Origin of the sequence: Leucobacter luti, assembly GCF_004217175.1 — a bacterium.
GTDB lineage: Bacteria > Actinomycetota > Actinomycetes > Actinomycetales > Microbacteriaceae > Leucobacter > Leucobacter luti.
This window is the reverse complement of sequence record NZ_SHKI01000002.1, coordinates 55,176-112,846: the sequence shown is the minus strand read 5'-3', so window position 1 is coordinate 112,846 and position 57,671 is coordinate 55,176. Positions and strand designations below refer to the sequence as shown.

General features: G+C 66.5%; 44 protein-coding genes and 1 pseudogene (2 of these 45 cut by a window edge). 24 read left to right on the top strand and 21 right to left on the bottom strand.

Annotation, left to right across the window (positions count from 1 at the left end):
- The 10 genes from EV139_RS00520 to mobF form a co-directional block, all read right to left on the bottom strand.
- Nucleotides 1-2,828: the 5' portion of an ATP-binding protein gene (locus tag EV139_RS00520; RefSeq protein WP_130452376.1), read on the bottom strand. 532 nt of this gene lie to the left of the window's left edge; the window shows 2,828 of its 3,360 coding nt (coding positions 1-2,828); its start codon is at nucleotides 2,826-2,828; its stop codon lies off the left edge, out of view.
- Nucleotides 2,825-3,721 carry a DUF4194 domain-containing protein gene (locus EV139_RS00515; RefSeq protein ID WP_337248815.1) on the bottom strand — a complete coding sequence of 299 codons (897 nt, stop codon included), beginning with the start codon at nucleotides 3,719-3,721 and terminating at the stop codon, nucleotides 2,825-2,827. The genes EV139_RS00520 and EV139_RS00515 overlap by 4 nt, the downstream gene beginning before the upstream one ends.
- Nucleotides 3,714-5,198, bottom strand: coding sequence for a DUF3375 domain-containing protein (locus EV139_RS00510; protein ID WP_130452375.1), 1,485 nt, complete (start codon nucleotides 5,196-5,198; stop codon nucleotides 3,714-3,716). Before EV139_RS00510 ends, EV139_RS00515 begins: the two co-directional genes overlap by 8 nt.
- Before the next feature lie 153 nt (nucleotides 5,199-5,351).
- Entirely contained in the window at nucleotides 5,352-7,472 is a 2,121-nt protein-coding gene (locus EV139_RS00505) for a hypothetical protein (protein ID WP_130452374.1), read from the bottom strand.
- An 867-nt stretch (nucleotides 7,473-8,339) separates the two neighbouring features.
- Complete coding sequence (locus EV139_RS00500; protein WP_157992956.1) at nucleotides 8,340-9,521, bottom strand: tyrosine-type recombinase/integrase; 1,182 nt, start codon at nucleotides 9,519-9,521, stop codon at nucleotides 8,340-8,342.
- 222 nt (nucleotides 9,522-9,743) lie between these two features.
- Complete coding sequence (locus EV139_RS00495; RefSeq protein ID WP_130452373.1) at nucleotides 9,744-11,060, bottom strand: hypothetical protein; 1,317 nt, start codon at nucleotides 11,058-11,060, stop codon at nucleotides 9,744-9,746.
- On the bottom strand, nucleotides 11,061-13,202 hold the full coding sequence (locus tag EV139_RS00490) for an ATP-binding protein (protein ID WP_130452372.1): 2,142 nt from the start codon (nucleotides 13,200-13,202) through the stop codon (nucleotides 11,061-11,063). It lies immediately after the preceding gene.
- 60 nt (nucleotides 13,203-13,262) lie between these two features.
- Nucleotides 13,263-15,083: a DNA cytosine methyltransferase gene (locus tag EV139_RS00485; protein ID WP_157992955.1), complete on the bottom strand. Its 1,821-nt coding sequence runs from the start codon at nucleotides 15,081-15,083 to the stop codon at nucleotides 13,263-13,265.
- Nucleotides 15,084-15,348: 265 nt separating this feature from the next.
- A complete protein-coding gene (locus EV139_RS00480) occupies nucleotides 15,349-15,699 on the bottom strand; it encodes a hypothetical protein (protein WP_198677396.1) in 351 nt (116 codons plus the stop codon).
- Between the two features lie 151 nt (nucleotides 15,700-15,850).
- On the bottom strand, nucleotides 15,851-19,411 hold the full coding sequence (gene mobF / locus EV139_RS00475; protein WP_130452370.1) for a MobF family relaxase: 3,561 nt from the start codon (nucleotides 19,409-19,411) through the stop codon (nucleotides 15,851-15,853).
- A gap of 146 nt (nucleotides 19,412-19,557) precedes the next feature.
- On the opposite strand from mobF, the gene trxB reads away from it, so the two are divergent.
- The 5 genes from trxB to chrA are packed head-to-tail and all read left to right on the top strand — an operon-like array spanning nucleotide 19,558 to nucleotide 24,314.
- Nucleotides 19,558-20,544, top strand: coding sequence for a thioredoxin-disulfide reductase (gene trxB / locus EV139_RS00470; protein ID WP_130452369.1), 987 nt, complete (start codon nucleotides 19,558-19,560; stop codon nucleotides 20,542-20,544).
- Nucleotides 20,541-21,638 carry an ACR3 family arsenite efflux transporter gene (gene arsB / locus EV139_RS00465; RefSeq protein ID WP_130452368.1) on the top strand — a complete coding sequence of 366 codons (1,098 nt, stop codon included), beginning with the start codon at nucleotides 20,541-20,543 and terminating at the stop codon, nucleotides 21,636-21,638. Before trxB ends, arsB begins: the two co-directional genes overlap by 4 nt.
- Nucleotides 21,635-22,651, top strand: coding sequence for a metalloregulator ArsR/SmtB family transcription factor (locus tag EV139_RS00460; protein WP_130452367.1), 1,017 nt, complete (start codon nucleotides 21,635-21,637; stop codon nucleotides 22,649-22,651). The genes arsB and EV139_RS00460 overlap by 4 nt, the downstream gene beginning before the upstream one ends.
- 20 nt (nucleotides 22,652-22,671) lie before the next feature.
- The gene (locus tag EV139_RS00455; RefSeq protein WP_130452366.1) at nucleotides 22,672-23,079 is read left to right on the top strand and encodes an arsenate reductase ArsC; all 408 of its coding nucleotides are present in this window, start codon (nucleotides 22,672-22,674) and stop codon (nucleotides 23,077-23,079) included.
- On the top strand, nucleotides 23,076-24,314 hold the full coding sequence (chrA, locus tag EV139_RS00450; RefSeq protein WP_241988925.1) for a chromate efflux transporter: 1,239 nt from the start codon (nucleotides 23,076-23,078) through the stop codon (nucleotides 24,312-24,314). Before EV139_RS00455 ends, chrA begins: the two co-directional genes overlap by 4 nt.
- Here chrA and nhaA read toward each other — a convergent pair.
- The 3 genes from nhaA to EV139_RS00440 all read right to left on the bottom strand — a co-directional run bounded on the left by nhaA (nucleotide 24,286) and on the right by EV139_RS00440 (nucleotide 26,404).
- The gene (gene nhaA, locus EV139_RS00445; RefSeq protein WP_130452365.1) at nucleotides 24,286-25,662 is read right to left on the bottom strand and encodes a Na+/H+ antiporter NhaA; all 1,377 of its coding nucleotides are present in this window, start codon (nucleotides 25,660-25,662) and stop codon (nucleotides 24,286-24,288) included. The genes chrA and nhaA overlap by 29 nt on opposite strands.
- 89 nt (nucleotides 25,663-25,751) lie before the next feature.
- Nucleotides 25,752-25,883 (bottom strand): hypothetical protein, encoded by a 132-nt coding sequence (locus EV139_RS16195; protein WP_272928720.1) that lies wholly within the window; start codon nucleotides 25,881-25,883, stop codon nucleotides 25,752-25,754.
- 32 nt (nucleotides 25,884-25,915) lie between these two features.
- Nucleotides 25,916-26,404 carry a hypothetical protein gene (locus tag EV139_RS00440; protein ID WP_130452364.1) on the bottom strand — a complete coding sequence of 163 codons (489 nt, stop codon included), beginning with the start codon at nucleotides 26,402-26,404 and terminating at the stop codon, nucleotides 25,916-25,918.
- Between the two features lie 254 nt (nucleotides 26,405-26,658).
- On the opposite strand from EV139_RS00440, the gene EV139_RS00435 reads away from it, so the two are divergent.
- Entirely contained in the window at nucleotides 26,659-28,059 is a 1,401-nt protein-coding gene (locus tag EV139_RS00435) for a TrkH family potassium uptake protein (protein ID WP_130452363.1), read from the top strand.
- A gap of 11 nt (nucleotides 28,060-28,070) precedes the next feature.
- On the opposite strand, the gene EV139_RS00430 is transcribed toward EV139_RS00435, so the two are convergent.
- Nucleotides 28,071-29,597: a SulP family inorganic anion transporter gene (locus EV139_RS00430; protein WP_130452362.1), complete on the bottom strand. Its 1,527-nt coding sequence runs from the start codon at nucleotides 29,595-29,597 to the stop codon at nucleotides 28,071-28,073.
- A 55-nt stretch (nucleotides 29,598-29,652) separates the two neighbouring features.
- Between EV139_RS00430 and EV139_RS00425 the strand changes: the two genes are divergently transcribed.
- Together EV139_RS00425 and EV139_RS00420 are read left to right on the top strand one after the other, a co-directional pair.
- Nucleotides 29,653-30,033: a MerR family transcriptional regulator gene (locus EV139_RS00425; protein ID WP_130452361.1), complete on the top strand. Its 381-nt coding sequence runs from the start codon at nucleotides 29,653-29,655 to the stop codon at nucleotides 30,031-30,033.
- 942 nt (nucleotides 30,034-30,975) lie between these two features.
- Nucleotides 30,976-32,145 carry a DNA cytosine methyltransferase gene (locus EV139_RS00420; RefSeq protein WP_130452360.1) on the top strand — a complete coding sequence of 390 codons (1,170 nt, stop codon included), beginning with the start codon at nucleotides 30,976-30,978 and terminating at the stop codon, nucleotides 32,143-32,145.
- A gap of 108 nt (nucleotides 32,146-32,253) precedes the next feature.
- On the opposite strand, the gene EV139_RS00415 is transcribed toward EV139_RS00420, so the two are convergent.
- The 5 genes from EV139_RS00415 to EV139_RS00395 form a co-directional block, all read right to left on the bottom strand.
- Nucleotides 32,254-32,448, bottom strand: a complete 195-nt coding sequence (locus EV139_RS00415; protein ID WP_130452359.1) for a helix-turn-helix transcriptional regulator — start codon at nucleotides 32,446-32,448, stop codon at nucleotides 32,254-32,256.
- 3 nt (nucleotides 32,449-32,451) lie between these two features.
- Nucleotides 32,452-32,940 carry a hypothetical protein gene (locus EV139_RS00410; RefSeq protein WP_130452358.1) on the bottom strand — a complete coding sequence of 163 codons (489 nt, stop codon included), beginning with the start codon at nucleotides 32,938-32,940 and terminating at the stop codon, nucleotides 32,452-32,454.
- Between the two features lie 163 nt (nucleotides 32,941-33,103).
- Nucleotides 33,104-34,096, bottom strand: coding sequence for an AraC family transcriptional regulator (locus tag EV139_RS00405; RefSeq protein ID WP_130452357.1), 993 nt, complete (start codon nucleotides 34,094-34,096; stop codon nucleotides 33,104-33,106).
- A 731-nt stretch (nucleotides 34,097-34,827) separates the two neighbouring features.
- Nucleotides 34,828-39,816 (bottom strand): DUF5979 domain-containing protein, encoded by a 4,989-nt coding sequence (locus EV139_RS00400; RefSeq protein ID WP_130452356.1) that lies wholly within the window; start codon nucleotides 39,814-39,816, stop codon nucleotides 34,828-34,830.
- A 327-nt stretch (nucleotides 39,817-40,143) separates the two neighbouring features.
- On the bottom strand, nucleotides 40,144-41,379 hold the full coding sequence (locus EV139_RS00395; protein ID WP_198677395.1) for a sigma-70 family RNA polymerase sigma factor: 1,236 nt from the start codon (nucleotides 41,377-41,379) through the stop codon (nucleotides 40,144-40,146).
- A 564-nt stretch (nucleotides 41,380-41,943) separates the two neighbouring features.
- Between EV139_RS00395 and EV139_RS00390 the strand changes: the two genes are divergently transcribed.
- From EV139_RS00390 to EV139_RS00325, 14 genes are all read left to right on the top strand, one after another.
- Nucleotides 41,944-43,044 (top strand): ArdC-like ssDNA-binding domain-containing protein, encoded by a 1,101-nt coding sequence (locus EV139_RS00390; RefSeq protein ID WP_130452354.1) that lies wholly within the window; start codon nucleotides 41,944-41,946, stop codon nucleotides 43,042-43,044.
- On the top strand, nucleotides 43,044-43,949 hold the full coding sequence (locus EV139_RS00385) for a bifunctional DNA primase/polymerase (protein WP_130452353.1): 906 nt from the start codon (nucleotides 43,044-43,046) through the stop codon (nucleotides 43,947-43,949). The genes EV139_RS00390 and EV139_RS00385 overlap by 1 nt, the downstream gene beginning before the upstream one ends.
- A 38-nt stretch (nucleotides 43,950-43,987) precedes the next feature.
- Nucleotides 43,988-44,782: a DUF2637 domain-containing protein gene (locus EV139_RS00380; RefSeq protein WP_237462950.1), complete on the top strand. Its 795-nt coding sequence runs from the start codon at nucleotides 43,988-43,990 to the stop codon at nucleotides 44,780-44,782.
- A complete protein-coding gene (locus EV139_RS00375; RefSeq protein ID WP_237462949.1) occupies nucleotides 44,779-45,291 on the top strand; it encodes a hypothetical protein in 513 nt (170 codons plus the stop codon). The genes EV139_RS00380 and EV139_RS00375 overlap by 4 nt, the downstream gene beginning before the upstream one ends.
- A 93-nt stretch (nucleotides 45,292-45,384) precedes the next feature.
- Nucleotides 45,385-46,257 carry a hypothetical protein gene (locus EV139_RS00370; protein ID WP_130452352.1) on the top strand — a complete coding sequence of 291 codons (873 nt, stop codon included), beginning with the start codon at nucleotides 45,385-45,387 and terminating at the stop codon, nucleotides 46,255-46,257.
- Nucleotides 46,244-47,353 (top strand): ParB N-terminal domain-containing protein, encoded by a 1,110-nt coding sequence (locus EV139_RS00365; protein WP_130452351.1) that lies wholly within the window; start codon nucleotides 46,244-46,246, stop codon nucleotides 47,351-47,353. Before EV139_RS00370 ends, EV139_RS00365 begins: the two co-directional genes overlap by 14 nt.
- Before the next feature lie 91 nt (nucleotides 47,354-47,444).
- A complete protein-coding gene (locus EV139_RS00360) occupies nucleotides 47,445-48,107 on the top strand; it encodes a hypothetical protein (protein WP_130452350.1) in 663 nt (220 codons plus the stop codon).
- A gap of 3 nt (nucleotides 48,108-48,110) precedes the next feature.
- The gene (locus tag EV139_RS00355; protein WP_130452349.1) at nucleotides 48,111-49,283 is read left to right on the top strand and encodes a M23 family metallopeptidase; all 1,173 of its coding nucleotides are present in this window, start codon (nucleotides 48,111-48,113) and stop codon (nucleotides 49,281-49,283) included.
- The gene (locus EV139_RS00350) at nucleotides 49,283-49,549 is read left to right on the top strand and encodes a DUF6112 family protein (protein WP_130452348.1); all 267 of its coding nucleotides are present in this window, start codon (nucleotides 49,283-49,285) and stop codon (nucleotides 49,547-49,549) included. The genes EV139_RS00355 and EV139_RS00350 overlap by 1 nt, the downstream gene beginning before the upstream one ends.
- Before the next feature lie 159 nt (nucleotides 49,550-49,708).
- Nucleotides 49,709-49,981 carry a DUF6112 family protein gene (locus tag EV139_RS00345; RefSeq protein WP_130452347.1) on the top strand — a complete coding sequence of 91 codons (273 nt, stop codon included), beginning with the start codon at nucleotides 49,709-49,711 and terminating at the stop codon, nucleotides 49,979-49,981.
- Between the two features lie 16 nt (nucleotides 49,982-49,997).
- The gene (locus tag EV139_RS00340; RefSeq protein ID WP_130452346.1) at nucleotides 49,998-51,359 is read left to right on the top strand and encodes a TrbL/VirB6 family protein; all 1,362 of its coding nucleotides are present in this window, start codon (nucleotides 49,998-50,000) and stop codon (nucleotides 51,357-51,359) included.
- 4 nt (nucleotides 51,360-51,363) lie between these two features.
- Nucleotides 51,364-52,839 carry an SCO6880 family protein gene (locus EV139_RS00335; RefSeq protein ID WP_130452345.1) on the top strand — a complete coding sequence of 492 codons (1,476 nt, stop codon included), beginning with the start codon at nucleotides 51,364-51,366 and terminating at the stop codon, nucleotides 52,837-52,839.
- A gap of 34 nt (nucleotides 52,840-52,873) precedes the next feature.
- Entirely contained in the window at nucleotides 52,874-53,689 is an 816-nt protein-coding gene (locus tag EV139_RS00330) for a hypothetical protein (RefSeq protein ID WP_130452344.1), read from the top strand.
- The gene (locus EV139_RS00325) at nucleotides 53,686-55,179 is read left to right on the top strand and encodes an ATP-binding protein (RefSeq protein WP_130452343.1); all 1,494 of its coding nucleotides are present in this window, start codon (nucleotides 53,686-53,688) and stop codon (nucleotides 55,177-55,179) included. Before EV139_RS00330 ends, EV139_RS00325 begins: the two co-directional genes overlap by 4 nt.
- Nucleotides 55,180-55,297: 118 nt before the next feature.
- On the opposite strand, the pseudogene EV139_RS00320 reads toward EV139_RS00325, so the two are convergent.
- Together EV139_RS00320 and EV139_RS00315 are read right to left on the bottom strand one after the other, a co-directional pair.
- Nucleotides 55,298-55,801 (bottom strand): annotated as a pseudogene (locus EV139_RS00320) (N-acetyltransferase family protein); the annotation flags it as partial.
- Nucleotides 55,801-56,154: an ArsR/SmtB family transcription factor gene (locus EV139_RS00315; protein ID WP_130452341.1), complete on the bottom strand. Its 354-nt coding sequence runs from the start codon at nucleotides 56,152-56,154 to the stop codon at nucleotides 55,801-55,803. The pseudogene EV139_RS00320 and the gene EV139_RS00315, both read right to left, overlap by 1 nt.
- Nucleotides 56,155-56,241: 87 nt before the next feature.
- On the opposite strand from EV139_RS00315, the gene EV139_RS00310 reads away from it, so the two are divergent.
- Nucleotides 56,242-57,561, top strand: coding sequence for an NAD(P)-binding domain-containing protein (locus EV139_RS00310; protein WP_130452340.1), 1,320 nt, complete (start codon nucleotides 56,242-56,244; stop codon nucleotides 57,559-57,561).
- Between the two features lie 48 nt (nucleotides 57,562-57,609).
- On the top strand, nucleotides 57,610-57,671 hold the 5' portion of the coding sequence (cmtR, locus tag EV139_RS00305; RefSeq protein WP_130452339.1) for a Cd(II)/Pb(II)-sensing metalloregulatory transcriptional regulator CmtR. The gene runs 298 nt beyond the window's last position; only the first 62 of its 360 coding nucleotides appear in the window; the start codon lies at nucleotides 57,610-57,612; the stop codon falls past the right edge of the window.

The following is a 57,671-nucleotide window of genomic DNA, read 5'->3' as shown; positions in this document are numbered from 1 at the left end:
AGCTCACTGCGGAAGCGCCGCCGCGCCTCCGATTGGTTCTCGCGCGGCGTGATCTGCAGCCGGTGATCGTCGTCGTAGAACGGCAAATCTTGCATGATCCGGTTGATGGGCTCGATGCGCTCCTTGATCTCGCGGATCGAGCGGCTGAGCGTGGAGTCGAGGTTGGTGAGGTCGTTGCCCGAGAGCTTGAGCAGGCTGTGCTTCCACTCGGTCTCCAGCTCGTGCAGGCCGCTCGTCTCAAGCTCCCGGAGGATGCGCTCGAAGTCTCGCAGCGAGGAGTCCGGATCCGCGCGCAGGTTCGGGTTTGGCCAGCTCTCAAGGAAGCCTTCAAGCGCGCGCCGCAGGTGCGCCCGCTGCTCCTCAAGCGTGTCCTGGGCGGTCGCCTGGTCGTCGAGCAGCTGCTTCGAGGCCGACTGCAGCGCCGCGTCGAAGCGCACGAGCCGGTCGGCCCGGCTGCGGTCGCGGCCCTCGGGCGGGGCGCTGAAGCGATCGTCGAGGTACTCGGTGTGCTGCGGCGCGAGCGCGCGCCCCGCGTCTTCGGCGTCGTCGAGCGCGCGCTGCGCGGCATCGACCTCGTCGGTCACCTCGGCCCAGCGGGTGGCGATGCGATCCTGCTGCTCCTCGGCGCGGCCGACGAGCTTCTGCAGCCCCTCAATCTTCTTCTTGAGGGCGGCGATCTGCGCGGAAAGCGCCTCGATCTCCGGGCTGCCGGCAATCAGCTCTGCGACCACGCGCTCCCAGTTCGCCCGCTCGCTCTCAAGCGTGGCGACGTCGATCTGGTCCCAGGTCAACTCGCTGATCTTCGCGAACGCCGCGTGCCGGGCGTCAAGCGCGTCGAGCGCGGCCGCCGCGGCCTGCTCGGTCGCCTCAGCGGCGACGACGCGCCGCTCGAGCTCGCCAAGCCGATCCGCGAGGTCCGTGAGCCGGCGCTGGTTTGAAAACCCGAGCACGTTCGCCCGGCCGTGGCCGCCGTGCGCGCCGCGGGCGCCCTGCGACATCTGGCCGGTGAGGCTCAGCGCCATCGAGTGCTGGCCCAGCGCCTCGGCGCCGTCGACGCACACAAAGCCGAAGCGTTCCTCCAGCCGCGCTTCGAGCCACCCTGTGAACGGGCTCTCGCGGTAGTCAAGCCGACCGGGCAGCCGCTGCGGGTCGAGCCTGCCGGATCGGGCCTGGCCTGTGTGCACGCCCTCGTAGCGGAGCCGGGTGGGCACCCGGAGCTCGTTGATCGCGGCACGGAACTGCGGCAGCTGGGCCGCGTCGATGAGCAGCGTGGTGGCGAAACCGCCGAGCGCCAGGTTGAACGCCTCGCGCCAGGGCTCGAACTCAGTGCGCACCTCGATCAGCTCGCCCACGAACGGGAGCTCCGAGACGGGCAGTCCGGCCGCGTCCGCGAGCAGCGCCCGCGCCTCGTGCAGGGCGCTCGGAATGTTGCCGCGCAGCCCCTCGGTGCGGCCGCGCTCGTCGGCGAGCTCGGCGAGGCTCGCGCGGAGCGCGTTCGTGGCGCCGCGGGCGTCGGCGTATGCGTCGCGCGCCGCCACCTTGGCGCCCGGATCCGCGAGCGCGTCACGGGCGCGGGCCGCGAGCGCGGTAAACGCTTTCTCGGTCGCGGCGTCCTCGTCGAGCTGCCCGATCGCTGCGTCGAAGCGGCGACGCGCCTCGGTGACCGTCTCAAGCCGCTTCTCCACGATCGACAGGTCGCGCTCGGCGCGCTCGATGCGGTCCCCGCCGGAGTTGCGAAGCACCTCCACGAGCCCGTCGCGCTCGGCCTCCGCGGCCGAGGCGAGCGCCTGCTGGGTGCGCGACTCCGCGTCTGCCGCGGCCTTCTCCTGCTGCAGCTCGGCCTCGACCTCGCGCAGCAGCGCCAGGCGACGGTCCGCACCCCACAGCGCCGCGAGCGACTCGGGATCGCTGAAGCGCCCGATCTCGTCGATGAGGCGCAGCTGCTCGGCGGCGGCCTCGATGCGGCCCCGCATGTCGCGGATTGGCCGCAGCGCGCGCACCTGGCGCTGCGCCGTGACCATGCGCATGCGCGTGCCCTCAAGCTCGTCGAAGTGGCCCACAACCGCGTCCGCCGTGGCGAGCGTCTCCGGTTCTTCAAGGACCATGCGCTTGTACAGCTCGTCCACCGTGGTGATCTGCTGGCCCGCCTGGATCCGCGCGAGCAGGCTCATCGCCTTCGCGCCGGCGCCGGCGGCCCCGATCCCCAGCACGGCATGGATCTTGGCCGAGAACTCTCGGTCGGTTGCAAAGGTCTCGAGCCCGGCCGCCCGCACCGACGCGTCGGTGAGGCGCTGCGCCGCCGCGACCTCGAGCGCGTCGAGGCTCAGCGGGCCGTCCACCGTGGCCCGCACCCGGACGGTGTCCTCGATGATGCGCGCGGCCGCGGGGATGTACCAGGCGCGCACGGCCGTGAACTGCGAGCCGTCGTGGTCGGTCCACGTCATCGAGATCGCCGTCCACGTGTCTTCGCCGTCGCCGCGCAGCACGCGCACGCGGGTGCCCTCGTCGGTGCGCGACTCGTCGAGCTTGCCGCGGCCGTAGGAGAGGATGTTGCGCTGCTCGTCGCCGCGGGAGCGCCCGGTCACGCCGCCGTTTGAGGCACCGTTGAACGGGGTGGTGTGCGGCATCATGAGCGCGATGTACGCGTCCATGAGCGTGGACTTGCCGGATCCGGATCCGCCGCACAGCAGCGTCGCCCGCGGCGAGAACTTGACGCGGTGCGCGCCGTCGTAGCCGCCCCAGTTCACGAGCTGCAGCTCGTCGGCGATCCACTGCTGCCCGCGCGAGTTCGCGGGGATGAGCCCGAAAAGGGTGTCGATCATGGTCATGCGGCGTCGCCCTCCCGGCCCTGCGCAGCGGCGTCTGTGCGGTCCTGCGCCGCCGCCGCGGTGTCTTCGGCGACGGAGTCGGCGGCGTCTTCGGCGGCGGCGGTCGTCTCCGCAGGGGCGGCCGAGGCGGCCAGCTGCTCGCGCAGCCAGCCCTGCAACTCGCGCAGCCGGTCCGCGCTGAGCACGATCTCGACCAGCGGGGTCACCCGGTAGCGGCCCTCCGATTCCTCCTCGACGATGCCCTCCTGGCGCAGTCGCCCGAGGGCGCTGCGGATCGTCTTCTGGCGGGCAGCGGTGCTGCCCTCGCGCTCGCTGAAGTAGCTGAGCACGGTCTGCTCGATCTCCTCGACGTCGATCCGCACCGACGGCTCCCCCGCCGTCGACTCGCGCTGATACACGGTGCGCAGGTACACGAGCACGAGGGTCTCGGCGCGGTTGTACGACTCGTCGCGCAGCAGCACCGGCACCTCGAGCTCTTCGGAGCGCACCTGCTGCTTGTACGCCACGCCGCGGGCGGGATCGACGACCAGCCGCACGAACAGGTCGTGCAGGCGCGACTCGATCACCTGCTGGTTTTCGAGCAGCACTGCCCACTCGTCAGCGTGCTTGTCGGCGAAGATCACCCGGCGCTGCAGCAGGCGCACGAGCACCCGGCGCACGGCCGGATCGAGCACGCCGCGGTCGCCCGGGAAGAACTCCTCGGGGTCGTTCTCCATCGCCACCGCTGCGACGAACGAGGTCTCGGCGGCGGGCGGCTCCGCAGCGGGCGCGGGGGGTGCGGCTGCGGCGAGTGAGGCGTCCGGCGCGGCTGCGTCGGGAGCGGGCATCGCGGCTGCGTCCGACGCGGGCGCCGCGGCGCCCCGCGGGTCCGCGGCGAGTGGCTGTTCAGTCATGCGATTCAACTTTCAGTGTGCGCGCGGTGACCGCGCCAAAGGCGAAGCGGCGGGCCGTGCCGTCGGGGCGGAGCGCCTCCACCACGGAGACCTCCGCGCTCTCGACGAGCCCGTTCCGGTGGGCGATTTCAAGGAGCCCGAGCAGGTCTGCCGGGCGGCGCGTCTCGGCGTCGCCGATGCCCGCGAACGCGGCGGCGAGGTCGAAGCTCTCGGCTTCAAGCCCCGCCAGGTACGCCTCAAGCTCGGCGTAGTTTGGTCCGCCCCAGGCCCGGGTGTCGGCGTCGACGAACTCTGCCTGCTCCCCCGGGTCGCGCAGCGGCGCTGGGGCGGTGGGCGGGCGCGGGTCGCTCACGGTCTGACGCAGGTGCCGCACGCCGGCCGTGGGGAGGCTGCGCAGCGGGTCGATCCGATCCCCCGCCCTCGAATCGGGCACCCAGGCCTGCAGCCCGGACATCACGCTGCGCAGCAGCTCGTCGACCTCGCGGTCGCGGATCGGATCGTGCGTGCGCACCTGCGTGGTAATCACGTGCGAGGCGCGGCGCTGCGCCTGCAGCACCTCCTGCACGCCCTGCTCCACGCGCTTCGCGATGGCGCGCAGCTCGCCGCGCTGCTCGGGGGTCATGAGGTGCGCAAACGATTTGCCGAGCAGCGCCTGCAGCTGGTCGGTGAGGTGGTCAATGTGCTCGGGATCGCCGATCAGCTTCAGCGCGCCAGCGAAGGCGCGGCCCTCGGGCGTAGCCTCCATCACGTGCTCGCCGCGGTGCAGGTACTCGCGCAGCACCTCGCCGGCGGGGCGCTCGTCGCGGCGCAGCTCGGCGATCACGTCGCGCTGCATCGCGTTGATCGACTCGGCCACGCGCACGAAGTCGGCCGGGAGCTCCCGCGACAGGTGCAGCACGTTCTCGGTGTCTTCGAGCAGCTGGTCGTCGTCGATCGGGTCGAGCTCGTCGCCGGCCGCCTCGATCAGTGCGATCTCGGCGTCGAGCGCGGCGCGCTCATCGCGGAGGCGGGCGAGCCTGAGCGCCGGATCGGTCTCGGCGCTCTGCGTGAGCTGCTCCACGGATTCAAGCAGGGTGCGCACTCGCGAGCGCGACACCTTCGCACGTCCGCCGCCCGCCCGGCCGGCGACCTCGAGCGCGCCGACCGCCTGGGCGGAGAGCCGGTACAGCTCCACACCGTCGGTGATCTGCGGCACGAGCCAGCCCACGCGCGCCCAAGAGCGGCAGATGTCGCGGCCCGTGCCGTTGGGCAGCGTCCGCTCGTCGAGGTCGTAGCCGGCCGCGCGCAGCTCCTCGACGAAGGTGCCCACCTCCACGTGCGCGTCAGAGATGGGGACGGTGGGGCGCTCAGCGGTGAACATCACCGACAGCACCGACACCACGAACGGGGCGTACCTGCGGTGCAGCAGGTCGAGTGTGGGGTTCTTGAAGGCTGCGACCGCGCGCTGATACGCGGTTTCCGAACGAGAACTTGTCACCGATCAAGGATAGCGGCGGCGCGCGGCGCAAGCTGGGTGGGCGTGCGGGCTGGCGCGCCGGTGCGCCGGGGCGCCAGCGCGGGCGGTGCGCCGGTGCGCCGGTGAGCCGGTACGCCGGCGTGGGCGGCTGCGACTCGCAGCCGCCCGGTTGGGCTAGTGCCGTGCGCGGCGGCGTGCGGCGAACAGTACCCCTGCCGCGCCGGCGAGCAGCGCGATGCCGCCCAGCAGGAGCGCGGCGGGGCCGGATCCGCCCGTGGTGCTCAGCGCTGCGGGCGCCTGCGGCGTCGCACCGCGCGGGGTGGCCCCGTCACCCGGGGTGGCGTCATCGCCCGATCCGCCATCCGTGTCCCCGTCGGGGAGCACGTCGGGCCGGGCGTCCGCGGTCACCCGCACGCTCACCGTGGTGGCGCTGGGCAGGAGCGACTGCGCGGCCGGCGTGAGCCGCAGCTCAACCTCGTGGCTCCCCACGGGCAGCCCTGCCAGCGTGCCGGCACCCTGCCCCGCCGCGACCGCGAACGGCTCCCCCAGCGGCTCGTCATCCACGAACGCCTGGACGTAGCCGTCGACGCCCGCGGCAGGTGCGGCGGCCGATCCGGCAGCGGCCGATCCGGCAGCGCGTGACTGCACAGCCGCGGCGCTCGGCTGCGTGGGAACCGTGCTCGCCGTCACCTCGACGGTTGCGGGCTTCGACGGCGTTCCCGCCAGCTCCGCATCGGCGACGGTCAGGGTGGTCTCCACCCCGAGCACGCGCAGCTGCGCCGCCTCGCTCGCGGAGGTGCGGAGGCCGGGTTCCGGAACGAACCGGGCAGTGACCTCGTGATCTCCGAGCAGCAGCTCGCCAGCCACGAGGGTCGCGCTCGCCGCGCCCACGCCGGTCGCCGGGTCAAGGTCGATCGGCGCTGCGCCGGATTCGAGCGCTTCGCCGTCGACCAAGAACTCGACCGCGCCACTCGATCCGGCACCGGTGCCCGCGCTCTGGCTGTCGGCCGTCGCGGTCATCGTGACAGGTGAGTCGGAGGTCACCGTGGCTGTGAACGTGACCTCCTCGTCTGCGCGAAGCTCCGTCGCGGAGAGCGCGAGCTCGGTGGTCGTCGCAACATCGTCGACCGCGAACGGGGACACGGCAGAGGTGGAGACGGCGTAGTTTCCGGCGGTGTCGCCAAGGTACGCGACCGTGAGCTCGGTCGTGCCGAAGGGCACGACCGCGTCTTCGAAGCGCACCGATCCGTCGGCGGCAAGGTCGGCGTACATGATCGGCGAGCCGTCGGCCAGCAGCACCGCGTTCCCGTCGTAGCCGCCCGGGGTCGCGGTCACCTGAGCGGTGACGTCGACGCCCGAGAACGCGCGGGTCGAGGCCGGGGCGCTCGTGATCTTGGTGGTGGTGGGGATCTGGGCGATGATCAGCTCAAACGGGATGCTCGCTGAGGGCGCCGCTCCCGGCTGCGTCGGATCGGAGTTCGGCATGCCGCCGAAGCGCGCGACGAGGCTGTGGGTGCCCGCGGGGAACTGGTGCACGAACGGGATCAGTGTGGAGAAGGTCCCGCCGCCCGTGTAGATCAGCACGCTCTCGGCCACCACCACGCCGTTTGCCTCAAGCACGATCGGCTGGCCACTCAGGTTTGCCGGCCCGTCGAGCGCCACGCTCGCAAGCGCGAACAGCACGTCGCCGTATTGAGTGGGGCGCGTCAGAGCCGCGAACGTCGTGGTGGTCGCGAAGTCCTCGACGGCCGCGACGGCCGGGGTGGCCTGCGGGGCGGCGGCGCGGAATGCGGCCGGGGCGTCGGCTGCGGCTGCCGGAGCGTCGGCCGGGGTTGGTGCGTCGGCTGCGGCCGGGGCGTCGGCTGCCGGCGCTGCTTGCGGATCGGCGGCGGAGGCTGTCTGGGGGTCCACGGACTGGGTTGGCTCCTCGTCCGTGGCCTGCCCGTCCTGCATGGTGACCGGCGCGTCGGCGAGCCTGGCCGGCTGCACATCCTCGAGCGCGGTCGCCGGCGCTTCGTCGGCCTGGCCTGCCAGTGCATCCTCGCCCCGGCCTGCCTGCGGGCCAGACGGCGACCCCGCTGGCGTGGCCACGTCGGGCACCGTGTGCACACGCGGCGCTGCCTGCGCCGGGTGCGCCGAGGCGAGCCCGACGCCGCTGATCACCAGCGTCGCGGCGGCGAAGAGGCCGAGTGCGCTGACGACCGCGCGCGGTCCGCGACGGTGGGTGGACTGGGGCTCGGCGCCGGCGCGGCGGCGCGCGGGCGCGATTCGGGAATCTAGATCAAACTTACTCACAAGTTGAAATTACACCATGTTCATATTTTTGTGGGGCCGTGTGGGCCGGGGCGCAGGGTGATGCGCGGGGTGATCCTGCGAGCGGAGCCGATCGGGCGCAACGGCCCGCCCGAGCCACGCGTACTGATCGCGGCTACGCGCCCCGGCCCCTCCCCCTCGACACTGGCGAGCAGGCTCGAGGCCAGCGAGCGAATCGCCCCGCTCACCCAGCTCCTCGCCGCCAAGACAGGTGCAGAGCTACCCTCCGAGCGCCGGACCTCGCGGAACACCCCCGCCACGAGCGTGCGGCTCCGTCACGAGTGTGCGGCTTTCACGCCACAGGGAAGCCGCACGCTCGCGCTCGAATCCTCCACTCGTGGCAACGGCCCGACCACCAAACGACTGCGATGATGAAGCTTGGCGCAGCACCGCTCGGTCGCGCGGCGACTTGCCGATCAGGCGGGCGCCAAGCAAAGCGTCCGGCGCTGCAGCGAAAAGTCCCGATCAGACATGTCTCTGATCAAGACTTTCTGGTCGGCCTGAGAGGATTTGAACCTGCAGCCCTTTGACCCCCAGGCAGACGGATTGGCCACTTTCCCCCACTTGACCGGGGTTTTGGTGTTCCATGCGTTGCACAACGCGTCACGTTTTGCACGCTTTGCAGGATGTTGGCCACTAGATTGGCCCACCAACTTCCTAGCTGCCGAGCCGCTTTAGAACCTAGTTTATGGCGAGTTTATGGCAACCGTATCCGACGCGATCCACGGCTCGCTGCTCCGCGCCGCTCGTGCGCTTAGCCTGAGTTCGGCCGCCGAACGCGTCAGAACGAAACGTATACAGATAGCGGTCACTGTCTACGTTCCGTTCCGACCGGTTCGCCACCTGTGACTACGCCGTTCCTCCGTATCGTTCTTCAAGCATCCGGGCAGTGGCAGGGTTCACGAGGTCGTCGCGCACGATGTAGTGCTGTGCCGTGATCCGGGGGTCGGTGTGCCCAAGGAGTTCGGCGGCGAGGTCGATACCTCCAGCGTTGTTGATCGCGGTTGCCCCGGTGCGGCGGAAACGGTGCGGTGTGACACCGGTCAGTCCGGCCTTCTCCATCACGTCGCGCAGGCGACGGCGGACGTTGTTGGTCGTCAGCGCACCTCCGCCACGGTTGCAGAAGAGCAGCGCATCGGGGTCGATCGAGAGCCGCTTCCTCAGCCTCGCCTTGATCGCTCTTACCGCGAACGCCGGCAGTGCGATCTTCCGCACTGAGCGGGAGGTCTTCGGATGGTCCTGCCTATGGGTTGGTTCTCCCTTCCTGCTGATGATGGTGCCGGCGATCTTCACCGTTGGGATCGTGCTGCGCAGGTCGAGGTCTCGAATGCGGATCGCAAGCACTTCCCCAATGCGCACCGAGGTGCCGAGGAGCACTTCGACGACTTGCCCTAGCTGCCCATCTGGTCGGGGGCCGGCGACGATCGGTCGCCCTTCCCACGCACGCACGGCCTCGCGGATGAGCGCGATGTCGGAATCTTCGAACGCATCCGGCGTTCGGGCCGGTCGGCGCAGGCGAGAGACGTGATCCATCGGGTTCCGTGTGATCGCCTCGTGCCGAACGGCCAGGCCGAGCGCGAGCCGGAGAACGACCCTCGCTTGTCTGGCCCGGTTGTAGCTCTGCTTCGCGAGTTGCTTCAAGAAGTAGTCGCACCGTGCGACGCCGATTTCCCGGAGGGTGAGTTCGGAGAATGCGGGAGCGACGAGGGTGCGCATGTTGCGCTCATAGAGCAGTCGCGTGGTGCGGGAGAGTCGGTCTTCTACCTCCATGTCTTCGAGCCAATAGTCCACGAGTGCGGAGAACTTGCTGTCGGCGCTGAGGCTGACGAAGCCAGGTTGGAAGAGAGAGCGTTCCGCGAGCTTGCGTTTCAGGGCGAGTTCCGCGGCGGCTTGGGTCGCACCGGTGCATTGGACAGCCCGGAGCTTCCCATCCCAGTCGCGGTATCGAGCACGTGCCTCGCAGTGGCCTTTGCTGATCTTGCGGTGGCTGATCTTCCCGAAGGTGCCAATTGGCGTGCGGGGCCTAGCCACGCGGATCCCCGCAGGAACATACAGTCTGAACGATCTGAGGAGAGCTTGAGTCAGGCGCCTGTTGAACTATTTGCATTCGACCAGCCTGCCCGGTTTGCCCTGATGTTTTCAGCCCGACAACACTACGTATCCATCTCGCACAGGCTGAGCGCAGTCGCGCGGGAATAGCAACGTCATGCGGCGTGCGTGTCGCTAGTCTGAACACGCGACCTAGTTCGAGAGCTACCTCGCGGTGGCTTTGAACCGCACGATTCCTGGCCTGGAACTGTGATGGCTGACCACCGAGACAAGTTCAAGAAGTAGTTGCTCTTTGATGCGTCCGAGGGCATTAAAGCTAGCCGCAGTCTTTGCACCACGTACTCGCACGAACCGGGGATCGACGAAGATCTGGACAATTCCTTTTCCGAGGTCCAACTCTGGGGAAACCCAACCAGTCGACTTCGGATTTAGCTCGTGGGATTTCTCTCCCTCTTTCACGGGTAGTAGCGCTGCCAACGCGTACGGTATCGGCCCCACAGCCTTCTGAGCGTAGTCGCAAGCAGCGCCGATACGGATCTGCGCGACAGAGGCCTTGTACTTCGCAAGATCGATCCTCACACCCTTCGCAAGAATTTGCTCCATGTAGGCGGTCTCATCGTCAAGCCCGAACTCGTTCCAGTCGAAGTTGGCCTCAGGTTCGCAGACTGCACCCCACGCGACTGGTGAAATCTCTCGAACTTTATCTGGCTGGGTGATATGCAGCTTGGTATTCAGCATGCTCACCTGCGCCTTCGAGAGCGCCGGTGCAGGCTCAGTAGCCGATTCGAAGGCGCGACTCCATTCGTCATTCACCTCAGACGCGTTCTGAAGGTGGTCTTGCAGCAGAGGAAGGAACGCGGCATGTACAGAAGCGCGAGGATCGTCGGCCGCGTTCGCGTGCCCAACAGCCTCTACTGCGAGGCGCTTAAGAAGCGTCGGAAGAGGGGCGTCTCCATCAAGCTCAGTCGTGAGTGTGGTGATGTCGGATAAGACCCTTGTTGCTGCGCTGAGCACTTCGGCCTCCCACTGCACGAGCGCGTTCATCGCCGGTTGAGCGCTCAAGTGTTTGCGAATATCTTCGACCAGATCACCGGCTGTTTGTTCACCGGTTCCTATATCGATGTAGTCCGTCTTCGACAATGGAACAATCGCGATCGGCTTCGTATGAGGGGTTGAGGCAAAGAGATTGGTCTCAAGATAGGACTGCAGTTCCGCCACTCGACCGGCTTCATCTGTCCATAGGACAAGTATGTACGGCCCGTTGGTCGGCTGGATAAACTTGCCAAGTATCCGCTGGATCTCCGCGAAATGACGGTTGAAGTCGCTGCTCGCCGAGCGGTCCTGGAGCTGCAAGTCGATGAAAATCGCCCTTGCAGCAGCAAACAATTCCTTGGGCGCGTCCTTCTCGGGGGTGTAATGGACGCGAGCACAGACAGAACCGAGCGCCTGGATAGTTGTAGCGATCGCTTCAAGATGGTTCAGGTCGTCGTCGATGACGATGAATCGCGGCGGTGTAAACATTCAACCTCTCGGGAAGACAAGGGCGAGCGCGGCACCATCATAATCTGGGCCGAGCGGAACAAGGTCAGTGTCCACCATGCGGAGCGAACCGCCAATCGTGTGCATGATGAGGTTGACGTAATACAGGCCGACTCCGATACCGTCGGGACGGCGTGTAAAGAAGGGTTCCGTTGAGTCTTCGAGCCCATCAGCAAAGCCAGGCCCGTTATCCGCAATTATCAATGCGGGACCGCTGTAGGACTCGGTGTCGACGGCGATCAGCAGTTTGCGATTCGAGTCACCCTCGTTCTCCGGCCATCGTGAGGACAGCCAATAGACACTGTTGTCGATGAGGTTGGTTACAGCGCCGAGGACAAGTCCGAGAGGGAATCTCGATAACGCGAAGAGGGCGTTCGGGCTTCGATCTACGCGTATTTCGAGATCGATGTCGTGGTTCGAGAGACGAACAGAGTTCAGCTCTGCGGCACGTTCAGCAAGGTCGCGAACATCGTGATCCGATGCTTGACCTTTGCGCAGAAGATCACCGAAGCTATCGAGCACCGCCACAAGGTCTCGCGCCTGCTGGACTGCACGCGTTGCGTCAGCCCCTCCGCGAAGCGCGGTATGCAGCAGTCTGACCCCATGATCAATCTCGTGGTAGACGATCACGAGCGACATGCTGGAAATTCCCGCACGGAGCATAATCTCCCGCATGTCGTCATATGCCTTCTGAGCTTTGTCGATGAGCGGGTCGACCTCGTTAGAGAGATTGTTCTTCTTTGCAAGAGTCTTTATCTGCTGGAGTGGCTTCTCAATTCCACCACTCAGCGAGTCACGCTTCTTGGACAGTAGCTTCCGAAGGTTCTGCTTGTCCTTGTTGCGCTCAGACTCGAAAACGGCAATCGCTCCGCGAATCAAAGCTCGCATCCGCCCAAGCGCGATACCTTCGACAAACCCTTCACGGTTCGTCTTTTCTTCCAGGCTCCTGCTTTCTTCCAGCGAAAGGTCGACCGCGCCGACGACGATGTTGTTGCTGATCCTTTTCGTTGGAGAGTTCACTCGTCGGATGTCGAGACCAAGCCAATCGTCGCCTGGCTCTCCGTAGTTGTAGACTCTGATCCCATCGCGATAGACGCGGATGCCGCCACTTTCGTTCAGGAACTCCTGTAGTGAGGCGCTGTGCCCGATCTTCTCGATCACATCTTTGTCGCGGTCATAGACCATCAACGTGCCTGAGAGCGGACCGATACCTTCCTGATGAGCAAGGCTGCTCCTGACCGCACGAGGGGGCTTCTTCTCAGCCTTAATCAAATCTTGGTCGCGTTCGGGGAGATCCTTAGGGTCCAGCAGGACACCATACTCCGTCCCCTCGACGGTACGTGGACTCAAAGCGATCCCGTTAAACCCTCGGAACTCATAGCGCCAACTGAACTGGTTGCCTTCGAGTGAGAAGGTGAATCTCCACGGCGCACTTTCGAGCAAGGTCTCGGTGTCCGGAACGTCGTCAAGCCACTTCTTCTGCTGAGGGAGGATGAGCGTGGCCGCGAAGTCGTCGGAACGAGCCGCGAAGGGAGATGAGATCGAAGTAATCTGGCGGAAGAGGCGACGAACTTCTCCCCGAGTCCAAGGCTCGCCGCGGAGCCCGGTAACGGCTACCGACGTTCCCTGCTTGCCGATAAACAGCGCGGGTTCGCGTTCAACGATCTCCACGCGCGCCTCATCCAAGAACTCTGAGTTGGCGATCTCTTCCCAGTCGATCTTCAAGACCAGCTCTGGGCCATCAGCCTGGCGTGTCACGACTTCAACCGCACGGCCAAGCTTATGGACAGCGAACCGGCCCACGCCTTTCTCGCCGAGTGGTAGCCGCCCTCTGGTTGTCCGAGTACCCTTTGCACGATCTTTGGCCTTGTGATCATGCCCGGGCACAAGCCAGATGTTTCGTAGCGTGTCGTATGACATCCCGTCACCGTCATCGACGACCTCAATTGTCGCGTCCGGTGTGTCCAGATGCGACATAGTGACTTCTGCTCGCGTCGCATCAGCGTCGTATGCGTTCTTCACTAACTCGAAGATCGCAAGACGGGGACTACCGATGAGTTGGTCTCCCAGGAGCTGAAGCAGCCTTGCCCGAGGACGGAAACGAGGGATGTCTTCCTCAGTCATATGTGCTCCCTCGGTCCGGCAGAACGGAAAGTCGAGCCGATGTTCCGCCTAGTCATGTGTCTACGCTACCTTTTCATCGGACGGAGCGAGCTCGGTATTGATGATCTCTCTAGCCTCTTCCTCCGTCAGCGCCCGGATCGCGGCCATGCGCAATGCGGCATCCTCCCCCGCACCAACCAGTTGCGCTAGGGCGACCTTAATGTCAGTTCCCTGCCCTCTTTGTGCTTCGGGTAGCGCGAGCAGAATACCAACGACCCCGGCAATTCGTGCGTTGATAATTAGTTGATTGCTTCCCCGGAGCATTCGGAACGCACTCTGCTGCAACGGTCGGAGCAAACCATCCACAGCAATTACTTCCTCCATGTCGGAGGAATTTTGGAAGCTGGCGAGCGCTTTATCAACCGCGTTCCGCCTCGCCTGGGTGAACTTGGTCGCGTTGATACTGTCAACGACATCCTCGGTGATCTGCGTCACACCGCGAAACGGCGCCATCGTCGCCGCAGCCTGAGCAGGTTGGAGCTGGTGAACCTCGAGTAGCGCAGAGAACGCGGCCGCGAGTGTCGTCATCTCCGGGCCAGGAAAGAGCCACCATGCATCCTTCCTGCGTTCTTCCGCCCATTCCGCAAGCCGACGTCTAATCTCTGAGGCTTGAGGACGACACGTCTCGTCAGTCGTCTCGTTGGCACGGACAGATTCAGCGACCGCCAGGCCCAGGATCGGCGGAACCGCGTTCCCGATCTGTCGGAACGCATCGCTACGTGTTCCCGCAAACCGGAAGGTGTCAGGGAACGTCTGGATGCGTGCGGCTTCCCTGACTGTCAGCGTCCGGTGCTCAGATGGATGGATATACCAGTAGCCATCCTTCGCAATATGGGCCGTGATAGTCCTGCTGAGGTCGTCCCACGGCAGCCGCTTGTACTTATCGTTGAAAGTGTCAGAGCGATATCGTTTGAGGCGGTCTGGCAAGTCGGAGTAGAGCGTCGAAGACGTCATCAACTCGAATGCTTCTCTATCGTCAGCGCGCACCGGACGCGTCATGTGGTCATGAATGACCTTCGATACACCTGGAGGGCGCAAGCGCTTCGCTAGCTCGCTCGTCGGTTCGCCCAGGTAAGGCAGTTCTCGGGCTCCAGTCGTGTCGTTCAAGGAGGGCAGATCTGCGATTGCATCGCGGACGGTTGGACCGCTCGTACTGAGCGAAGGCCAAACTGGCACGGCGCCATCGCGACGTGCCTGAAGGATGAACCGTTTGCGATGCTGCGGGACACCGTGCCGCCATGCGTCAAGCAGCCTGTAATCCACGATGTAGCCGGCTTGCTCAAGAGTCTCTGCGATCTCTCGAATCACAATGAGGTCGTCACCGATGGCCATATCAGGAACGTTCTCCATGAGGACAGCGCGAGGCTGCAAGGCGATCACAACGTCGATGAAAGAACGCCACAACTCCTTGCGAACGTCGACTGCGTCACGATTGCCTTCTTCGACAAGGCTTCGGATCTTCGCCCGACCGGCGCGACTAAACGGCTGGCAAGGCGGTCCGCCTGCGACGAGGTCGATGCCGAGTGGCCGCAGCTTCTCGATCAAGGTGTTGACCTGATCCTGATCTGACATGTCAACGTCTATGGCTTGTCCGCGGAAGTTTGCACGGTGCGTCTCCAGGGCGGCCTTGTCGTGATCGACAGCAGCAACCACTGTCCAGCCAGCTGCTTCGACGCCCGCCCCAAGGCCTCCCGCTCCTGAGAACAGATCGACCGCAAGGGGACGACCAGATTTCTTCTCAGCCGCGCACCATTCGGTGAAATTCTCATCTTCGGGGGCATCAGGATGCCGAGGAAGGGTGAGCGGTGCTGAGCGTTCAAGCTTCACTGCGTACTTCACCACGCGCGGGCATCCCTTCCAGACTTTGGCGTTCACCTCCAGGAGAACACGACCGATGTCGCCTAGGGCGCGCGACGCGCCGAGCCGACACGACCCCAAGAACACTCTACTGGCCCCCAGGGGCGTCTAGGAAAACTCCTGGTCACAATACGTTTGACTCCACCGCGATCAATTACAGCCTTCTCCCGGGATGCTAGCTATCACCCGCCCCACACGCTGACGAAGCAAGAGGGTGCGGCAGCGCCCTGCTCAGTAGGGCTACGTCGTCTCAACGACGACGCATATCGACGCGTCGACGACCTTTCCATCGCGCCCACGCTTCCTGGGCATGACATCTTGCGAGGAGCAGCAGGCTGATCGGTCCGAGCGCGAGGAACGCGATCCCCATGACGAGGCACCACAGGAACGGGACGCTGAACAAGGCATGCCCTCCGTCCTCGAGAATGCCTTTGAAGAGGTTCGCGACGAGGAAGTAGGGCACCGCGATCAGCATCGCGGGGACGCCCCACTTGTGGCTGTCGCGACGGTGGATGATCCGCTGAATGAGCCGGAGGCTGGGAACGTAGCGGTTCAGCGTGGCGACCACGCTCGCGACTCCCGAGACGATGAAACCCAACATGATGATTCCTCTCAATAGCGCACTGCTGTAGGTAGCGGCGCTATTGAGGTGGCCCGAAGGTCCGGCCCGGAGGCGAAATGTGTCATGCAGGTTTCTGCCGCTGCCCTTCCACTGTACGTCGAGCCTTTGAGAAGCGGAACCCTCGGGTCGCTTACAACGACCGTCCGCCCCGGCGGGTGAGTGCGTTCGCGGCGGCCTTCGGTCGTGCCCGCTGGGTTGTGAGGGCTCGTGCGCGTTGGATCGCTTGTGCGGCGCGGGCTTGGTCGATCTTCTGCGCGATCCCATCCGCCTCCGGGCCGAGGGCGTCGCCACTGGCGATGTCGTAGCGGTCGCGGTACGCGGCGACCGTGCGCGCATACCGCGCCCAGGCTTCCTGCTTCCGCGGATCACCGGGCCGCGCCCCAAGCGTTCGCACCCACGGCGCGCCTTCAGCGGCTGCTTGTTCGGCGAGGGCGGTGGCGCGTTGTTCGATGAGTTGGTGTCGTTCCGCGAGCGCCTGCCGCATGTCCAGTTCGGTGATCCCGCCGGCGACCGGGATCAGGCCCGCGATCAACCGGGGCGCCTGCGCCGCATGCCCGCCGCTGGCGGGGTGCTCGGTGGCGGTCGCGATTCGCCAGTGCAGTACGGAGGCGATGTCGTCGGCGTCATCGAAGCCGCGGGCTTTGGCCAGGCGTGGGAAGAGCCGGTCAACGTCGTGGTGGTTCGCTTCGGCGCGGCGGAGCTCCGCGGCGAGGGCGCCGAAGGCGTCGGAGTCGAGCACGGCATCCGCCTGGGTGGTGGTGAGGCCGGATGCCCGGATGAGGGTGGCCCAGCGGTCGTGTTGGGCTTCGGTGGCGATGGTCTCGTACTCGGCGGCGAGTTGCCGGATCGACCCCCACCGTTCTTGCTCCTGCTCGATCGTCTCGTGCACCGACAACTCCGCCCCAGAGTGGTTCAGCACACCGAACAGGACGCGCCGTGCTGCTTCTTCTGGGTCTTCGACTTCGTGCGGGTGCTGGTGCGCGTCGTCGGGTGCGTCGACGGCGACGTAGGCGTGGTTCCCGTCGCGGCCGCGGGTGAACGCGACGTACAGGTTCTCCCTGGTCATCGAGGGATCGACCAGCACATGTGCCGTATCGACGGTGACGCCTTGGGCGCGGTAAGCGGTTACGGCGTAGCCGAGGTCGAGGTTTTCGGCGACGTAGTCGGCGGGCAGCACGATCGACCCGCCGCGATCCCGGTTGGCGGGCCGGATCGTCAAGGAGCCGTCGGACCGAACCTTCGTGATGATCCACCGGTTCCCGTTCTGCACCCATGCCGAGCCTGAGCGAAGATCCCGCCGGTTCTTCCGAGTGATGACGACATCGCCGACTGCGGCGGTCGCCCCGCCGTCGAGAGTGACTTCGCCGCGGATGGGCTTGACGATGCCGGCGAGGATGAGCTCGGTGCGGGCGCGGAGGTTCAGGGCGGTCATGGATTCTGAGGCGTCGGTGACGAGGATCGACGCAACACCGGTCTCCCGGTCGGCTCGCCACGCCTCATACGCTCGTGCGGTCATGTCCTCGGTTTCGCCGCTGGTGATGCGGCCGGCATCCTGGTAGGTGTCGATCACGTCGGTGTGGCCGAGGCGGAGCCCGAGTGACGCTCGCTTCTCCCACTCGTGCGTGAAGCGGTGGATCGTGAAGAGCTCCGGGGTATCGTCGCGATCGGCGGCGAGGAGGCCGAACGCTCCGGCGGCTTCCACGGCCTGCAACTGGGAGTAGTCGCCGACCAGCAACACCTTCGCACCCGCGTCGGCGGCGAGGCGCGTGATACGGTCAAGCGAGAGAGTACCGGCGAGGCTCGCTTCATCAATGATGACCAACTGCCCCGCACGGAACTCGGCACGCCCTATCTGGTGTAGCGTCCACCATCTCGCGGTGTTCTCTGTCTGGATACCGAGGTCGTCGGCGAGGACTTCCGCAGCGACCACGGACGGTGCGAGCCCCACCACCGAGCTCTTCCCGTGCTGCTGTTCCCAGGCGTGGCGTAGGGCGTTCATCGCGGTGGTCTTCCCGGTCCCGGCGGGGCCGACCAGTAGATCGAGCATCCTACCCGAGACTGCGATCTTGGTGAGGGCGGAGGCTTGGTCGGGGCCTAGCATCCGCCCTTCTCGATCCGGTGCACCCGTCACTCGTTCGATCACCGAGAGCGGCACGGTTGGGCCGGTCATCGTGCGGGAGCGCTCTAAGAGCCGGGCTTCGGCTTCCAGCAGCTCGGTCGAGGAGAACAGGGCTGAGTGGCGGGGCCGGAACGCGCTCGTCCCGTCAGCCCGCTGGAACCTGGCTGGCGTCGAGGCCAGCTCCGGCGGCGTGAGGCGAAGCGAGGCACGCTCGGCAGCATCGACCACCAGGCCGGTCACGGCCTCCCGATCCCGGGTCGTCGCGAACCGATACTCCATCGTCTGCCGCGCCGCCTCCGCGGTCAGGTTCCACCTGTGCCACGTCGACCGTTTCGCGACCACGGCCTCGACCACGGAGTGCGCGATCGCTTCGATCAGGTCGAGCGGCACATCATCCGCCCGCAGCACCCGCACCTCACCGGCAGGGATCGCGTCACGCGCCCACGCGCCGGCGTCACGCCCCAGCTTCCTCGAAGCACGCCTACGCCATTCAGCCGTGAGGTCCGCAAGGGAACGAACCGTTTTCTCGGGTCGGGTTTCGAGGGTCGCTTGCGCGCGGAGCTTGATGACCGTCGCCGCCGACGGCTGACGGCCGTGCCACTGCACGTAGTCGGCGATGAGGCGATCCTTCGCAGCGTCGATCTGATGGGCGCGAGTGGAGAACTCGAGCACCAGTTCTTCGGGCACCGTGGTGATCGCCCAGGCCGGGTTCCGGTCCCGGCCGCGCTCCCGTGCTTCCCATTCGACGCCGAGGAGGCGGGTGAGGTGGTCGGCGATGATCGCCTCGTGCAATTCGGAGAGCGCGACGGTTGCGGCGTGCATGGGGCGGCCGTCGAGCGACCGCCACCGCCCGTCGAGCACGGTCTTCACTTTGTTCGAGACGACGACGTGCGTGTGCAGGTGCGGGTCGGAGGCTCGGGAGTCGTAGTGGTCGTAGGCGGTCGCCGCGATCCCGAAAGTATCGACCTGGGCGACCGCGCCGCCGTCGGCGCCGGTCGATCCGATGCGGGTGGCGGCGACCTCGCGTTCCATGAACTCGATCACCTCCGTGATCGCCGCATGATGCGCGTCAGCGATCATGGCCTGTGTGCCCGCGTCGGCGACCGCCCAGAGCACCGACGCCGACTTCGGTAACGAGAACGTATAGTCGTACCCCGCGACGGCCTTCCGCGTGCCCCGGCGTCGTTCGTCGTCCTCGATCAGCGCGACGGCCTCCGCACGGGAGGCCGGGCCGAGCTCGGGGTCGAGGGCTTCAACTCTGGCTTCAATACGCTCGGATGGGGTCGAGTAGACCGGGTAGGCGTGCCCGAGCGGATCACCCGTCACCGGATCGCGGCCCATGCCGATGAGCAACTGCAGTTGCTCATCCGACACCTCATCCCCGGTCGCGATCTGGCCATTGACGAGATGCGCGACACCGGCGCCGAGCCAACTGCCGGGCGGGTTGCCGACTTCGACATAGTACCGCGTGAGCGGGGTGGACAGGGATCGATCGCCATCGCCGGTGACGACGGAGCGCAGGAGGTACTTGTAGCCATCCCCGGCACTCATCACCCGCATCGATACCGTCATCACTTGTCAGGTAGGGCTCCGTCCCCTGTGGGGAGATAGCCCCTCGTTGACGGGCGAGAGGGAAAATAGATAGTCGAGAGATGAACTCTTGGCGAACTGCGTCATCATGACTTGCGACATGTTTCGATATTCATCAATATAGAAACATGTCGATTCAAGAGCTAGAGCTGGTCATTGTCGGTTCGGGTCCTGCCGGATACACTGCGGCGCTGTACGCCGCTCGTGCGGGGCTCGCCCCGATGGTGGTTGCGGGGTCGGTGTCGGCGGGAGGTGCGCTGATGACGACGACTGAGGTTGAGAACTTTCCGGGCTTTCTCGCCGGTGTGCAGGGCCCGGAGCTGATGGAGTCGATGCGCGTGCAAGCCGAACGATTCGGAGCACAGATCGTGTACGACGACGCGACCTGGTTGGATCTCGCGAGCGAGTGGAAGACCATCGTGACCGGTGGCGGCAGCACCTATCGGGCCAGGGCGGTGGTCCTGGCGATGGGGTCGGCGTATCGGAAGCTCGGCCTCCCTGAGGAGGATCGCTTGTCTGGTCATGGGGTGTCGTGGTGTGCGACATGCGATGGGTTCTTCTTCCGGGACCGCGAGATCGCGGTGGTCGGCGGTGGAGACTCCGCGATGGAGGAGGCGTTGTTCTTGACGAGGTTCGTGTCGAAAGTGACGATCGTGCACCGGCGAGATGAGTTCCGGGCCTCGAAGATCATGGCGCAGCGGGTGCTCGACCACCCCAAGATCGAGGTCGCATGGAATAGCGAAGTCGCCGAGATTCTCGGCGACGATCAGGTGACCGGGCTACGTCTGCGCAACACGACGACGGGTGCGGAGCGGGTCTTGGACGTGGCGGGAGTGTTCGAGGCGATCGGTCATGACCCGCGGTCGGAGCTCGTGGTCGGACAGGTCACGACTGACAGGGATGGGTATGTGACCGTTGCTCATCCCTCAACTCGAACGAATCTTCCGGGCGTATTTGCCGCTGGAGACCTGGTCGATCACACCTATCGGCAAGCGATCACCGCTGCAGGCACAGGTTGCGCCGCGGCCCAGGACGCGCAGCACTACCTCTCGAACCTTGCCCCGGTCGCGCCGGTAATCGCGGTCGCAGATCCGACCCTCAAGGTGTCCGCATGACCGCCGTGACGCCGCGCGTCGCTCCGAAGCGGCTATCCACGCTCGACAAGTGGCTGCCGTTGTGGATCGGGCTCGCGATGATCTCGGGGCTGGCGCTGGGCCGTTTCATACCTGCGTTGTCGGGTCTGCTGGCTCGGCTGGAGGTCGCTGGCATCTCCGTGCCGATCGGGATCGGGTTGCTGGTGATGATGTACCCGGTGCTTGCCAAGGTGCGCTACGACAGGGTCGCCGCCGTCACCGGCGATACGAAGCTCCTCGTCTCCTCCCTGGTGCTGAACTGGGTCGTCGGGCCCGCGGTGATGTTTGCGCTCGCCTGGGTCTTCCTGCCGGATCTTCCCGAGTACCGGACCGGCTTGATCATTGTGGGGCTGGCGCGGTGCATCGCGATGGTGGTGATCTGGAACGATCTCGCCTGCGGAGACCGTGAGGCCACCGCAGTGCTCGTCGCGATCAACTCCGTCTTCCAGGTCGTAATGTTCTCCGTGCTCGGATGGTTCTACCTCACCGCGCTCCCGGCTTGGCTTGGCCTCGACACCCAAGGCCTCGATATCTCGGTGTGGCAGATCGCGGTGAACGTGCTGGTGTTTCTTGGCATCCCCCTCCTCGCGGGTTTCGCGTCCCGCTGGATCGGCGAGCGGCGCCGCGGCCGGGCCTGGTACGAGGAAAAGTTCCTCCCCGCTGTCGGGCCGTGGGCGCTGTACGGGTTGCTGTTCACGATCGTGCTGCTGTTCGCACTGCAAGGAGAAGCGGTCACGTCGAACCCGCTCGCGGTAGCCCGCATCGCTGTGCCGCTGCTGGTCTACTTCGCCCTCATGTGGTTCGCCGGGCTCCTCCTGGGCAAGGTGCTCAGCCTGGGCTACGCCAAGTCGACGACCCTGGCGTTCACCGCCGCCGGCAACAACTTCGAGCTGGCGATCGCGGTCGCTATCGGCACCTTCGGCGCCACGTCCGGGCAGGCACTCGCAGGTGTGGTCGGACCGCTCATCGAGGTGCCCGTGCTCGTCGCCCTCGTCTACGTCTCCCTGTGGGCGGCGCGAGCCTGGTTCCATATCGACCCTTACACCACCCGATCACTTGAATCGAGGGTTTCATGACCGACACAACCTCCCTTCCGGCAGCTGACTCCTGCGCACCGTCGGTGACGCACGCGATCGGCACAGATGCGGCCGTCACCGTGGCGGGCGCGCTGAAGGCGCTCGCGGATCCGCTGCGACTGCGGATGCTGTCGGCGATCGCGGCCGACCCGCGGGGCGAGTCCTGCGTGTGCGACCTCGCGGAGCTCTCCGACGTGTCCCAGCCGACCGTCTCCCACCATCTGAAGGTCCTCAAAGACACGGGGATGCTGCAGTCCGAACGGCGCGGCACCTGGGTGTGGTACCGGATCGCGGCCGGCAAGCAGCAGGCAGTCGCAGCGCTCCTCGACGCTTTCGCCCCCGCCGCGATCACAGGTAACCTCGGGGATCCCGAAGACTCAGAGGATGCTCTGCTTCGTGCGGAAACCCTGCGCGACATGGATGGACGAGTGACGCGCCTAGGCGAAGAACTCGCGGACGAACTGACCGGGCTGAGCCGGGATCTGGTGATCGCGATCGTCCGCGAGTCCTATGCGAGCCTCGTGCGATCCGCGAAGGTCACCCGTCATCTGATCCCGCTGACCGAGCGCTTCGTCCGTCAACGCCTCACCGATCTCGCCCGCGACAGGTCGTCCGGGGTGCCACAGGTGCTGTTCGTGTGCGTGCAGAACGCGGGGCGGTCGCAGCTCGCCGCCGCAATCGTGAACCAGCTCGCGCGCGGTCGCGTGATCGCCCGTTCCGCGGGCTCCACCCCGGCCACGGACGTGCACCCGCGCGTCCGGTCGCTGCTCACCCAGATCGAGGATGAGCACGACGCAGTCGCTGCGTTCCCGAAGCCGCTCACCGACGACGCCGTGCGTGCCGCCGACGTCGTCGTGACGATGGGATGCGGCGACGTCTGCCCGATCATTCCCGGCGTCCGCTACGAGGACTGGGCCGTCGGAGACCCCGCACTCGCCTCCCCGGAAGGCATCGACGCGATCCGCGACGACATCGAACGCCGCGTGCGCACCCTCCTCGCCACCCTCACCTAGTTGAAAGCAGCGAACTGAATATGACCGATCAGAAACCTTCCGTGTTGTTCGTGTGCGTGCACAACGCCGGACGATCCCAGATGGCCGCCGGCTTTCTCCGCCACCTCGCGGCAGGCCGCATCGAGGTGCGCTCTGCCGGGTCGATGCCCGCCGACAAGATCAACTCCATCGCGGTCGAGGCCATGCGAGAGGCGGGCATCGATATCACCGCCGAGCAGCCCAAGGTGCTGAGCACCGAGGCAGTGCAAGCTTCGGACGTGGTGATCACCATGGGCTGCGGCGACGCCTGCCCGTTCTTTCCCGGCAAACGCTACGAGGACTGGAAACTCGACGACCCCGCCGGCCAGGGCATCGACGCGGTGCGGCCGATCCGCGACGAGATCAAGACGCGGGTCGAGACGCTGATTTCAGAACTGCTCGAACCGTGACCCATGACGCGCCCGCAGCACCCGCGCGGCCGTCCGGGAGCGCCGCGGAGGTGTTCCGCGCGTTTCTGAAGCTCGGTGTCACGTCGTTCGGGGGGCCGATCGCACACCTCGGCTACTTCCGCGAGGAACTCGTCGCCCGCCGCAAGTGGGTGAGCGAGGGCCAGTACGCCGAGTTGGTTGCGCTGTGCCAGTTCCTCCCGGGCCCGGCGTCGAGCCAGGTCGGGTTCGCGCTCGGCCTGATCCGCGCCGGCTTCCGCGGCGCGGTAGCCGCGTGGGTAGCGTTCACACTGCCCTCAGCGCTGCTGCTCGTGCTCTTCGCCATCGGCGCCGTCAGGCTCGAGGGCATAATCGGGCAGGGCCTGATCGTGGGGTTGAAGGCGGTCGCGGTCGCGGTCGTCGCGCACGCAGTGATCGGCATGGCGCGCACGCTGACACCGGATCTGCGGCGCATCCTGATCGGTCTTGCCGCCGTAGGCTTGGCGCTCCTGCTCCCCGGCAGCCTCGGGCAGATCGCGGCGATCCTCACCGGTCTCGTCGCCGGGGTGCTGTGGTGCCGCGGTGCGGCCGTGTCTCGCGCGGAGGCACTCACGTTGCGCGTCTCCCGTAAGACGGGGATCGCGGCGCTGGTCGTCTTCGGCTGCCTGCTGGTGGGCCTACCGGTGCTCGCCGCGCTCACCCAGAACACCTGGGTCCAGATCGCTGACGCATTCACCCGCGCCGGGGCGCTCGTGTTCGGCGGCGGGCATGTCGTGCTGCCGTTGCTGCAGGCCGAACCCGCCGTTGCCAGTTCGATTGCTCCCGAACAGTTCCTCGCCGGCTACGGGGCAGCCCAAGCCGTTCCCGGCCCGCTCTTCACCTTCGCCGCCTACCTCGGCTTTGACATGGTGCCTGGCGCGCTCGCCCCCGTCGCAGCGCTGCTCGCGCTGATCGCCGTCTTCGTGCCCGGCCTTCTCCTGCTGGTCGCGGCTCTGCCGTTCTGGGATCGTGTGCGCCAGAACCCGAACATCCGAGCGACGCTCGCGGGCGCGAACGCGGCCGTCGTCGGAATCCTTGCCGCGGCGCTCTGGACCCCGGTGATCACTTCCGCGATCACCGGGATCCCATCCCTCGGCATCGCCGCAGCATGCTTCCTGCTCCTCACCGTGTGGAAGCTTCCCGCATGGATCGCCGTCCTCCTGGGGGCAGCGGCAGGGGTGACCGTGACCGCTACCGGCGTGGGCCTGGCCTGGGCTTGAACCAATCAGGTTCCTGTCCCTGCTGGTAGACGTCAGGGATGCCATCTGCGTCCGCATCAACCGCATCGCGCAGCGCGATGCGCCGGTACCGGCGGTTGCGGGTGCCGAGCAGGATCGCCGCGCCCGCTGCGGCGATCACGGAGGCCGTGAGAATCGCGACTTTCGCGTAGTCGTGCTCCACTGCGCCGGCGGGGAAGCTGAGTTCGGCGACGAGCAGCGACACGGTGAACCCGATGCCGGCGAGGAGCCCGACTCCGATCATGTCGATCCACCGCAACTCCGGGTCGAGCTTCGTGCGGAGCGCCTTCGTGGTGAGCCACGTCGTCGTCACGATGCCGAGCGGCTTGCCTAGGACGAGGGCGGCCACAATCGCGAAGGTAATGGGATTCGTCATCGCGTCACGGATCCCCGCAGGCCCGCCGACCGAGACCCCGGCGGCGAAGAACGCGAAAACCGGCACCGCGATCCCGGCCGACAGCGGGCGGAAACGGTGCTCGAACTCCTCCGCGAGCCCCGGACGGCCCGAGGCCGCCTCCCCGTCTGCGCGGCGGTGGAGCACCGGGATCGTGAATCCGAGCAGCACGCCCGCGATGGTGGCGTGCACGCCGGAGGCGTGCATCAGCGCCCACGCGACGACTCCGATGGGGAGCAGGATCAGCCAGGCCGCGAATGGGTGGATCCCGAAGAAGGCTCGGTAGCGTTGCGCGATGAACCCGTAGACCGCGATGACCGCGAACGCGAGAAGCAGCGGGAGGATCTCGATGTGGTCGGTGTAGAACACGGCGATGATGCTGATCGCGAGCAGATCGTCGACGACGGCGAGGGTGAGGAGGAAGATCCGCAATGCCGGGGGCAGGTGGGAGCCGATGATCGCGAGGACAGCGACGGCGAACGCGATATCCGTGGCGGTCGGGATCGCCCACCCCGCCCGGAGCTCGGGCTGCTGCCAGACGATCGCCGCGTAGATGAGTGCGGGCACGGCCACGCCGCCTGCGGCGGCCGCGATCGGGACGATCGCGGTGCGGAACTTCCTGAGGTCGCCGGCGACGAACTCTCGTTTGAGTTCGAGGCCGACGAGGAAGAAGAAGATCGCGAGGAGCCCGTCAGCGGCCCATGCCCCGAGGCTGAGGTTCAGGTGCCAGGGCTCGTAGCCGATCTTGAGATCCCGCAGTGCGAAGTACGCGTCAGCGGCGGGAGTGTTCGCCCAGATGATCGCGATGAGTGCGGCGGCGACGAGCAGCATGCCGCCGACGGCTTCTTTGCGCAGCAGCGCGCCGATGCGCGTCGCCTCGGCGAATGTGCCGTAGCGAGGGAAGGTTCGATCGGGTGGTGTTTGGGTGGCGTTCAAGTCATCTCCTGGAGTGGGCTTGCAGGCTGAGAGAGATCAGCTAGAACCAGACCCCTGCGCCGCGTCGGGACGAGGAGATCGATTCTGGATCAGGCTGCAGGCGTCGTGGGTGTGGTGCCAGAGAGCATCGCACCCCAGGAGGAGATGTACCCGTTCGTGCCGGGATGCGGCAGCACCCAGCCCGCCGGCATGAAAGCCGCGTGGAACCGATGTTGCGTCATCACTGTCAAGGGTATCAGCGCCCCCTGTTGGGTCACAGTGCGCCTCTTGCCCAGGCTTCGGTGAATCCACACTCCTCGATATCGCTCCAGGTGAGAGTGACGTCAGTCCATGACCCGTGTCCCGGCCCGAGGGCTTCCTCGAGACGATCATGCAGCACTGCAGGATCAGCGCAGTCCGTGAGGTCGAGCACGAGCACTTGCAGGTATCGGGCACGGTCGCGTTCCACGTCGTTATGCAACCGCGAGGCGAGGCCCGTCGGCAGGTTCACGAGCAGTGATTGCGGGAACCCTGTCGGTAGAAGGCAAGCGATACAGACCCTGCGGACGGCGGGATGCGTATCGAGTTCGTGTTTCAGATCTTGGATGGTGTCGTGCCAGCGGGCACGCGCAGTTTTCCGCGTCGTACAGCCCCGAAGATCTGCACCCCAGAGCATTCCGCGTGACGGAACATGTTCCAGATCAGCATCGGTGTGTGGTGCGTGCGGCAAGGGGTCGCCACGAACCAGGAACGAGATGGGCACGCAAGTCTCCTCAGAGGGTCGGGTCAGTACTGTTTCGCCGACCAGACTTCCCGGCACACCATCCGCTGGATGCGGCAGTGCCGCGCAGCGGTCTCCCACTCTACGCTCTCGCTGCTCTCCACGCGCAAGACCTGCCGTGGAAAGAGACTTCAATGTTTCTGGTGTTGCGGAGTAGAGTCGAGTGCGGTGCGCCGGGAAGTCTGGTCGGCACACCGCCTGTCCGGGTGGTGTTCATGAATGTTGAGGACACCCCTATGGATACGCGCACCGGGAGCATCGCGTTAGCACGTGTGCGCGACCTTGCCCACCGCGTCATTGCCCGCACCCGGTATCTCGCCGGCCATTCGCCAGCCCGCATCGCGATTCTGGTGTTCGCCGCCGCGGTGCTGCTGTTCACGGCGCTGCTCATGTTGCCGATCGCATCGCGCACCGGCACAATAACCGCGCTCCCCGATGCATTGTTCACGGCGGTGTCGGCGGTGACCGTTACCGGGCTCACGACGGTCGACACGGGCGAGCATTGGTCGATGTTCGGGCAGGTCGTGATCTTGGCCGCGATCCAGACCGGCGCGCTCGGGGTCGTTACGATCGCGCTGCTTCTTGCACGGATGGTGACCCGCAGACTCGGGGTCAGCGGCCGGGTGTTCGCGCAGTCGAGCATTGGCACCACCGGGCTCGGGGACGTGAAGCGCCTCCTCCGGGTCGTAGTCGTCACGACATTCACGATCGAATTCGTCCTGATGCTAGTCCTCGTCCCTGCATTCATCGTCGTCGAAGGGTCCTTCGGTTGGGGACTTTGGTACGGAGTGTTCTATGCGATCTCGGCATTCGCGAACGCGGGCTTCACGCCGCATGTCGGCGGCATCGGCCAGTTCGCTAACAACCCCTGGATCTTGTCCTCACTTGCGATCGGCGTGTTCGTCGGGAGCTTCGGGTTCCCCGTGTTCCTGAACCTGATCCGTGCAAAGTGGACGCGGAAGCGTTGGACGCTCCACACGAAGCTCACGATCATCACCACCATCGTGTTGTTCGTACTCGGCACGATCGCCTGGGCGGGGTTCGAGTGGGCGAACCCGGCCACGATCGGCGGCGAGACCTGGTGGGCGAAGATCGGAAACGCGTTCTTCGCATCGGCGATGCTGCGCTCCGGTGGTTTCGCTGTCATCGACACGGAATCTATGACAGCGACGACGATGCTGCTCAGCGACGCGCTCATGTTCGTCGGTGGTGGATCCGGCTCCACCGCAGGCGGCATCAAGGTCACCACCCTCGCCGTGCTATTCCTCGCGATCTGGGCCGAAGCGAAAGGCACCCAGCACACCAATGCCGCAGGCCGCAGGATCCCGAACAGCACCCTCAGGCTCGCGATCAGCGTCGTATTCCTCGGGGCCACGCTCGTGCTCACCGCCACCGCCCTGCTCACTACCGTGAGCAACGCCACGCTCGATCGTCTCTTGTTTGAGACCGTCTCTGCCTTCGCGACCTGCGGTCTGTCCGTCGGGATCTCTGCGGAAGTCGGACCGTTCGGAAAATATGTGCTCTCTGCGCTCATGCTCGTGGGTCGCGTCGGCCCGATCGCACTCGCGTCGGCGCTCGCCGTGCGACAGCGCAGAGAACTCTTCCGGCTCCCTGACGAGCGGCCTATCATCGGGTAGCCAGATAGAGGTCAGTGTCCGGCGCCGAGTCCGCCGGTAAGCCTCGTGTGGAACGCGGTCGTATAGTCATTCATCCCGATCAGCTCGACCGCCTTGCCATGCTGCTCGTACTTTGTCACGATCGCATCGAGCGCGGCCACAGTCGAGGCATCCCAGATATGCGACTGCGTCATATCGACCACGACGTGGCCGGGATCCTGGGCGTACTCGAACTGGGTGGTGAGGTCATTGCTCGAGGCGAAGAACAACTCACCGACGACTGTGTAATAGGCGCGCTCTTCACCGAAGTGCTCCATCACTTCCCGATTGACGGTCACGAAGTGCGCAACACGGCGCACGAACATCACCGACGCGACGAACACCCCGACCACGACCCCAATCGCGAGGTTATGGGTCGCGACGACGACCGCAACGGTCACAACCATGACCGTGGTCTCGCTCTTCGGCATCCGCTTCAGCGTGGAAAGCTTGATGGAATGCCAGTCAAAGGTGCCGACCGACACCATGATCATCACCGCGACGAGCGCCGCCATTGGGATCACGGCGACCACATCGCCGAGCACGACGATCAGGATAAGAAGGAATACGCCCGCGAGGAAAGTAGAGATGCGGGTGCGCGCCCCGGAGACCTTGACGTTGATCATGGTCTGCCCGATCATTGCGCACCCGCCCATGCCACCGAAGAAGCCGGAGACGAGGTTCGCGACGCCCTGCCCCCAGGACTCGCGCGTCTTGTTCGAATGCGTGTCAGTCACGTCATCGACGAGCTTCGCCGTCATCAGCGACTCCATCAACCCCACCAGCGCCATCGCGAGTGCGTAGGGCGCGATGATAGTGAGCGTCTCCCAGGTCAACGGCACGTTCGGAATGAACAACTCCGGCAGGCTCCTCGGGAGCTCGCCCTGATCGCCGACCGTCGGCACTTGGAGGGCGAACACCACCACGATCGCGGTGACCAGAACGATCGACACCAGCGGGGCGGGGATGACCTTCGTGAGTTTCGGCATGAACACCATCACCAGCAGACCGAGCGCGACCAGCGGGTACACGACCCATGGCACATCGATCAGGTGTGGGAGTTGCGCAGTGAAGATCAGGATCGCGAGCGCGTTGACGAACCCCACCATGACGCTCCGCGGGATGAACCGCATCAGCTTCGCCACACCGAACGCCGCAAGCACGATCTGCAACACGCCCGCGAGGAGGACGGTCGCGATGAAGTAGTCCATCCCGTACTCGCGGGCCACCGGGGCGATCACGAGTGCGATCGCCCCGGTGGCTGCGGTGATCATCGCGGGGCGACCGCCAACGAACGCGATCGTGATCGCCATGATGAACGACGAGAACAACCCGACCTTCGGGTCAACGCCAGCAATGATCGAGAACGAAATCGCCTCCGGGATCAGCGCGAGCGCGACCACCAGCCCCGCGAGCGCTTCGCGGGTGAGGAGGCGCGGGGTCTTAAGCGCCGTGCGCACGGAAGGTTCAGGGCGATACCGGTTGCGGTCTTCTACAGTGGTGCTAGTGGTCACACCCATCAACCCTAACGTAACGTGAGAGTTGGTGCGAAGAAGAATTGAGGACAACTTCGGGATGAGCGATACGGGAATGATGCATATTGGAGACCTCGCCGAACGCACAGAATTGTCCCTGCGCACCATTCGTCATTATGACGAGATCGGCCTCCTCGCACCTTCGGGACGTTCTGAGGGAGGTTTCCGACTGTATACCGAGGGCGACTACGACCGACTGATGCTCATCCGCCGAATGAAGCCCCTCGGCTACTCTCTCGACCAGATGGGCGATCTCCTGCACGCTATCGAAAGCGCTTCACCTTCTGGCGCCGACCAAGAGGACGCGCGCCGCACGCTAGTGGATTTCCGGCAAGACGCGATGGAGCGACGCGAAAAGCTCGTAGAGCAACTCAAGATGGCGGACGAGTTCCTCCGTCTCCTTGCCGCTGAAACGAAATGAGCAAATGTAGCCCCAACCGCTTTCCTGCTCGATCCGGAGTTCGGGGCGGGATCGCAAGCTGCAGGAACCCGGGTACGAGTCGCGGATCACTGAGCTTCATCCCAAGCGCCCGTCACGCCAGAAGATAACAGGTCAGTTTTGAGTCACGATTGCTGGCATGCCATCATCAAGCCCCGACTGCTCGGGACCATCACAAAGGATGGATGCAGTTGCGGCAATGCGCGCCCACACAGTTGGGGTTGCGCACAGGGTTGCACTCGTGTCTGCGTGCAACTCGGGCCAGGCTGACAAGAGCGTCAGGCGCTTCGGCGTCCTCTGCCGGACCGGTTGCGCTTGTGTTCTATGCGGAGGCAAGCATTCAGTACACATTTGCTTCATGCCACGATACAGACCTCGCTGGTGACTCGTTCACTAAGACCGCGCTCTCGGCGCATAGCTCTGAGAATCTGGTGCCTTGTTGCGGAGAGGAGGGCTGAGTTTCGCCAAGGCCGTCGAAATCCAAGTGCGCTGTGAACCGCAATCTTGAGCTCACGAGCGGCACCTTGCACGCCAGCGTGTGGGGCTCTCAAACCGAGGTCACGATTTGGAAAGAGAGCACCCAGATGGCCAACCGCTCATCACACGTTCCCTTCCTTCATGTTCTCTCTTGCAGGAAGAAGGTGCTCACAGTTGGCTATGGCGGGACGAATCGAAAAGCCGCTGCAGTCTGCGCCTCTTGGGTCGATTCACGCTTACGGTAAACCGCAGATGCAAGACGCGTGGTAGCTCGGGAGCAAGGCCGACGACGAGGCGGCCGGCGGTGGATTGACTGGGCTGCCGTGGCGGGCATAGGTGGTGCTGACCGCGGGCGCTGGGTGGGTTCTCGGGTGTGGGCCGGGTGCACCTGAGAGGTGACCATCCGGCAGCACCGCGTGCCGGGATCACCCATCACCGGGAGCCCCGATGCGAGAAGACCCCGCCACGCCCGCCGACCTCAAGCCGCTGCGTGTCGGGTCGCTGTTCTCCGGCTATGGGGGCCTCGATCTCGCCGTCGAGCACGTATTCCATGCCCGCACGATGTGGTTCTCCGAGATCAGCCCCGTGCAGCGTGTCTTCGCCCACCATTGGCAGGATGCCCCGAACCTCGGCGATATCACCGCCGTTGACTGGAGCACCGTGTCGCCGGTGGATATTCTCTGCGGCGGGTTCCCCTGTCAGGATGTCTCGACCGTCGGGAAGATGGCTGGCCTCGCACCGGGCACTCGTTCCGGTCTCTGGGCGCACATGGCCGAAGCGATCGACCAGCTCCGCCCCGGGTTCGTCGTCATTGAGAACGTGCGCGGTCTGCTCTCCGCCCCCGCAGTCCGCAGCGTCCCGGACCCTGCTGATGCAACCCCGCCTGCTGCAACCCTTGGAGGAGACGATCATGCAAGCCCTGCCGCTGCAACCCTTCGCGATCTGGAACCCGGCATGTGGGGTGTGGGAGACGAGTCAGGTCGACCTTTCCGGGCGCTTGGCGCCGTTCTTGGCGACCTGGCCGACCTCGGGTACGACGCGGCATGGCTCGGCCTTCCCGCTTCCAGTGTCGGTGCCCCGCATCCCAGGTTCCGTGTGTTCATCCTCGCCCGTGCCGCTGCTCCGGACGCCGCTGGCGTCGGATTCGTCTCGCGGCGGGGAAAGCCTCGATCAGGTGCGGGCGAGGCGGGGAACGATCGCGCTCTCCCATCAGGTCATCGACCTCGTACTGAACGGGCCCGATACCTCGAATCGGCGTATGGACGAATCGGAGATGCTGTGGTCCCTGGTCGGGCACATCTTCGAGCTTGGGGACGATACGCTACCGCCATCGCCAGGTGGGAGCACGTCACCGGAATGACGGCTCCAGTCCCCGCCATTCACCGGGCAGGGCAGGGGTTACGTCCCTCGCCGGGGTTCGTGGAATGGCTCATGGGCCTCCCGCCGGGGTGGGTGACCGGCCCCGGGATCGGGTTGACGGCGAATCAGCAGCTCACCGCGCTCGGCAACGGGGTGCTTTCTCTCCAAGCCGTCGCCGCGCTCACCACACTCACCCGCATCTTTCCCGTAGCCACCGAATCGTGGCGCCCGCTCTGCGGTTCAGGGCAGAAGCGCTGACGGAGCGAAGCCTGCCGGCGACGGCCGCTTCCACGATGCCTGGCCGAAGCGACCCGAGCGAAGGGTTCCTGGGTGCTTCGCCGCGCGAGGTATGTGGGGCTGTGGTTCTTATTGTTCGTCCTCGAATATCTCCTCGATCGGGAGGTGGAAGAGTCGGGCCAGGCGAAACGCGAGCGGGAGCGAGGGGTCGAACCGTCCGCGCTCGATCGAGATGATGGTTTGACGGGAGACGCCGAGTTCCTCAGCGAGGCGCTGCTGTGACCATTCTCGTTCCGCGCGCAGGTGAGGGAGCTTGTTCTTCACGACTCAGCCGTGCCTGCGCTGAGCGAGGTAGCGGATCCCGAAGGACGCCATCGAGAGCAGCACCACGGCGGCGACCGCGTACACGGCGGAGAGCTCGCTCCCGCTCAGCGTGATCGCCACGGTGCCCAGCCCGCCGATGAGGAGGGTATCGGTGAACGCGCCGCTGGCTGCGCGTTCGTGCCAGCGCGATTCGACGGACTGCTCCGGATTCGCGGTCGCGCCCCGCAGGGTGCTGCGGTCGACGATCAGCCCCCATACGATGCCAGTGAGAGGCCACAGCGACACCAGCCCGATAGCGATCCCGCCCAGGACTGGCCGGGAACTCGCGCTCTCTGTCGCGACGGCGATCAGCGCCAGGGCGACCGCGCCCGCTGCGCCAAACGGTGCGGCGGCCCACAGTGCGGGAAGTCTCCTGCCGCCGAACTTTACGCGGCCCCAGCGGCTCCGATCGCTCCCATTGGCCTGGTTCTCGCGGTACTCGTCCGTGCCCACATTGCTCCATTCCGTAAAGTGTATTTTACATCAACAGCTTGACATGTAAAGTCTGTTTTACGCAACTTCGGGGTGCCGAATTCGAGCAATGAGTCGTCTGCGACGCCTCGCCAGCGGCATGGCGCAGGCTCTCGCCTGTGCGCGCCGCCTGCCGTTCGTGACTTCAGGAAGCGTCGCGGTGGCGGGCCCGGTACTGGGTGGGGGTGATGCCGTGGTGCCTGGTGAATGCGGCGGTGGCGTGGGTGCGGCTGTGCCATCCGGCAAGCCTCGCGGCTTCTGCGATGCTGACGCCTGGGTGTTCGCTAAGGAGGGCGGCCATGCGGTAGGCGCGGGCGCGGGCGAGATAGGTAGCGGGAGGTATCCCGTAGGTGGCAGTGAACACGCGCCGCAGTTGCGACGGGGACAGATGCACGCGGGCGGCGAGCCCTACGGTCGTCCAGCGGGCGTCGGGCTCTGCAGCGAGGAGTTCCGCAACCATGCGAGCCTCGGGTCTCGGCCCGGCACGGCGTGCCCCGAGATCGAGAGCGTGTGCGGTGGCCGGGATGCCGGGATCCGCGGGCGGGGTGGCGTGGAGACTCCCGAGTTCGGTGATGAGAGTCCAGGACAAGCTCATCGCCTGCGCATGGTGTTCCAGGCCGAGAGGGAGCGAGAGGGCGTCGTCGAGGCGGTCGAGGACGTCGCAGACCCGGCGAAGGACCGGCTCGGTGAGGCGGGTCTCGTGGATCGGGGCGCGGTAGATGGCGTCGAGCATGCGCTTCGCTGCGGCACGGTCTGGGAGGAGGCCGGTGTAGAGCCAGTAGAGCTCGTCGATGATATAGCGGCGGTCGAACCCGACCCGGGTCACCTCGTACCCGGGGCCTGGGGTGATCTGGTAGCTCACGCCCGCGTCGATAGCGAGCACGTCTCCCGCGGAAAGCGGCAGCTTCCCGGCCGGGGACGCGAACTGCGCCCTCCCGGCCCGAACGAACTTGTACACGATCCTCGGGTCCTGCAGGCGCGCGGGCGCATCCATCACGGTGGTGACGATCGTGAGCGGCACTCCCCGGACTGCTGGAAGGACATCGCCACCGGTGGCGAGGAAACGGTGCGGCAAGGCTCCGTCCATCCCGGGGGCGAGAGCGGTCTCGTCCTGCCGTTGGGAGGGGTCTTGGTGCATCTCTCCGGTCTTCGTATGTCGGTGCCACCGGGGAGAACGCTGTCCTGGCGTGTGTCTGCGCGGGGAGGCGTTTCGGGGCGTTCTGGGGTTGGGGGTGGTGCGGCTCTGGAAGCCCGGCGTCTCCCTGGGACGGAGTCAGAGACCTCTCCTCCCCGATAAGGGGCTGGGTTCTCGTCTCCGTGAGGGGAGTCATCGGGGTCCAGAGCCGCACCGTGGGGTGCCGCCGAGGCGATGCCGTGTGTGGTTGTCATGACCCTGTAGGGCATCGGTGGGAGTCTCGACGGCGGCCGTCACCCCTCCCCGCGACCACCGGAACCTCGGAGAAAACGCGCCTCCCAGAAGGGGGAGGGAGAGGGTGGCGCGGAAGGTTCCTGGGGTGCGGGGCGGGAGGGAGACCCGGGAAAGGGGGTGACGGGCCGGTCGCCTGCACCATCTCTGGTGCGGGCGGTCTGGTCTTGAACGCCGGATCGGGGGGAACCGGGGTCCAGGGAATCTAAGGAAAGTGGGAGCGGTGCGAAGAATGCGTGCTCTTGAGGAAAGCTGTCCTTTCGCATGTGGTGCGGGCGGCTGGGATGGGGTGGGTTCTGGCGGCTCGCCCCGCATGCGAGACAGTGTTCCGGGGGTGGCCAGAACCCGCAGCGCCACGTTCAGTCGTCCACGAGTTCCAGGGGTCCTTGTACCCGTCTCCGGCGCTTTTCAACGCCGGAGACGGGGTGGGGCCGCGTGTTGGGTTACCCGTGTGCGGGGGTTGCCGTGGGGTCGTCTTCCTTGCGTCGGTTGCGGAGCAGGAACAGTGCCCCGCCCACCAGCAGGAGACCCGCGCCCAGGAGGCCTGCGGCACCGAGCATCTGCCCGCCAGTGATCGCGAGCGGCGGCTTCGGCGGGAAGGTGTTTGTGACCTTCGCCGTGTTGTCCGAACCGGTGAGGTTCACGAGAATGCCGTCGCTTGCCCCGCCTTCGGTCGACTCGTCACTGTCGGTGATGGTGACCTTCGCCCCGTCCGGGACGTTGGTCTCCTTCACCTGGCACGACACCCCGGCAGGCACCTGGATCGTACGCGACTCACCATCCTTCAGACGGAACTTGGCGTCTGCCGCAGGGAGCACGTACTCGCCGTCTGCGACCTCACCGTTCTCGCCAACACCTGGAATGGTGCAGGCGAGGGTGAAGTCGTAGAAGCCGCCGGTGCCGGGGCCTTCGACCTTCTTGGAGACGGTGAGTTCCGCGTTCTCGAAGGTGTTGACGGCCGAGATCGTGAGGACCTGCAACTCGTCCGGGGTCCCGGAAGTGACGGGCACCGAGTTCTCCCACGAGTCGAAGTCGACAGTGGACTCTGCAGCACCACCGGTGTTGACTTCTTCGCCGAAGCAGCGAGCGTCAAGCGGCAGCAGCCGCGGCTGCTCGTTGTCGTCGACGAGGTACTTCGTCTGCCCGCCCTTGATCTTCACGACACCTGAGTACACGTCCGTGAGGATCGTTTCGCCGAGGTCGTTCTCTTCCTCGATCTGGCAGGTGGTGAGGATCTCGAACATGCGATCCGCCGCGGCCGCAACCGCGATGTCGTCGCCCGCGAGGGTCTTCGACACCTGCACGGAGCCTGCGGAGACGAAGTTCGTCATGGAACCGGTCACGGTCCCAGACTGCTCCTCGACCGCATCCCACGGCACGGTCACCGTGACCGGCGCGGCGGGCGCGTCAGCGGAACCGTGGTCGGTTTCGGTGATCGTGCACGACGAGAACGCCGGCAGGCCGGCCATCACGTCACTGGTGACCGCGTTCGCACCGTTCACCGGCAGCGTGACCTCTTGATTCAGCACCTCGACAGCTGCGACCCCGTCGAGCTGCGGGTCGAAGGTGCACACGACCTGGAACTTCAGGACGTCGGTGGCTGCGAACTCGCCCGCCCCGGCCCCCGTCAGCGCCTTGTTGATCTGCACCCCGCCATAGGGCAGCAGGCCCGCGTCGATCGTGAGATCGTGCGTGTCACGGCCCAGGACGAGCGCGTCTGCCGTGCCCGTTGCGGGGTCGGCGTTCGAGTCGGCCGCCCGGTCGTCGCCCGCGGCCTTCACCGTGAACTCCGTCCCGTCGGGCCTCGTGAACGTCACCGTGTAGCCGTCCGCGTTCGAGGAACGCAACTGCTCGAAGACGTACTTCCCGTCATCGCCGGTAGTGGTGGAGATATCGACCAAGTTCCCGAGATCGTCGGTGCCCGTGACGCGCACGGGAATGCCGGTCGCGGGCTGCTCGGGTGATCCCTGCCACTGGTTCTGCACACCATCACGGTTGAAGTCCCACCACGTGGTGTCACCGATCGAGGACTCGATCGCGACCTCCGGGGACTCCGCCGAACGCACCGCGTTCTCCAGGCCGTCCGCGTACCCGGTCGCCCGGTTCACGTACACGTCCCCGCCGCGGTTATCGACACCGACCATACGGATCGTGAACTCGATCGCGGAGCCCGTGGAGAATGGGCCAGGACGCTGCACACGCACTGCAGTCACCTCAGATGCAGACGCCGGGCAATCAGCCACTGTCCCGCTGCCGGATGCCACAGCACCGCCAGCATCGGCATCACACCAGGTGATGTTCCCCGTCGCACCGTTCCGCGCGTTCCTCGGGTCTTCCGACGGGTTCGCGTTCTTTGTGTAGAGGATACGCACCTGCTGGCCCTGAATACTGCCATCGGTCACCTCGGCAGAGTGGAACGTGAATGAACCATGGAAATCAGACCCTAGCACCCCCTGCTTCGGGAGCACGTCGATGATGTCCGGATCGTTCGGCACCGGAGCATTGCCCGGCAGGCGGTTCGAGAACCTCACCGACCACTCGTTCAGCTCGTTGTTCGTCTGCCCGGCGCGGTTCACCTGCACCACGGGCGTCAGCGGCTGCTTCGTGATGCGCACACCGCGGATGTTCGAGATCTGGATCTGCGCCTCGTCCGAACGCTGCGCGAGCGTCGACGCGTCGTCCTGCGCCCACACTACGACCGTGTTCTCGTAGACGCCGTCCTCGGCGGTCGGGTCGACGGTCACCGACATGATGATCGGATCCATCGCCTTGTTGACCTCGTGCTGCGGAATCACCCAGCGAATGTATGTTTCACCGGTCGCGCAGGCGGGGCGCTTCGCGTCCGCCGGCGTGCTGGACTGCACGAGTACCGGTGTGAGCGACGCCGAGGCGTAGTTCTGAGATCCGGGGAGGCAATCCTCGACCCAGACATCCTTCAAGATGCCTGGAGTGGCGGCACCCGAGGTCAAAGACGGCTGCAAACGGTACTGCACCAGATCACCGCCCGTAGTCTGGGGAGGAGTATCCGAGAACTGGCCACTGTCACCCTTGCGCACCTGCTTATCGATACGGGCCTGCGCATGGGCAAGGATGAGACGGTCACCGCCCGAACCCGCATGCGACTCAGGATTGTAAGTCGCCTGCGACCAGTTATTGGCATGCGCGAGGAGTTCCTCAGACGTCAGTTCTTCGCCGATGACCATTTTCACACCGCCGTAATTCGGCAGGGTCGTTCCCGTGGGCATGCCGTTGTCAGCTGCGCGAAGCGCGATCGAGATCACAAGGTAGACCCCGTCGCCCAGGATCGCGTTGTTGGAGACCGGTTCAGGCAGGTTCACGAAGGCGCGGACCCGAGCCACAGCGGTATAGATCCCGTCTGCGGCAAGTGCAGTATCGTTGCCGGGAACCTCCGAAGGGTCGTCGTACCAGGGCCCCTGCGCATCGCCGCACTCGGTAGCCGCGCCTTCAGCGCCGGGAGCAGCCGAGTACTGGAACGTCACGTTCGGCACCTGGCTCTTCTGCGTCGCGAAGTATGTTCCGGGCACATTGTTGTAGCCGGAGACCCAGACCGCTTCGCCTTCTGAAGGCACTCGCTGCATTGCAGAGACGTATCCAGCGCCCACAGCCGCGGGAGCATCCACCGCGTGCAGGTTGAGTTTCGTATTGTCCCACGCATCACATCCAATCGCGCTCACCGGCGCAGGCGCATCCGGCCTGGTTCCTCGGAAGAACAGCTGCGAAGTCACAGTCTGCGTCGGCGCCACGGTGATACCACCACTGTTGATCGTGGCTCCCCCAGGAGGTCCTTCACCATGGATATTGTTGCTTGGCGAGAACTCCGTCGAGGTCATGTTGCCCTCGGCGCCGGGGAGCCCAGCGAACCGCTTTCTGAATCCCCCCGTGAGCTCGACGATGGGCGTCGTCGTGCGGTAATCGTTCCAATGCACGGGGCCAGTGACCCCAGTTGGCAGGCTCGTCGCGTTTTCGCCGGGCTGATCGACCGAGGTCTGCACGTCACTGACCGGATCGAAGCCTCTGATGTCGAGGTCGGTGTATGAGTTGAATGTCGGGAGTGTCCAAGAGGTATGTGTCGAGGATTCGGTACCGAAGTCGCGGATGACATCCACCGGGGTGTACACGTTAATTGCCTGCGCAATAGCGTAGGCTGCGTCTCCAGGCAGAGCGGTACCGACCGGGCGTAGAGCCTCGCTGGGATAGGTACGCAGGCTCATGTCGGGAGCCTTGATGGTGAGCGCGACAGGTGTTCCTGGGCCTGCCTGCAAGATACTCATCGTGCCGGAATCACGTACCGAGTTCGTCTCATTACGAGACGTCCCTTCTTGCACTCCAGTGGCATTGGCGCCGGGAACGCCGTAACCGGTCCCCCCGTTGTACGCACGAGAGCCGTACTTTTCGAGGTCGGCCTCGATCGCATCGATGTCGGTCCCGGAGAGCGACGGATACATCGCCGCGGGCGAGAGATCATCGGTGAAGGTGATATCGCCGATCGCCGGCATGGCCCCCTTGCCACCTGCAGGAGCGGAGAACAACACGTGGTAAGTGGTCTGCTTGCACGTACGAGCCGTGTCCCAGGGGCACTGAGTATTGATCGGAACATAGTGGTATCCGGTGTTCTCCTGCAGCGCGACACCATTCTTCGAGATGTCCCACATTAACCGCGCCGATGCCTTCACGTTGGGAAGGTCAGCTGTGTCGATCGCGACACCGTTGTACCCGTCGGCGACGATCTGTGCCGCGGTGATGGGGAGGTCCTCGCCCTGGTGGGCGAGGTTCAGGACCTTCACGGTCACGTCGACGATGTCGGTGCCGGACACGATCGTGCCACGGTTGCAGACCAGGGTCTGCTCTTCGAGTTCATCGATCGAGTCCGCGGTCAGCGGGATCGTAGGCTCACCCGCAGTCGCCGGGGTGATCGATGACCCGTCGGCCTGGCAGAAGCCGGGGAGTTCGGTGATCTCCATGCCTTTGGGGAACGTGATCGTGAACGTCGTGTTCTCCGCCATGCTCGAAGGGACGGCGTACTCGACCTCGTAGGTGACGGTATCGTTCACGCGCACGACCCCGTTGTTCGGGCCCGAGTCGTTACCCGCGTTGCTATCGGCATCCCAGCCCGGGGTGCCGTCGGACTTGATGCGCACATCGAGTGCGAGCGTCGGCAGCGTCGGGTCGGGGTCGTCGATATCGAGCGGCACGACCGGGACATCATCGCCGGCATCATCACTGGCAGGCGCGTCCCCTGTGTCCCCTTGCACGGGAGCGTCACCCTCAGGAACGTCCAGGCTGGGTGCATCTCCTGCCGGGGAGTCGGTCTGCGGGGCGTTGGTCGTGGGCGCCTCGGTCGCGGTGTCGGGGTCTTCTGCCCACGACACCGTCGCGGGAGTCAGGGTGAACGCCAACGCGACCGTTAGCACGGAAGCAAGGACTTTACCCCCCCCCCCCCGAAAATGAGGGGTCGTCTCGCGGGGCGTGGACCCGGCGACTGGTTACTGATGTGCACTGTGTCTCCTCGTTCTCTCCATACAACGACAGGGCGTGTAGGAAGCGGATCCCCCGCCAGGGGCCTGCTCTCCACGGAATCTGCACACACCAGAGCGCACGCAGACGGGTATCCCTTCACACGTAAAGACCCCCATCGGGTGCGCAGTGTTACAGGGTTCTGGAATATTCACCGGAAATCTTTGCCCGCGCGGGACGCACGTCGTCACGCGCGGAAGGCTCGCCATCGAGATTCCCTGGCCCTAGTCCCTGAGTATCCAGTTCGGTGTCGTATCGTCGGGCGACACGACGGGTTCACCCTCGGGAAGTTCTGGACCTCCCTCTTCCGGAGCGTCATCATCCGAAGTAGTACTGGTGCCGGGGGGACGCTCGTCGGGTTCCGGGACGGAAGACGGCGTCGTTTCCTGCTCTCCGGGGTCAATGGCCGGAGCATCGGCCGTTTCGGTGCCCGTGGTCGGGGTAGTGGGGGTGCCGGTGGCGTCCATCGGGAACAGAGTGAACGCGCCGGCGATCAAAAGGGCGATGCCTGCGGCAAGTCCCACCCAGCCTGCGATCTTGCTGCCGCTCACCGTCCCCGCCGTCGGCCCCGCTTCCGCCGACCGCTGCGCATGGGTTGCCGCCGACGCGGCTGGCGCTTCACCGCCCGCGAGGGTGACGGCGCCGGCGATACCAGTGCCGGCGATGAGGGGTCCTGCCCAGGCACGCAGCTGCTGTCCGAGGTCTCGCAACCGCGACACCTGGACCCTGCAATCCGGGCAGCCGGGCAGGTGCCCTTCCACCCTGCCGGTATCGCGTCTGCCGAGTTCGCCCCGCACATGCTCACCGAGGAGGCCGGCGGTTTCCGCGCACCCGGGATCGCGGGAGTCGACGTACTGCTGCAGGTATGCTGCGGCAAGTTTCTTCCGGGCCCGGTGCGCGATCACCCGCACCGCACCGGCCTGCATGCCCAGATACTCGGACGCGGACTCCGCCGTGACCCCCTCGACTTCCAGCAGCCACAGCACCCGGCGGGCATCGCCGGCGAGCGTCCGGTAAGCGCGGCCGATCTGATCTCGCTCCCCAAGCGTCTCGACCCCGGACTCGGCGGCCTCGTCGAACAACTCGGCAAACACGTCCGGGGCGACCGTCACCGTCCCCGCGTCCACTTGGCTGGTGCGGATCGCTTCGCTCCTCAACGAGATCAGCACATACCCCAGCATCGAATCCGTAGGCCCTTTCCCGTTGGATAACGCCCGAAACACCCGGGTAAAGGTCTCCGACACGAGATCCTCGGCCTTGCCACGGTCACGCACCATCACGAGTGCCTGCGAGAACGCCGCATCCTGATGCCGGGCATACAACTCACTAAACGCCGCACGCCCAGTAGCCGTGTCGGCACCGGCACGTACCAGATCACACAACGAACGGTCATCCAAAGCCTGCACCTCAACCCGAGGCAAGGGGTGCGGCTCTGAAGGGCGCAACGCAGCATCACTCATAACGCCTACACCTCCCCGACTCTGCGACACACCCCTACCGCTCAGCACTCCGTCAACAACCCCCGGAATCCCGCCGTTTCTGCTCTGATGATAACTCGAACCTGAGAATTCCCAGGGTGAACGACCGGGTGAAGATACGCACGCCCAGCACCCTCCGAGATCCAGAAATCCGCGACATTCAGGACAAACACGCGGGGCCACACGCCGAATGTCTGGTAAACGCGCATCTTTGACTTTTGTGGAGGGAACGCTCCCCGGGGGCAGTTCGGGACCCCGCATGCCGAGCGGTTCGGGAGAGACGGGTGCGACTTCGGGTCTGGTATCAGTCTGGTGTTCGCGCATCATGCGTCTGGCAGACACCCTATTCCACCGATGACACTCGCGATCCTGGCAGGGAGGGTGGTAGGCCGGGAGGTATCTGATCGGGTTCAGCGTCGAGCCTGACGGACTCGCGACACGCGCGCCCGCCTCACGATACTGGTTCGGCGTCTCCCGGCGCACCTCACAGGTGAACGGGGGCTTCCTGCTGCGCGCACCCCCCGCATGACGGGAGGAGATGACTGCATGACTGGCAACGTACAAGACAGCGGAGCACGTACGGCACGCGAGGCCAAGCTCGATGAGGTGCGCGAAGCGTTGAACGCGCAGGTCGAGAAGCTTGTCACGGGCGAGGACTGGAAGTGTGCGCTGTCGTTCGCGGCGAAGTTCCGCTCACGTTCAGTGAACAACTCGTGGCTGATCTTCGCACAGCACCAGGCCGCGTGGGAGGCGGGCCGGGTGCCCGAGCCGATGCCCACGTATGTGGCGGGGTTCCGGCAGTGGGAACAGCTCGGCCGCCACGTCGAGAAGGGCCAGAAGGGGTATGCGATCCTCGCCCCTGTGATCGGGAAGTTCGCGTCGAGGACCCCGGCCAATCCGATGTCGTGGCGCAGGCTCGCCCCGCGTGAGGCACCGCTGCCGGGTGAGAAGGTGAAGTCGGAGATGGTCGGCGCGAAAGTCGCCTACGTCTTCGACATCTCCCAGGCCACCGGCCCCGAGGTACCCCTCCCGCCGTCACCGCAGCTCCTCGCAGGCGAGGCGCCGGCCAGGCTTCGCGAGGGTCTGATCCGGCAGGTCGAGGAGGCCGGGTTCCAGTTTCTGCCGGTGCCGCACGAGGGCATGATCCACGGCGCGAACGGCATCACCAAGTTCGATGATCGTCAGGTTGCGGTGCGGACGAACATGGACGATGCGGCTCAGGTGAAGACGCTCGTGCACGAGCTCGCGCATGTGAAGATGCACGGCCCCGACCAGGTGGAGGCGCGGCAGCATCGCGGGATTGGTGAGGTGGAGGCCGAGTCGGTCGCGCTCATGGTTGGTGCCGCGCACGGCATGGATACGAGCGTCTACACGATCCCGTATGTGTCGGGGTGGGCGATGGCCGCCGACGGGAAGAACCCGGTCCAGATCGTGCAGGCCACGGCCGAGCGCGTGCGGAAAGTCGCGCTCGAGATCCTGGACCAGCTCGACACCGTGCAGATCAGCGACGGCACCCCGCCCGGTCTCACCCGAAACGACCCCGAGCGCGCGACTGCGAAGCAGGCCGAACGGAAAACCCCGGCACGCCCCGCTGCACGGAAACCAGCACAGGTGGCGCGGCCCCTGGCCGCGGTTCGGGGGTTGTGATGGATGCCGAACAGCTCCTCGCCCCAGTGGCCGGCCTGTCGCTGGCGGATGCCGCGCAGCACTATGCGAGTCTCGGGGTGCCGGTGTTCCCGTGCGTGCCGGGTGAGAAGCGGCCGCTCGTGGCGCACGGCTTCAAGGACGCGACCGCTGACCCGGCCCAGGTGGGTGCGTGGTGGCGGCGCTGGCCGGAGGCGAACATCGGCATCCCGACCGGCCCTGCCTCCGGGATCGAAGTCGTCGATGTTGATGTGAAGGGCGATGAGCCGCGCGGGCCCGTCTCGTGGCAGCGTGCCACGCAGGCCGGCTTCCTTGACGGCTGGGCGGCGCACATCGTCACCCCGTCGGGCGGCCTGCACGCCTACTATCCGGCGGCGGACATCGAGCAGCGCTCGTGGGCGTCGGGGAATGCGCAGCTCGACTTCCGGGGCACCGCCGGCTACATCGTCGCCCCGCCATCGCGCACCCTCATCGACGGGCAGGTGGTCGCGTATCAGCTCCTCGATCTCGCCACCGGCGAAGTGCAGCCGGTGGATGCGACAGCGTTGCGGGAGTTCCTCGATCCTCGCCCGGTGCGGCCGACGTGGCAGGGGCAGCCGTTCCGGGGCACCCTGGAAGAGCGCACCCAGCGCATTGCGGCGTGGCTTGGCGGGCGGGAGCAGAGCGAACGGAATCAGGGCCTCTACTGGGCCTCCTGCCGTCTTGCCGAGAACGGCGCCACCCTCGGCGAGGCGTTCTCGGCGCTCGGCCCGGTCGCCGAGCAGATCGGGCTCGCACCTCCGGAAATCGCACGCACGATCCGCTCCGCCTACCGCGACCCCGCCCCCTCGCCGTCGGCATCGACGGCGGAGAGGTCGCGGTCGATCGCGCAGCGCGTCCCGGTGGATCGAGGGCGGGTGCTCGCATGAACGACACGAGAACACGCCGGGGTGGCAGGCTGGCCGTGATGACCGCGGTCGCCGGCACGGTGCTGATTGCGGCCGGTGCGTTCTGGCTCAGCTTCACCGCACTGGCCGATCTCGCCCGCAGGTCTGGGATCGAGGCCGGGCAGGCGTGGGCGTGGCCGCTGATCGTGGACGGCATCATCGTCGTCTCAACCGTCGCCGTCGTCGCCCTCGCGGGGAACCGGGCCGCCTGGTATCCGTGGCTGCTGCTGATCTGCGGGGCCGGGCTGTCGGTCGCCGCGAACTCTATCCATGCGATCGTCGCCGCCGACGCCGACGTACCCGCGGTGCTCGCCGCATCAGTTGCGGCGGTGCCGCCTCTGGTGCTGCTCGCAATCACGCACCTCACCGTGATCCTCACCCGCCACCAACCCCAAGAAAATGCGGCAGCCACGGAAGGCGCGAGTGCGGATACTGAGGTGGTGCACGCCGAGGCAGCCGCAGTGCCGGTGGCAGCGATGTCTCCGAGACCAGTGCTCGGGGTGCCGATACTCGCAGCCCCACCAGAGCCCGAGCGGGACGATCTGGCGATGCCCGCACCAGGCGAGGCGACGGGGCGGGGCACCTGGTCGGGACGTGAGGTCGCGGAGGTGCTGCGAGCGGGCGGCTGGTCAAACAAGAAGATCGCCCGCTACCTCGACGTGCACCCTTCGACCATCGGCCGCTGGCTCCCACAGGCCCCCAAGCCAACGACTGAGCCCGACGCCAAACTGCCAGAGGAGGCTGGCAAAGATCCCGAAGCTGCGCCAGCGGTACCGACGGCGGCAGTACCCGAGAACGAGGAGGAACCCTCATGAACACCGAAGCACACCTGCCCGAGGGCACGGAGGCAGCGCGGGCGCGTCTGCATTCCGCGCTCGCGGCGGCGATGAACACCGAACGCACGCCCGCACCGGAGGCGACGGTTCCGGAGGTGGAGCGGTCGATGCTCGCCGTGCACCGTGACCCCTCTCTGATCGCACGCGACCAGGCCGAGCACGACACTCCGGAGGCCGACGCTGCGGAGCCGGAGACGCCCGCAGCCGAAGCAGCAACGGAGGCAAAGCGTCGGACGCAGGTCCGGTGGGTGCGTCCGACCGAGCTGGCGATGCAGGGCGGGGCCCGGGCAACGGGCTGGGGGCTCGATCTGCGGGCCGACCTCGCCCAGCGGCTCCGCGACGCCCGCACGGAGCGCCCGCAGGACCGCACCGAGCGCCGTGCGGAACGGAGTGAACGGGCATCACGGCTACCGGACCTGTCGATCGCTGGCCGCCGCCGGAATGCGCGGCGGCAGGAGCTGGCGCGTTCGGGGATGGGTCTGAGGTGATCCGCCATGCACGCAGCGACTTGCCGGTTCGCGCAGGACCTCCCAGGGCCGATGCACCCCGGGTGCACCTGCTTGCCAGGAGGTGCCACGACCATGAACCAGAACACGACAACCCCTGCCGCGCAGCCCGAAAGAGGCTCCCGGTGGGGGTTTGAGCATTCCGAAGGGCTCCGCGCCCTGCTGATCCGCCTGCACGAGGAGGGCCGGTGGGCGTGGCGGCACGACCCCGAAGTCGCCACGCTCATGCAGTATGCAGCCGACAAGTACGCCGCGCTCGCGCGCCGCCACGGGCTCGACCCGTGGGAGGCAGCGGCCGCGGCGTTCGACGCGATGCGGACCGGCGCCGTCCGCCGCGCCGACGACCCGTGGGCGGTCGTCACCCGCGCCGTGAAGGTTACCTGCATCGCCGAGGAGCGCGCGAACGGGCTGCTCTGTTCCGTGCATCAGGCGCGCAGGCCGAAGTTCTCCGCGCATCACGACGCGGAACGCTTCAGCGACCGGGAGAACCCGCTCACCGACTACCACGAAAGCTTCGCGATCCCGGCCCCGGACTACTTTGCAGAGCCCGAGGCCAGTGAGGCGTCGGCGCGGGTCGGGCAGGCGGTCGAGGACGCCGTCGCCTTGTTTCATCTGCTCGGCTGGCCGGTCGAGGCCGCACGGGGCGGGATGGAGTACCTCGTGACGAGGCTCGCAGAGTCGGCGTCCCGCGCTCAGGCGTTCGAGTCGCTCCGCCGCGACTACCATGCCCGCGCCCTCCTCGACATCCCAGCCGCCTCGTGGCTCGCGATGCTCAGGGTGGTGCTCGGCAGCCCGGACCCGAACCAGGCGCACACGAGCGCCGCGCGGGGCGTGCTACACCGCCTCGTCACAGGTGAACCGCTCCGCGCGCTCCTCGTCGATGACGTGGTGTTGTCGGAGGTGGTGCTGTCGGCTCCGGACGGGGGTGGGTGTCGTGGCTGCGAGTAGTCCGGGGCACATCGAGCTGGAACGCTCCCTTGATTCCATCGGCATCGGGGTGCGCCACCGCACCGACCTCGGCGACATTCCAGAGCTCGCCGATTCCATCCGCAACGAAGGCCTGCTGCAACCGATCACAATCACCCCGGACGGGACGCTCGTCTGCGGGCGCCGAAGGCTCGAAGCGCTGCGCCTGCTCGGATACCGTTCCACGAACGTGTGGGTGCGGTCGAACCTCTCCGACCGGCTCTCCCAGCTCCTCGCCGAGCAGAACGACAACGCCCTGCACAAGCCCCTCTCCCTGATCGAAGCGGAATCCCTGTACCGGGAACTCAAAGTCGTCCTCGCAGAGGACGCCGCCCGTCGGCAAGCCGCCACGAGGTTCGGCGCCGACGGCGGGATGTCGCAGGATTCTGCGGAAGCTTACGGTGGAGTCGATTCGACTCCACCGTGGAACGGTGAAGGCCGTACCCGAGAACAGGCCGCGCTGATGGTCACCGGCAAGAAGTCCCAGAACATGCTCGAACAGCTCGGCAGGCTCAAAGACCTCGCCCACGACGAGCGCCGCCCCGCGCACATCCGCGCCCAGGCCGCAGAAGAGGTCGCCCGGATCGAGGCGGGCGGGAAAGTGCACGGCGCGCACCTCCGCATGAACACCGCCCTCTCCCTCGACGAGCTCGACCGGATCGCCGCCGACCCCGCCCAACCAGAGACCGTGCGAGCACAAGCCGTCTCCTCGGCGGCTGAAGTGCGGGCGGCGGCCAGCCAGGAGGCGCGCACGGCGGAGCTCGCCGCACTCGCTTCGGCGGCGATCGCCCGTGTCACCGCCGAAGGTCGCGGCAAGGGGAAGAAGCGGGCGGGAACGGTGGAGCGTCCGAGGCTGACGCTCGTCGTGCTGCCGCCGCGCGCCTTCGTGGCGCTCTGGGCCGACATGGACGGATGGACGAAGAAGCACGATCCCGTCGTCCTCGCATCCGAACTCACGGCGGCGGAGTGGGAGCGCGCCGAAGCGGTGCTCGCCGAGACCGTCGCCTTCTTCGCCCTCATCCGCACCGCACGCGCCCAGACCGCCGACACTGTCCCCCCGTCTGCGCACGCGATCTGACGACGGCAGCCGCGACATCTGCTCTCTCCGCCGCGGGTGTGCGGGTGCACCTTCCGAGTACCGAATCCACCCGGTCCTCGGAAGGAACTCCATGCGTCAGACCACCGCACCGGATCAGCGATCGCGCCGCCTTCGCTTTGCCCTGCTCAGCGGAGGTCTCACCCTCACGCTCTTCGTCGGTGTCGGCGTCTACGGGCTGCTGCGTGGCCCTGCGCCTGCTCCGCGCACGCCAGCGTCGCCCGCCGTGACGACGGAGCCACAGCCAGGCCAGAGTCTCGCGCCGCGCGAACTGCCGACGAGCACCGGTCCGGAGCGGTTCGTCCGCTCGGTGGCGGAGGGGCTGTTCGCGTGGGATACGGGCCTTGGCTACGGTGCGCACGAGTACATGCAAGCGATCGTCGATGTCGCTGATCGCGAGGAAGCGCCTGGCCTTGCCGAGGACCTCCGCGCCTATTTCCCAGACGATGCGGCCTGGGGTGAGCTGCGGAACTACGAGACCCGGCAATGGCTCATCATCGACACGATCACCGTCCCCGGGACATGGCCGGGGGTCGTCGCCAACGCTCGGCCCGGCACGCTTCCACCTGGTGCGGCCGCCTACACGATCACTGGTACCCGGCACCGCGTAGGCTCCTGGGAAGACCGAGACGTTTCGGATGCCAGGCCGGTGTCGTTCACGATCTTCGCCGCCTGCCCGACCGGGGATTCCTGTCGGCTGCTGCGGCTCTCGGCCGCCGATACCCCCATGCCGTAGCTTATGGCGAAGAAGCTGCTCGTCCTCCTGCTGGTGCTGTTCTGCATCGGCCCGTCGACCGCGCTCGTGGGCCTGGGCGCGTTCATGGGGCCGGCAGGATTCTGCCTCACCGGCTCACTCGTGGTCGGCCCGATCCCCGACAGCCTCACCGCCATCACCGCTGACGGCACCTCGGTCACGCTCGACAAGCGGCAACTGACCCACGCGGCGACGATCATCACCACCGGGGCAGGCATCCCCGGCGTCGGGCAGGCCGGGGTTCGTGTTGCGCTGATGGCCGCGCTCACCGAATCGCGGCTGCGGATGCTCGCCAACACTGGCGCCTACCCCGAGTCCGGGAACTATCCGAACGACGGTGACGCTTCAGATCACGACTCGCTGGGCCTGTTCCAGATGCGTCCCGCCGTCGGCTGGGGCACCGTCGCCGAGCTCATGAACCCCGTGTATCAGGCCCAGGCGTTCTATGGCGGGAAGGACGGACCGAACTATCCCTCGCCGCGCGGCCTGCTCGACATCCCCGGCTGGCAGTCCATGGACCCGGGCGCTGCGGCGCAGGCGGTCGAAGTCAGTGCCTTTCCCGACCGGTACCGGAACTGGCAGCCCGTCGCCGATGCGATCCTCACCGCCCTCACCACCCCCGCCCCCGACAGCAACAGCGGCAACGGGGGCGGCGGGCCGGTGCCCGAGACCTCGCGGATCGTGTTCCCGCTCCCGGAGGGCAGCTACACGAGCACCGACAGCTTCGGGTGGCGCAGCGACCCCTTCACCGGGGAGAGCGAGTTCCACTCCGGCTCCGATCTCGCCGCAGGAGACGGCACCCCGATCTTCGCTATCGCAGACGGCCGCGTCACGGTCGCGGAGTTCAGTGCCGGGTGGGGCGGCCTGATCGTGATCGAGCACACCGTGCAGGGTGCCCGCGTCGCCTCCTACTACGCGCATATGTGGCAGCACGGGATCTACGTCACGGCCGGCGAGACCGTGACGGCCGGGCAGCACATCGGAGATGTCGGGTCGTCGGGTCGTTCGACCGGCCCGCACCTGCACGTCGAGATCCGCCCCGGCGGGCAAGCGCAGCCGCCCGTGAACGCGATCGAGTGGCTCGCCCAGCACGGGGCAGTGCCGAGCGACGGCACGAGCACCGCAGTCGGATGCCGCGCGAACGTGGGAGGCCTGTGATGAACGTGTTTCCCGATTTCGGAGCCGTCGGCGCATCCGATGAGTTCGCGTCCGTGATTGGCGCGCTCCTCACGATCGTCCTCATCGGCGCCGTACTCACCCTCGTCGTCTCCGCGATCGTATGGGCGATGTCGTCTTCGACGGGGAACCCGTACACAGCGCAGAAAGCCTGCATAGGTGTGTTCGTCGCCCTCGGTACCGCAGCATTCGCCGGTGCCGGCATCGCCTGGACCAACTTCCTCCTCACCATCGGCGACCACATCTGAGGCCCGGGGCGGGCCGTTTGCTCGCCGGTGCCCGGTTCCTGCGCTGGAACGAGCGGTTGCGGCCGACCCCGACGGGAATCGGCCGCCCGTGGGCTGTGGTGCACCTGCTTGTTGGACGGTTCGCGTCCACCCCCTTTGACTGGCAGGAGCACTTTCACCATGATCGATATCGACCCGAACAGCGACGGGCTTCCGGGGATCGCGCAACTGCGCGACATCGTGGGCGCCGTGATGACCGTGGGATTGATTCTCAGCGTCCTCGCGCTGATCGTCTCAGCAATCGTCTGGGGTCTCGGCGCGAACTCCTCGAACCCCCACCTCGCCTCGCGCGGGAAGACTGGCGTGCTCGTCTCCTGCGGTGCCGCCGTGCTGTGCGGGGCGGCAGTCACCCTGATCAACTTCTTCTGGACCGTTGGCCAGGCCGTCAACTAGTCGGCGGTGATCCAGGGTGAGTATCTGCGACATCCCCGGCATCTCCACCGTCTGCACCATGATCGGTGAAGGCCCCGCCGGGCTCTTCTTCGGATGGATCGCGTCCGCGATGGGCCTCGCCGTGTCCACCCTGTTCCAGGGCATGTGGGAGGTGTTCTCCACCACCACCTCGGTCGATGTCACTTCCGACGGGTATGTCAAGGTCTACAACATCCTGTTCGGCATCGCCGTGTTCATCACCGTGCTGTTCTTCTGCTTCCAACTCATCGCTGGCCTCGCCCGCCGCGACCCCTCCGCCCTCGCCCGCGCCGCCACCGGCGTCGCCAAATCAGTGCTGGGATCGTTCGTGCTCATCACCTGCACCGGTCTGCTGCTTGAAATCACCGACCAGCTCTGCGTCGGTGTGATTCAAGCCACGGGGCAGACGATCGAGAGTATGGGCGACCGGCTCGCCCTCCTCATCACCGCCGTCACCATCACCACCGTGGCGGGCGGGGCGGGGGCGCTGCTCACGATCTTCCTCGCCGGCCTCATGATCGCCGCGATCTTCATCCTCTGGTTCTCCCTCCTCATCCGCAAAGCCCTTCTCCTCGTCGCCATCGTGTTCGGGCCGATCGCACTCGCCGGCCTCACCTGGGAGGCCTCGCGCGGCTGGTTCGGGAAATGGGCGACCTTTGTCATAGCGCTCATCGCGTCGAAGCTCGTGATCGTGGTGATCTTCCTCATCGCCACCACCCAGGTCGCCGCCCCCATCAGCCTCGACTTGAAATCCCTCTCCGAACCCATCGCCGGAATCGTGCTGCTGTTCGTCGCAGCCTTCGCACCGTACATGGCGTACAAGTTCCTGAGCTTCGTCGGCTTCGACATGTACCAGGCCGCGTCAATGGAGCAGGAAGCGAAGAACGCCCTCAACCGGCCGATCCCGCTCCCGTCGAAACCATCCGGTCCCGCACTCAAGCAAGTCCTCGACGGCGCAGACCCAGGCACGGCCGCACCGAAGACCGCCCCCGCATCAGCATCAGCCTCAGCACCGGCTCATGCGGCTCCTGCGACAGGCGGCAGCGCCGCCGCAAGCAGCGGTGGGGCTGCCAGTGGTGGCGGTGCTGCCGGTGGTGCGGCCGCAGGCGGCGGTGCCGCGGGCGGGGCCGCCGCAGCAGGACCCGCTGCCGCGGTCGTGGCCGGGGCGATCGTCGTGAAGGAGACCGCGACCGCCGGGCCGAAGCTCGGCGGAGCGATCGGGAATGCCGCAGACTCCCACGTCGGCAACGCGTCCGAGCAGGCGACCCCGCCACCGGCAAGCTCGCCGGTGCAGCAGCCGCCCGCAACGCTCCCACAAGCAACGCCGCAGACCCCGCCCGCACCAAGCGGGAAGGAATGAACCCATGACCTCGCACGCGTCCACCACCGCTGCAGCGGAGAGGTTCGAGCTACGGCCGGTGCAGTTCTCCCGCCTCACGCGCCGCGGCATCCTCCTCGGCCTCTCCCTTCCGCAGCTCATCGTGCTCGCGGTCGCGTTGCTCATCGTCGTCGCGGGCCTCTACACGAACGGAGGTGCGGGCCTCGCCTGGGCGTCGCCCGCGTGGGCGTCGCTCGTCGCGATCGCCTGGGTGCCCGTCGGCGGGCGGAAGGTCATCGAGTGGGCGCCCATCGTCACCCGCTGGATACTCCGCACCCGGGCGAAGCAGACCCGCTACCGCAGGCGCGTCGTGAAGCCCCGCCCCGCCGGCACGCTCGCGCTCCCCGGCGACATGGCGGCACTCCGGGAATGGGTAGACCCCGAAACGGGAGCGGCGATGATCCACGACCCCCACGCGCAGACCCTCACCGCGGTGTGCGGGGTGCAGCATCCCGCGTTCGTGCTCCTCGACCCCGCCGAGCAGCAGCGCCGCGTCACCGGCTGGGGCCGAGTGCTCGCCGCCGCCTGCCGCTCAGGTCGCATCGCCCGCATTCAGGTCATGGAGCGCACCCTCCCAGATTCCGGATCCGGGCTCACCGAATGGTGGCGGCAGCATGGCACCGACGACGGCTCCTGGGCGGCGACCACCTACCGGGAACTCATCGAGCGGGCTGGCCCCGCAGGCGAGCGCCACGCCACCACGGTGTCGCTGTCGATCGACATGCGCGCCGCCGCCAGGCAGATCCGTTCGGCAGGCGGCGGGATGAAGGGCACGGCAGCGGTACTGCGTCAGGAGATGCAGTCGTTCCAGACCGCGCTCCGCAGCGCCGAGCTGCACATGACCGGCTGGCTCACCCCGGGCGATGTCGCCCTCATCCTCCGTACCGCCTACGATCCCGCTGCGGGTCCCGCCCTGGAACGGCACGGCAAGCTGGGCCGGGTTCTCGCCATCGCCGGCCCGGTCGCGGTGAACGAATCATGGGATCGGCTCCGTTCCGACAGCGCACACCATGCGGTGCTGTGGATCAGCGAATGGCCCCGAGCGCAGACCTTCCCCGGGTTCCTCGCCCCGCTCGTCCTCACCGGCGGCGTGCTCCGCTCGCTCTCGCTGCACTACCTCCCGGTCCGGGCTGACCAGGCAGCGCGCGATCTGCGGAAGAAGAAGACCGAGATGATCGCCGACGCCGCGCAACGTCGGAAGATCGGCCAGGTCGAAGACACGCAAGCCTCCGCCGAGTACAGCGATGTCCTGCAACAGGAATCGGAGCTCACCGCAGGTCACGGCGTCCTGCGCGTCGTCGGCCTCGTATCCGTCTCGGCGCCGACCGCGAGCGAGCTCGATGCTGCCGCGTCGCAGATCGAACAGGCCGCGATCCAGGCCTCCTGCGAAACGAGGAGGCTCGTCGGGCAGCAAGCCCAGGCCTTCACCGCAGCGGCACTGCCGCTGTGCCGATCCATCTGACCGCCGCCATTTTCTCTCAATTGGAGTCCCGATCATGCCGGCCTTCACCGATCCTGCCGCCGACGCGGCCGAGATGTACGAGGCGATGCGCGGCCTCGCCCACGCAAGCATCGTGCTCGACCAGCCCGAGCGCATGTACGGGATGCTCGGCGACCTGCTCGGCGCGGTGCGATCCCTCGAACAGGTGCTCAGCCAGTTCGCGAAAGGCCACACCGACGCCCGCGGGCGCGCAGCGAATGACGCCGGTGATCGTGCCGCTGGCACCCAGGAGGCGCTCACCGCAGCGGCCGAGCTTCGCCAGGCCGCCTCCCTCATCGGCGAAGCGGAGCGGCGGCTCGACGCGGGTAAGGCTGCGGCCGGCCGGATCGCCTGGCAGCCCACGCTTCAGACGAGCGAAGCCCCTTCGCGGCTCATCAACGTGGTGTTCCTGCAGGGCGACGAAGCCGGCCACGCGCTCGACCTGATCGAAGCCGGGGGCACAGATGCTGCGGTACAGGAGCTCGCAGGCTACGACTTCGGCGACGAGACCGCCGATGCTGCGCTCGAGAATGGGTATGTCTACGACAAGGTTCCCGTTGCTTCGCTCAACCGTGTGGCAACGCTCGACGCTTACACCCTGGTCTACAACCATGACCATCGGCACATGGCCCTCTACCGGGCCGAAGACAGCCTGCCCAGCTCAGTGCTGCTCGGCATCGCTGACCCCCGCCATGCCGCACCAGCCGGCACCCTGGAACGCGACGGTGCTGCGGCGGATTCGCGGAGAGCGCGGCGGGAACGTCTCGGCACCCCGACGATCAACCGACAAAACTACGTGAACCACCCCACACTGCGAGGCCTCGGACGATGAGCCACGAATCAGGCGAGGCCGAGCCCGGGCGGCTCCATACCTCCGTGCTCGTCGGCCCGGAAGGGGAACTGCGCAGGCATCGCCGAGCCCGTGCGCAAGCCGCAGCCCGCATCCAAGCCGAAGCGAGAACCGCCGCGATCGTCGCCGCCCGAGCCCAATCAGACGAGGAACGCGAAGCTCGCCGCGCGATCCACTACCTGCCGCGGGCTGGCGAAGACGGGCCCGCAGCGTTGCGCACGCCTGGCCGGTTCCGACTCCCGCGCCACCAGGACACCTCTGCCACCCTGTCGGGGCACTACCCGTTCCTCGCGGAAGGCGGGCTCGGCTCTGCCGGAACCTTCGTCGGGCAAGACCTCTACTCGGGCGGTTCCTTCGTCTACGATCCCTGGCAGCTCTACAAGCAAGGGGTCATCACCGCCCCGAACATGATCCTCGCCGGCATCGTCGGGAGCGGGAAGTCCTCACTCGCGAAAGCGCTCTACACCAGGGCACTCCCGTTCGGGCGCCGCGTCTATATCCCGGGAGATCCAAAGGGCGAGCATACTTCCGTCGCCCGGGCCGTCGGCGGCCGCGCCATCGTGCTCGGCCCGTCGCTCCCAACCCGGCTGAACCCCTTGGACGAGGGCTACCGGGCGGGCGGCATCCCGGATGAGGACTTGGCGGCACAGGTCGCAGCCCGTCGTCGGGATCTCATCGGGGCGCTCGCGGAGACCATGCTCGACCGCCGCCTCACGCCCGTGGAGCACACCGCGATCGACGTTGCCCTCGCCGATGCGGTGCGCTGCGCAGAAGTGCCAATCCTGCCAATGGTCGTCAACCGCATCCTCGCACCCGCGAAAACCGACGATCCCGATGGCCGGCTCGCGGAAGACGGTCGCATGGTCGGACACGCACTCCGCAGGCTCGTCGCCGGCGACCTCTCCGGGATGTTCGACGGTCCCAGCACCGAGAAGTTCGATCCCAGCCTGCCGATGCTCTCGCTCGATCTCTCAAGAGTGGCCGAGAACTCGGCACTGCTTGCGGTCCTGATGACTTGCGCGGCCGCGTGGATGGAAGCGGCGCTCCAAGACCCGGCCGGCGGGCAACGCTTCGTCGTCTACGACGAGGCGTGGCGTCTCATGTCCTACCCGAGCCTTCTCGCTCGCATGGATGCGCAGTGGCGGCTCGCCAGGCACTACGGGCTGGCAAACCTGCTGGTCTTCCACAAGCTCTCGGACCTTGAGAACGTCGGTGATCAGGGATCGCGGATGCGAGGCCTCGCTTCGTCGCTCCTCGCGAACGCTGAGACTCGGATCGTCTACCGGCAAGAGTCCGACCAGCTCGGCGTCACGGCACAGACCCTCGGCCTCACGGGCACTGAGAGATCCTTGCTCCCGGGCCTCGGCATCGGGCAGGGCCTCTGGAAGATCAAGGACCGCAGCTTCGTCGTGCAGCACCAACTCCATCCCGCCGAACTCGAGCTCTTCGACACCCGCGCACGAATGCTATAGGAAACCCGCAAGTTCAGGATTCCTGAAGACGATTCGGCGTGAAGTTGCGGGTCGACGGGGCGCTGGACTGGGTGTGAGGGTGCGTATTCGCAGAAGATGCACCCTCACTTCGTTCTCCATCTGTGCGGCGTTCGACGAGGATCGTGTCGCGCCATTGGCCGGCGTGCGGCCCGTAGGCCATGCAGGCGATCCGCTCTCGTTGTCCAACAGCGCGGAACCCTGCCCGCTCGTGCAGGCGCAAGCTCGCGGTGTTCTCCGGAAAGATCGATGACTGCACAGTCCAGATCCCGTGCTGGTCGGTGAGATCCAAGAACGCTGCGAGAAGGCGGCGCCCGACTCCGTGACCGGCCGCGTCGGGGTGGATGTAGATCGAGTGCTCGACAACGCCCGCGTACACGGCTCGTGTCGACACGGGAGACGCGGCGACCCACCCGAGGACCCGGCCGGTGGAGTCGATGGCGACAAGGCTGAGCTCCGGGCGCTTGCCTGCAGTGAATGCGGCCCAGGTCGCGGGTGGGGCGGTTTCGAAGGTGGCGTGCCCGGTGGCGATCCCCGCCCGATAGATGCTCTCGACCTCGGCCCAGTCGGACTCGGCCATCGGCCGGAACAGGATCGGTCCCATCAGGCTGTGAACGCCCGTGCCGCGTCGGCGAGGGTGCCGGTCGTGGGCTGGTAGTACGCCCACTTGCCGCGCTGCTCACGGGTGGCGAGCCCGGCCTCGACAAGGAGCTTCATGTGGTGTGACACCGTCGGCTGCGACAACCCGACGGGTTCGGTGAGATCACACACGCACATCTCCCCGCTCGCACTCGCGGTGATCAGCGAGAACAGCTTCACTCGGTTCGGGTCGCCGAGCGCTTTGAACACCTTCGCGAGTTGATGCGCGGTCGCGTCATCGACCACCGCGTCGGTCGCAGGGGCGCAGCACGACGCCTCCGCGGGTGCCGCGTCGATCGTCACGGGAAGAGTGGTCATGCCCCCCATTCTGCCTCACATATTGACAGATGTCGATACGACGAGCAGACTCTTCATATCGAAGAACGTCAATGTGTGGAGGTTGGTATGGATTCCGTCGTCGTCATCGGTGCGGGCCCGCAGGGACTCGCGGCAGCTGCGCACCTGCTCGAGCGCGGCCTGAACCCGCTGGTTCTGGAAGCCGGTCCTGGTCCAGCTGCGGCGGTGGCCGAATGGGGGCATGTGCGTCTGTTCTCGCCGTGGACGGAACTCACCGATGCGGCGTCGCGTCGTTTGCTGGAGCCCACCGGATGGGCGGCACCGTCCCAGGGATACCCGGCCGGGGCGCAGTGGATCGAGGGATATCTCGCCCCGCTCGCGAAGACGCTCGGCGACCGCGTCCAGTGCGGGGCCAGGGTCGTCGGCGTCGGTCGCAAGGGCCGGGATCTCTCGGTCGATGCCGGGCGTGCCGAGCAGCCCTTCATCGTGCACGTTGAGCGTGCGGACGGTAGCGAGGAGCGGATCGAAGCACGCGCGGTGATCGACGCCTCGGGCACTTGGCACACCCCGAGCCCGGTCGGCGCGGACGGTCTCCCCGCGCTCGGGGAACGAGCCGCCGCCGAGGCGGGACTCGTTGAACACCGGATGCCCACGATCGAAGACGCCACAGGTCTCGCCGGACAGCATATGGTCGTGGTCGGCAACGGGCACTCTGCCGCGACGACGATAGGGATCCTGTCCAGGGTTGCGAAGCGAGAGCCGGGGACGCAGATCAGCTGGGTGCTGCGCCGCGGCACGGTCGGCAACACCTTCGGCGGCGGGACCGCCGACGAACTGCCCGAACGCGGGGCGCTGGGCCAGCGGGCCAAGAAGGCAGTCGAAGACGGGCTCGTGGACCTCGTCACCGGGTTCCGCACCGACCAGGTGGTCATTGAGGGCGGGCAGGCGGTTCTCGTCGCGGAAGATGGACGCCGGCTTGCTCCGGCGTCCCGGGTGTTCGTTTCGACCGGGTTCCGCCCTGACCTGTCGTTCCTATCCGAGATCCGTCTCGAGCTCGACATGCGATTGCAGGCGCCGGTAAAGGTCGCGGTCGAGGTGGACCCGAACCTGCACTCCTGCGGCTCGATCCGCGCGACCGGGGCCGCCGACCTGGAGCATCCGGAGCCAGGGTTCTACATCGTCGGGGCGAAGTCGTACGGGCGCGCGCCGACGTTCCTGGCCCTGACCGGGTTCGAGCAGGTCCGCAGCGTCGTCGCCGCGATCGCAGGCGACCGCGAAGCCGCCGAGCGGGTGGACCTCGTGCTCCCCGATACCGGCGTGTGTGGCGGGTCGGGACTCTTCGACGCGCCGGACGAGGCTGCCAGTGCGGGATCGTGCTGCGCGCCTGTCCCGCAACTCATCCAGCTCGGCGTGGAACCAGTGTCGTAGGGTCACCGCTCGCTCGCTTTGCGTCAGTCCTGGCTGTATAGTCAGTGTGTGCTGACTATTGCTTCTCGTCTTGACGTCATGAACCGGCTCGGCCGGGCGATGGCGGACCC

Bases quoted from the DNA above. Each gene is read 5' to 3' on its own strand.
- EV139_RS00515 (WP_337248815.1), bottom strand. From the start codon at position 3,721: ATGACTGAACAGCCACTCGCCGCGGACCCGCGGGGCGCCGCGGCGCCC.
- EV139_RS00315 (WP_130452341.1), bottom strand. From the start codon at position 56,154: ATGACCACTCTTCCCGTGACGATCGACGCGGCACCCGCGGAGGCGTCG.
- EV139_RS00425 (WP_130452361.1), top strand. From the start codon at position 29,653: ATGAGCGATACGGGAATGATGCATATTGGAGACCTCGCCGAACGCACA.
- EV139_RS00345 (WP_130452347.1), top strand. From the start codon at position 49,709: ATGATCGATATCGACCCGAACAGCGACGGGCTTCCGGGGATCGCGCAA.
- EV139_RS00405 (WP_130452357.1), bottom strand. From the start codon at position 34,096: ATGCACCAAGACCCCTCCCAACGGCAGGACGAGACCGCTCTCGCCCCC.
- mobF (WP_130452370.1), bottom strand. From the start codon at position 19,411: ATGACGGTATCGATGCGGGTGATGAGTGCCGGGGATGGCTACAAGTAC.
- EV139_RS00495 (WP_130452373.1), bottom strand. From the start codon at position 11,060: ATGTTTACACCGCCGCGATTCATCGTCATCGACGACGACCTGAACCAT.
- EV139_RS00480 (WP_198677396.1), bottom strand. From the start codon at position 15,699: ATGTTGGGTTTCATCGTCTCGGGAGTCGCGAGCGTGGTCGCCACGCTG.
- EV139_RS00395 (WP_198677395.1), bottom strand. From the start codon at position 41,379: ATGAGTGATGCTGCGTTGCGCCCTTCAGAGCCGCACCCCTTGCCTCGG.
- EV139_RS00390 (WP_130452354.1), top strand. From the start codon at position 41,944: ATGACTGGCAACGTACAAGACAGCGGAGCACGTACGGCACGCGAGGCC.
- EV139_RS00335 (WP_130452345.1), top strand. From the start codon at position 51,364: ATGACCTCGCACGCGTCCACCACCGCTGCAGCGGAGAGGTTCGAGCTA.
- EV139_RS00435 (WP_130452363.1), top strand. From the start codon at position 26,659: ATGGATACGCGCACCGGGAGCATCGCGTTAGCACGTGTGCGCGACCTT.
- EV139_RS00325 (WP_130452343.1), top strand. From the start codon at position 53,686: ATGAGCCACGAATCAGGCGAGGCCGAGCCCGGGCGGCTCCATACCTCC.
- EV139_RS16195 (WP_272928720.1), bottom strand. From the start codon at position 25,883: ATGACGCAACATCGGTTCCACGCGGCTTTCATGCCGGCGGGCTGGGTG.
- EV139_RS00490 (WP_130452372.1), bottom strand. From the start codon at position 13,202: ATGACTGAGGAAGACATCCCTCGTTTCCGTCCTCGGGCAAGGCTGCTT.
- EV139_RS00460 (WP_130452367.1), top strand. From the start codon at position 21,635: ATGACCGACACAACCTCCCTTCCGGCAGCTGACTCCTGCGCACCGTCG.
- EV139_RS00370 (WP_130452352.1), top strand. From the start codon at position 45,385: ATGAACCAGAACACGACAACCCCTGCCGCGCAGCCCGAAAGAGGCTCC.
- EV139_RS00330 (WP_130452344.1), top strand. From the start codon at position 52,874: ATGCCGGCCTTCACCGATCCTGCCGCCGACGCGGCCGAGATGTACGAG.
- EV139_RS00455 (WP_130452366.1), top strand. From the start codon at position 22,672: ATGACCGATCAGAAACCTTCCGTGTTGTTCGTGTGCGTGCACAACGCC.
- EV139_RS00355 (WP_130452349.1), top strand. From the start codon at position 48,111: ATGGCGAAGAAGCTGCTCGTCCTCCTGCTGGTGCTGTTCTGCATCGGC.
- EV139_RS00350 (WP_130452348.1), top strand. From the start codon at position 49,283: ATGAACGTGTTTCCCGATTTCGGAGCCGTCGGCGCATCCGATGAGTTC.
- trxB (WP_130452369.1), top strand. From the start codon at position 19,558: ATGTCGATTCAAGAGCTAGAGCTGGTCATTGTCGGTTCGGGTCCTGCC.
- EV139_RS00420 (WP_130452360.1), top strand. From the start codon at position 30,976: ATGCGAGAAGACCCCGCCACGCCCGCCGACCTCAAGCCGCTGCGTGTC.
- EV139_RS00385 (WP_130452353.1), top strand. From the start codon at position 43,044: ATGGATGCCGAACAGCTCCTCGCCCCAGTGGCCGGCCTGTCGCTGGCG.
- EV139_RS00375 (WP_237462949.1), top strand. From the start codon at position 44,779: ATGAACACCGAAGCACACCTGCCCGAGGGCACGGAGGCAGCGCGGGCG.
- EV139_RS00380 (WP_237462950.1), top strand. From the start codon at position 43,988: ATGACCGCGGTCGCCGGCACGGTGCTGATTGCGGCCGGTGCGTTCTGG.
- EV139_RS00430 (WP_130452362.1), bottom strand. From the start codon at position 29,597: ATGGGTGTGACCACTAGCACCACTGTAGAAGACCGCAACCGGTATCGC.
- EV139_RS00360 (WP_130452350.1), top strand. From the start codon at position 47,445: ATGCGTCAGACCACCGCACCGGATCAGCGATCGCGCCGCCTTCGCTTT.
- EV139_RS00310 (WP_130452340.1), top strand. From the start codon at position 56,242: ATGGATTCCGTCGTCGTCATCGGTGCGGGCCCGCAGGGACTCGCGGCA.
- arsB (WP_130452368.1), top strand. From the start codon at position 20,541: ATGACCGCCGTGACGCCGCGCGTCGCTCCGAAGCGGCTATCCACGCTC.